The sequence below is a fragment of the Ruegeria sp. AL12 genome (assembly GCF_056540885.1).
Map to the genome: position 1 here is coordinate 517,538 of NZ_JBQFXN010000002.1, position 57,671 is coordinate 575,208.

Consider the following 57,671-nt stretch of genomic DNA (forward strand, 5'->3'; position numbering starts at 1 on the left):
CCATGCGCGATGGACGGGCCCGGGTCTGTGTCGCAACCGATGTTGCGGCCCGCGGCATCGATCTGCCCAACCTTGATCTGGTGGTCCATGCCGAACTGCCCAACAGCCATGAAACACTGCTGCACCGGTCTGGCCGCACGGGTCGCGCTGGGCGCAAGGGCGTCAGTGCCCTGATCGTCGCGCCATCATCGCGCAAAAAGGCAGAGCGCATTCTGAAATTTGCCAAGCTGACAGCAGAATGGGGATCGGCCCCGTCTGCCGACGAGGTGAACGAGCGTGATCAGGCTCGGATGCTGGCATCAGAGGACTGGCAGGTCGAGGTCACGGAAAGCGAACGCCCGTCTGTTGAAAAACTGATTGCTCGCTTCACGCCCGAACAAATCGCAGCCGCTTACCTGAGGCAATACAAACTGCGCCATTCCGCCCCGGAAGAGCTGTCGGCGGTCGATCAGGCCGCCCCAAAACCACGCGCATCTTTTGGGCCAGGCGTCTGGTTTTCATTGTCCGAAGGACGCAATCAGAATGCGTCTCCCCGTCATATGCTGCCGATGATCTGCAAGGCGGGCGATCTGACAAAAGACGACATCGGTGCCATCCGGATTGCCGAGGACGTAACTTATTTCGAAATCAGTGAAGCCAGTGTCGACCGCTTTCTGACCGCCATTGGTCCAGAGATGAAAATCGAAGAAACCAAAGACCTTGTGCGGTTGGACAAAGCACCGGACCTGTCGTCAACCGGTCGGTCCGGTCTCAAAAGAAAGTTCAAAGGCAGACCTACGGGACACAAAAAGGAAAACTCTCCGGCTGAGCGGAAAGCCCACCGCCGCCAATCCAAGCCCGAGGTTCAGCCTGCCCAGACCGTGCCCGCGACCGAAACCCGCCGAGCGTCGGATGACGACGCAAAAAGCCAGTTCAGCGCTTCGGGTGCAAAACCGAAAAAGCGCAAACCCGGCAGCGTTGAACAAAAAAGAGGTCGCTCCAAACCAGCCGGAGACGCGCCGAAAGGTCCACCGCCGCCAAAGGGCAAGCCAAACAGCAAGAAGAATCGTGCACGCGCGGCGGCCGTCAAATCCGCCAAGGGTGGCAACGCAGTTCCAAAACGTCGCAAATCCGGACCCAAGGGCAGTTGATTTCCGCCACGGACAAGGTCTGTCCTCTGGGCATTGGCAAGTGACCAGGTGCCGTGGATTTCGGTCACGGCATACACATGTGCTTAACAGTTGCGTGATTTTTCGGGGTTGGAGCAAACTAAGCTTTGCGCTTCTTGCCATCTCAACCGAATACTGTGGTACAGGACATTCTTTTCGGGGTTTTCATGCGGTTCAGTGTCGGCATTGCTGTATCTATGCTGGTCGCCGTATCCATCGGCGTGTCGACCTTCGTTGTTCATTCGCTGTGGTGGACGACCGCGCGTGACAACAGCCGCATGCTTGCCGCTGAGATCAACAGCCAGATCGCAAACGCGGTCCGCATCGAAGTCGGGGCAACCCTCAGATCCGCCGAAGCCGCATGGTCGGCGGTGCGCACGATCTTTGTACAGAATGTCATCGCAACACGGCAGGCCGATAAACGAGAGTTCGTCTTTCTGTCTCAGTTGCAGGCGCAACCGAATATTTCCTGGATTTTCTTCGGTTGGCCGGACGGCAATTTTTTCGCGTCGCATCGTTTGGGCGACAGCGGGCTTGAGATGATAGAGATCGACAAGGACATCCGCGACCGGAACTTGCGGACCGATCGATACATTTTTATTCCCGGGGATATTCAGTTCGAAGAAAGGACCTTTGTTCCGACCTCCTATGATCCTCGCGATCATGCCTGGTTCAACAATTTTATGTCCCTGGACACGATGGGATGGATCGAAGCACGCGATCTTCCGGGCAGTGACAAGACCGTATACGCATTTGCGGGGCCGATCGATGTCAACCGGGCACGGCAGGGTGTTCTTGCGGTCGCAATCGAAACCGACCGTTTGTCACGCTTTCTGGCGACGCTCGAGCCCGGCGAATTCGGAGCCGCCTTTATTCTGGATGCCGATGGCAAAGTAATTGCTGTTCCCGATGCAAAAGCGGACGAAGTTACACCGGCGCGCATGGGCGAGGGTGAGCTGTACGAGGTTGCCAAGATCTCGGGGGAAAAACTGTTGGGCGACCCGGATGGCAATACTGCGGGCAGTTCGACGAAACGCGTGGTGATCGATGGCGTCCCCTATGCGGTGGCCCTGACACCTTTGGGCTTTTACGGGTGGCGCGTCGCTACGGTCATTCCGGAGGCGGCGTTTTTGTCGGGTATCAATGCAACCTTGATAGACCTGATCTATATCCTGATCGGGGTCGTGATCGTCTCAACCGCTCTGGCGATCTGGTTGATCCGTCGAATTGTGGCCAATCCTTTGGCGCGCATTGCCGAGGATCTGAGCAAGATCGAACGCTTCGACGTCGAACGCATTCCACGCCGGCCTTCAAACCTGTCCGAGCTTGCCAATCTGTCTGCGGCAACGGCCAGCATGGCAGCAGGACTGTCCGCGTTCCGAAAATACGTGCCGACCGATCTTGTGAAGATGCTAGTCGCCGAGGGCATCAAAACGCAGCCCGGTGGCGAAATGAAGCAGATATCCGTATTGTTTTGCGATGTGACCGGATTCACCGGGTTGTCGGAAAAACTCGGCCCCAAAATCATCCAGTTGATGGAGCCTTTTTTCTCTGCGGCCGCAGCAGCCGTCGCGCGCCACGACGGGACGATCGACAAGTTCATGGGTGACGCGGTCATGGCGATCTGGGGGGCACCTCGCAAGGATGCGTTCCATGCCGAAAATGCTTGCCGCGCGGCACTGGATCTTGTCGCGACCGTGGAAGATGCGGGCATCAAAGACGAGGCCGGAAATTCCCTGCGTGTCAGGATCGGGTTGAACAGCGGTGAAGCTCTGGTTGGCAACATTGGGTCAGAGCAGCGGTTGAACTACACGGCGATCGGTGACGTCGTGAATGTGGCCAGCCGATTGGAAGGGGCCAACAAGGAGTATGGCACGCGTATTCTGATCGGCCCCGAGACCCGGCGCGAAGCAGGCGACGCAATTGTCGTCCGAGAGCTGGACACGCTCGCGGTCTTTGGCCGGACCGAGGAGCTGGTGGTCTATGAGCTGATTGCGATGGCCGACGGTTTCGAAGGATCCCTTGATTGGATCGAGACCTACGAACAAGGTCTTGCGCATTATCGTTCCGGCCGGTTCGAGCAGGCGATAGCTGCGTTTGAGGCCGCGGACAAAATGCGGGGCGGGGACCCAGTGTCCGTCGCCATGAAGTTGCGCGCAACGAAACTTTTGACCAACCCTCCCTCACGGGATTGGCGTGCGGTTACGCATACGGACAAGACGTGAGCGTGCAGGCCGTCAGAGCAAGCAATTCGCACCCGTGAACAGAAAGCTCTGAGTGCGCGGCAGAGGTTTTCGGGCCGTCGTATCGTTTGCGCAGCGAAGATGAGAGTGAAATCCGGAAATCAGGGTGCAATGGCAGAAAAAGCCTTCAAAGATTTCCGCAGAAAGACACTGTTGACATTAGATTTTGTATTTTGGATACATTAGACAGAGGGATCGCGACGACCTGTGCTGTCACTGAATGCTCTGGCGACAAAGAGCCATGCGATTGTCTTTATAAGTCCTTTTCTGGGAGAAAATCATGAACCTCAAACTTCTGGCCGCAACCACTGCGATCGCCCTGACGGGTGCCGTGGCGCAGGCAAATACACTTGTATATTGTTCCGAAGGATCACCTGAAGGGTTCGATCCTGCGCTGTACACCGCAGGGACGACCTTTGATGCGTCTTCTCATCCAATCTACAATCGGTTGCTTGAATTTGAAACGGGCACGACCAATGTGGTCCCCGGCCTGGCCGAAAGTGTCGAGGCCAGCGATGATGGTCTGGAATACACTTTCAAGCTGCGCCAGGGCGTCAAGTTCCACTCGAATGACGATTTCACGCCGACCCGCGATTTCAACGCGGATGACGTGATTTTCACCTTCATGCGTCAGAAAGACGAAAACCACCCTTATCATCAAGCGTCAGGGGGAACCTGGGAATATTTCCAGGGTATGGGGATGCCTGATCTGGTCGAGTCCATCGAAAAGATCGACGACTACACGGTGAAATTTACCCTGTCCAAGCCCGAAGCACCGTTTGTCGCCAATATGGCGATGGACTTTGCCTCGATCGTGTCGGCGGAATACGCTGCGGCAATGATGGAAGCCGGTACGCCGGAAAAACTGAATACGGCACCCATCGGCACCGGACCTTTCTCGTTCGTGGCATATCAAAAAGACGCCGTGATCCGTTACGCGGCCAATGATGCGTATTGGAAAAACCCAGCGCAGGTCGAAAACCTGATCTTTGCCATCACGCCGGATGCGTCTGTGCGCTATCAAAAGCTGAAAGCAGGCGAATGTCATGTGATGCCCTATCCGAACCCTGCCGACATTCAGGCAATGAAGGATGATCCGGACATCAACATGCTGGAACAAGAGGGCCTGAACGTTGGTTATCTGGCCTACAACACCACCATGGCGCCATTCGACAATCCGAAGGTGCGCAAAGCGCTGAACATGGCGATCGACAAGCAGGCGATCATCGACGTGGTCTTCCAGGGCTCGGGCCAGGTGGCCAAAAACCCGATCCCGCCTACCATGTGGGGCTACAACGATGCCATCGTGGACGACCCCTATGATCCCGAAGCGGCCAAGGCGATGCTTGAGGCCGAAGGTGTTTCGGACCTGTCGATGAAAATCTGGGCCATGCCCGTCCAGCGCCCCTACAACCCCAATGCCCGTCGCATGGCCGAATTGATCCAGGCGGATTTCGCCAAGATCGGTGTGGGCGTCGAAATCGTCTCGTACGAATGGGGTGAATACCTGTCTCGGTCGAAAGAACTGAACCGGGACGGTGCCGTTCTGCTGGGCTGGACCGGGGACAATGGCGACCCGGACAACTTCCTGGCGGTATTGCTGGGCTGTGACGGTGTCGAAGCCTCCAACCGGGCGCAATGGTGCCATCAGCCATTCGAAGACCTGATCCTGAAGGCCAAGCAAAGCACGGATCAGGCCGAGCGGACCAAACTGTATGAAGAAGCGCAGGTTGTGTTCAAAGAGCAGGCTCCGTGGGCAACCATCGCGCATTCGGTCGTTTACATGCCCATGAGCAACAAGGTGCAAGGCTATAAGGTGCACCCTCTGGGCGGTCACATCTTCTATGGTGTGAGCGTCGAATAAACCACCACTCACAAACCGGAGCCACCAGATTGGTGGCTCCGGCTTTCTTATCGAGGAGATCGGGCAGAATGCCGGATTTGTCCGAATACCGCCAATTGGCAAAGGATATGTCAGTGGACGCAGTGGCCCTGGTGCCCGGTCCGAATTTCACCCGCGCATTGGGCAAATCCTTCATGAGCCACGAGCGCCCTTTTGTCGTGGTGATTCCGGCCCTGGGTGATCCGGCGGCGATCGTGCCCAATCTGGAACTCGCCTCATGGGATCTGGTCGGATTTGAGGGTGCCGTGTTCGACTGGCGCGATCAGACCGGCTATGACGGCGCTTTTTCCGCGCTGGCAGCGCATAGTCCGATCAGATCGCTGGCCGTCGAAGGTCAGGTGATGCGGTTTTTCGTGTCAGACGCGTTTACCCGCGCATTTCCGGATCTGCGGATTGTGGACGGCGAACGCGAAATCTCAGGCCTTCGCATCATCAAAACCGAAGAAGATATCGCCGCGCTGCAAGCGGCCATCGATATTTCGGAACGCGCGTTGGAGCGTGTGATCGCAGATGTACGCGCAGGTCAGACCGAAAAACAGATCGAACAGGCGCTGATACAGGCGCTTTTTGCGGAAGGCGCCGAGTCGTTGGCCTTTTCCCCCATCGTGGCTGCGGGGGACAACTCGGCACGACCGCACGGCAAGGCGCGCGCCGACTACCGGATCAAGGCAGGCGATGCCTTGCTGTTCGACTTTGGCGCTCGAAAACATGGTTTTGCGGCCGACATCACGCGAACTTTTTTCGTTCGGGACGTCACGGACGAAGGCCGGGATGTCTACGACACGGTTTTGCGCGCCAACAAAGCCGGGTTCGAAGCCTGCCGCCCCGGCGTGACAGCGCATGACATCGACGACGCCGTCACAGGCGTGCTTGAGGCCTCGCCCTTTTCCGATCGTATCCGGACCAAGACAGGTCACGGTCTGGGCCGGGACGTGCATGAGGCGCCGTATATCATGCGCGGCAACCGCCAGAAAATCCTGCCGGGCATGGTCTGGACCAACGAACCCGGTCTGTATGCATTGGACAAGTTCGGCGTTCGCATAGAAGATGACGTTCTTGTCACCGGGGATGGCTGTCGGTCACTGACCCGCTTTCCCAAAGAACTTACAATCATAGGTCGCTGATGCTTGGCTATTTCCTCACCCGCCTTGGCCTGTTTGTTCCGACATTTCTGGGCGTGACGCTGATTTCGTTCATGTTCATCCGGGTGCTGCCCGGCGATCCGATCATCGTGATGGCCGGTGAACGCGGCATGACGGAAGAACGTTATCAGGAAATGGTCGAAAAGCTGGGTTTCGACAAGCCGGTGTTGCAGCAGTATTGGGATTACCTCACCGGAGTGCTTCAAGGTGATCTGGGCGAAAGCTTTGTCACCAGGAAACCCGTATGGGATGAGTTCTTTTCGCTGTTCCCCGCAACGCTGGAGTTGTCGCTGTGCGCCATGATCTTTGCCGTTGCGCTGGGTCTGCCGGCAGGTGTGATCGCGGCGGTGAACCGAGGGAAGTTCTTTGACCGGGCGCTGATGTCATCGGCGCTGGTCGGGTACTCGATGCCCATCTTCTGGTGGGCGCTGCTGTTGATCATCATATTCTCGGGCAATCTGGGCTGGACGCCGGTCTCGGGCCGCATCGACCTGTTGTATTACTTTCCAAGCGTCACGGGCTTCATGCTGATCGACAGCCTGTTGTCGGGTCAGGAAGGGGCATTCGGATCGGCCGTGCGCCATCTGATCCTGCCGACGATTGTGCTGGGAACGATTCCGCTGGCGGTCATCGCACGCCAGACCCGGTCGGCGATGCTGGAAGTGCTGGGCGAAGATTACATCCGCACCGCGCGCGCCAAGGGTTTGTCACCAACGCGGATCAATGGATTGCACGCGCTGCGAAACGCTTTGATTCCGGTTGTTACGGTGATCGGCCTGTCGGTGGGCACATTGCTGGCGGGGGCCATTCTGACCGAAACCATCTTCAGTTGGCCGGGCATAGGAAAGTGGATGGTCGACAGCATCTTTCGCCGTGACTACCCGGTTGTTCAGGGCGGATTGCTGATGATCGCGGTGATCGTGATGCTGGTGAACCTGCTGGTCGATGTCCTTTATGGCATCATCAACCCCAAAATTCGGAGGCGGTGATGGCCGAACTATCCTCAACCCCGCCCAGTACGGAAGACCGCCCCAGCGCCCTGCGCGAGTTCTGGTACTACTTCAGCGAAAACCGCGGCGCTGTCATCGGGCTTTGGGTTTTTGCAGCCTTTGTGTTTTGTGCCGCCTTTGCGCCCCTTCTGGCCCCCTATGACCCGACCGAGCAGTTCCGCGATCATATCCTGCAACCGCCTGCTTGGCAGGAGGGCGGAAGCTGGGCTTTCCCGTTGGGTACCGATCCGCTGGGTCGGGACATGCTGTCGCGCCTGATCATGGGCTCGCGCTATTCCTTCTTTGTCGGAATCGTCGTCGTCTGTGTGGCCGTATCGGGTGGCGTGATGATTGGCCTGCTGTCGGGCTTTGCTCCCAAATGGGTCGATACGCTGATCATGCGGGTGATGGATATCGTTCTGGCCTTTCCATCGCTGCTGTTGGCACTGGTGCTGGTGGCCATCCTTGGCCCGTCGCTGACCAACGCGATGATCGCCATCGCCATCGTTTTCCAACCCCACTACGTGCGCCTGACCCGCGCGTCGGTTCTGGCGGAACGTCAGAAGGATTATGTCACTTCGGCGCGCGTGGCCGGTGCTGGCAGGTCACGGTTGATGTTCATCACCGTGCTGCCCAATTGTCTGGCACCCATCATCGTACAGGCGGCGTTGTCCTTTTCGACAGCAATTCTGGATGCAGCTGCCTTGGGCTTTCTGGGCATGGGCGCGCAGCCGCCCACTCCGGAATGGGGCACCATGCTGGCCGAAGCGCGCGAATTCATACTGCGCGCCTGGTGGGTGGTTACTTTCCCCGGTCTGGCGATTCTTGTCACCGTTCTTGCCATCAACCTGATGGGTGATGGCCTGCGTGATGCGCTTGACCCGAAACTGAAACGGAGCTGATGGCATGAGCCTTTTGCAGATCCGCAACCTGACTGTTGAATTCGCCACGGCCTCGGGCAAGTTCCGCGCCGTGGACGGTGTCGATCTGTCGGTCGACAGGGGCGAGCTGATGGCCATCGTCGGCGAAAGCGGCTCGGGCAAGTCGGTGTCGATGCTGGCGCTGATGGGGTTGTTGCCCTGGACCGCGACGATCACCGCTGACGAGATGCGCTTTGAGGGGGTGGATCTGGCCGGGCTTTCGGCCCGTGAGCGCCGCAAGATCATCGGCAAGGACATGGCAATGATCTTTCAGGAGCCGATGTCGTCGCTGAACCCCTGTTTCACGGTGGGATTCCAGATCAAAGAGGCCCTGCGCATCCATCTTGGTTTGAACCGCAAGGACCGCCACCAGCGCGCGATTGAACTGTTCGACCAGGTCGGCATCCCGGCTCCGGAAAGCCGCCTGAACACCTTTCCACACCAGATGTCAGGGGGCATGAACCAGCGCGTCATGATCGCGATGGCCATCGCCTGCAAGCCCAAGCTGTTGATTGCGGACGAACCGACCACTGCGCTGGATGTCACCATTCAGGCGCAGATACTCGACCTGCTGGTTCGGTTGCGGGACGAACACGATATGGGCCTTGTGCTGATCACTCATGACATGGGGGTGGTGGCCGAAACCGCCGAACGGGTTCAGGTGCAATATGCCGGACAAAAAGTCGAAGAGCAGCCCGTGCGCGATTTGTTCCGCACGCCGCGTCATCCCTACACATCCGCCCTGCTGAGCGCTTTGCCCGAGCGCGCGACCTCCAAGATCCTCCCGACGATTCCCGGCGTTGTGCCGGGTCAATTCGATCGCCCCGCAGGGTGCTTGTTCAGCCCGCGATGCCGGTTCGCTGATGCAACTTGCGCCGAAATACCGCCGACCCCTCATGCCGATGCCTTCGGCAAGGCACGTTGTCACCACGTTGAAAAAATTGCGGCCGGAGAATTGGCATGACCGACCCCATCGTTCAGGCGAAAGATCTGACCCGGTTTTACACGGTGAAGGGCGGCTTGCTGTCCAAATCAGCGACGGTAAAGGCCCTTTCGGGGGTGGATTTCGAACTGAAACCGGGAAAGACTCTGGCCATCGTCGGAGAGTCCGGCTGTGGCAAGTCAACACTGGCGCGATTGGTCACGATGATTGAAGAGCCGACGTCGGGCAGGCTGACGATTGACGGTGTCGACATTACCCCGTCGCGGTGGAGCAAGATGCGGGAAACGGTGCAAATCGTGTTCCAGGATCCGTATGGATCGCTGAATCCACGTCAACGCATCGGCCAGATCTTGCAGGAACCGCTGATCATCAATCGCCCGGACATGTCCGCCGCAGACCGCGAGGCACAAGCGCGCGACACGATCGAGATGGTGGGATTGCGGCCCGAGCATTATGATCGCTATCCACATATGTTCTCTGGCGGGCAGCGTCAGCGTATCGCCATTGCACGCGCGCTTATGTTGAATCCCAGGGTCCTGGTTCTGGATGAACCGGTTTCGGCACTGGACGTCTCGATCCAGTCACAGATCCTGAACCTGCTTGTGGATTTGCAAGAACGGCTTGACCTCGCCTATCTGTTCATTTCGCATGATCTTTCCGTGGTCCGGCATTTTGCCGACGACGTGATCGTGATGTATCTGGGGCGCGCTGTTGAAAAGGCGCCCAAAGAACAGCTGTTCGCCGCGCCGCGCCACCCCTATTCCAAGGCGTTGCTGTCCACGACGCCCCGGGCCGACCCCACGGCCCGAAAAGAACGGATCAAGCTTGAGGGCGAACTGCCGTCGCCGATGAATATTCCAAAAGGTTGCGCCTTTGCGCAAAGATGTTGGCTGGCAACCGATCAGTGCAGGGCAACATTGCCTGAACTGGCCGGAGAAACGCATCAGGTCGCGTGTCTGTACCCCTTGTAGTGCAAGTAGGTTTTTGCGTGGCGTGAGGCAGTGGCAAACAGGGCGGTCGCAATAGAAGCGACGTTGACTTCTTGTGGGAGAACCACCCCGCCAAGGCGCTGGCAGGAACGGCGCGCAGGCGTGGGCGACCATGCCACATGTTTGTGTCGCTACCGCCGAAGACCGCAATCTTCCAACCCGTGCGCAAGACAGGACCGTTCGTGTTCCCAGATGCGGCCCGAGCTGCCCATATCCCTTGGGGGCTTGGGCCTGATGATTTCGATGCACGGACGCGCGTGATGAGAATACTCCGCCCCTCTTCCGGTCAGGTCTTGCCCGGAGAAGGGAGCCATGTGCCAGGCCGAATGCAGGGGCTACTCTGCCACTTCCGCCGAGGGTTCGTGTTTTTTGAATTGCTGATCGAACAGGTTGCGGAAGGCTCCGTTCTTTTTCATCAACTCGTCCAGATTGCCCTGTTCCACGATCGAGCCATCCTGAACCACGATAATCTTATCCGCTTCCAGAACAGTCGAAAGTCGGTGCGCAATGACGACGACGGTTACATCCTTTGTCAGGGTGTCCAGAGCCTTTTTGACAAGCGATTCCGATTCAGCGTCCAGCGCGCTTGTGGCCTCGTCCAAAAGCAGGATCTCGGAATTTCTCAGTATTGCGCGTGCAATCGCAATTCGCTGTTTCTGACCACCTGACAGGAATGTTCCGTTTTCGCCGACTTGCGTTTCGTACCCTTCCGGCAGGTCCATGATGAACTCGTGCGCATGTGCGGCTTTGGCCGCGGCAATGACCTCTTCCTCGGTTGCGTCAGGGGCCGAGCAGCGCAGGTTGTCCATGATCGACGTCGAAAACAGAAACGTATCCTGACCGACATAAGAGATTTTTTTTCGCAGGGACGCAAAGCTGACCTCGCGCAGGTCCTGGCCATCAATCTCGACGCTGCCCTGATCGGGATCGTAGAACCGCATGATCAGCCCGAATATCGTAGACTTGCCACCGCCGGACTGACCGACGAGCGCGGTGGTCTTGCCGGCCTCGAACGTGATATTCATGTCTTCAATTACAGGTACGGCACCTTGATAGCCGAAAGTCACATCACGCAACGTGATCTGGCCGGGGCCTTCGATCAGGTCATGGGCCTCGGGGCTTTCCACCATCGTGTCGTCCTGATCCAGCAGGCCGAACAACATGCTGATACCAACCATGCAGGTTTCGATCTGAACGCGCATTTTCGACAAGCGCTTGGCCGGCTCATAGGCCATGAGCAACGCCGTGATAAAGGACATCAACTGGCCTGCGCTGGGTTGTTCCGTACCTGCGATTCCCATCGTGCTGACCACTAGTACACCCGCCACGGCGAGGCCGGCCAGAAACTCCATGAGAGGGCTGGCAATGGACTGCAACTTGGCGATATCGTTCGACCGCTGTTCAACTTTCCGGATGGCCGTGTCCATGCGGTTGATCATCCGGTCTTCGAGCGAGAAGACCTTGATGACCTTGATCCCTGCCGAGGTCTCTTGCAGCACCCGAATGATTTCCGCCAGTGACTTGAATTCGGCCTGCATGATCGTGCGTACGCTCTTCAGCAGATAGCGAACACCCAACAGGGCAATCGGACCCACCACAAAGAACAAGATGGACAGAACGGGCTGTTGATACACCATGACAGCAACCAGCCCGACCAGAGTCAGAGCGTCTCGGACAAACCCGGTGACCAGCACATCGATCAGGTTTCTGGCTGCCTGCGCGCCATGGGTGGTGCGCATCAGAAGGTCCGACGATTCATTGGTCGAAAAGAACGCGACCCCATGTTTGAGCAGTTTGCGGTAAACCTTGTCCTGTTGTTCCGCCACGATCCGATTGCCTGCGCGGGCAAGGTAAATAGCCTGAATATAGGATGCGACCGCCTTGACCAGAAACAGGAGGACAACCCCCAGCGCAATCACATGTGCCCAACCCTGCAAGTCGGGGCTGGTCATGGCATCGACAATGTATTCCATCATATATGCGGAGCCGGCCGTGGTGACCGCCACGGCAATCATTGCCAGAACCGCAATACCATACAGCTTGCCTTGCGCGTAAAAGCTTTCACCTACAAGGCGGCCCATATAGCCTGATCGCCACTTGTTCCAGGCGCGCTTTATCATTGCGTTCTCCAAATCGTGAAACTGTGCGCACGCTCAGTTAACCTATATTTTGTCGGGCCAAAAGGACAGATGCCAAGCTGCGGCAGAGCGGCCCATCCCGACCATCTGAGCTGTACGCCCGCTAAATAATGGCTGGTTGACGATCGGACAAGAGTTGGAAAGCGCAAGGACAACCGCGATCTGCCCCTTTGTACGCGCGCAGACAGGGTTGGTGGCGCGACAGGATCCGCAAAAAACGCCCTAAAACGCGGCCTGTTTCGCCACAAACGAGTCGTGTGTCCGGCATGGAGCCGCTGACAGAAGGCTGTAATTCCTGGCTTTGAACACGTGTTGATCCGAAACCAGACAGGGGACGGGTACAAGCATCTTTTCCGATCCCCGGGGCCGGTTGCGTGAAATCGAAATTCAGCGCTGTTGCCAGGTCTCTCGGGTGTTGCCGTCACCCCTCTTCTTGCAAATACGCAAGAAGGTTAACAATATCTTTGTCCTTTTTCAGGCCGCGAAACTGCATTCGATTGCCCTGAAGATACCCTTTGGGATCCGACAGGAACGCGCTCAGGGTTTCATGGGTCCAGACGATGTCGGAACTTTCCAGCGCTGTCGAATACTTGAATCCCTCTGCCTGACCGGCCTTTGTGCCGAGAATACCGTGCAGGGAAGGGCCAACACCATGGCGGCCTTCTTTCAATTTGTGGCAAGCGCTGCACTTGCGAAACACCTTTTTGCCGGCCGTCACGTCACCCTGAACAGCTGCGGCAGTAACAACCTCTGTCGCTTCCGATGCCGTCGCGGCCTGTTCTTCATCCGTGTGAAAGATCAGCCGGGCTGTAATCGGTACCGTTCGGGTGATGCCGGGCAGGCTTGCCAATTCCATAAGCTTGTCCACGCCGGCGTTGACACCGGCGTCTTCGGTGCTGAGAAACACCATGTCGTTTGTCGAAACAAGCACTGACGTCTCGGACAAGCGTGCGACGAACATTTCCGCGTCAAACTCAACTTCCGTGCCGGCCAGCGAAAGCACAGAAGCAGCATCCAGAGTGGTGGTTTCACCCACGGCCAGCCCTGCAACCTTCGCCATGTCGAATTCGGCCGTCAGGCGCGCAGTGGGTGCTTGGCGGAATACAAATTCGATCATCCGTTCGTTGCGAATTTCTATGTTGGTCTCGACCGAGGACAGGTCGATCTCGATTTCGGCCACGCCCTCCTGCGTCACGTGTCCGCTCAGGCTGGTGAAGCTGTTGACCTCGCCCACCGCGTTTTTCTTGATCGTTCCATAGGCCAGATGCGAGCGATCGGACTCCAGTGTCCAACCCGCTGCCCATATGGGTGTTGCAACAATTGCCGACGCAAACGTGACTGCCTTCAACAGAAGTTTCATTTCTTTCCTCCGCGGTTTATGTCAGTTTTGGCCCTGCGGGCCGGGTCCGTTTCTGACAAACACACACAGGTCGCGTTTTATTCGATGAGTGCCGAGATGACTTCCGAACAGGCCGTTCGTGACGCCGTACAGATGCACTCAAGACGCGTCTGGCGGTTTGCTCTGGCGTTGTCGGGGGCATCGGATGTGGCGGACGATCTGGTGCAGGCCACATGCCTGCGTGCGCTCGAGCGGCATCATCAGGTAACGTCGCATGATCGTCTGGACAGTTGGCTGATGACGATCTGCCGGTCAATCTGGTTGAACGAAGTGCGGTCTCGTTCCGTCCAGCGGGCACAGGCGATGTCCGTGACCCCAGAATCGGAACTGGTCGCAACTTTGCCGGATTCAGAAACGAATATTTTTGCGGCTGAAGTGTTTACTCAAGTGATGCAGCTGCCAGAAGCGCAGCGGGAAACGGTCATGCTTGTATTCGTCGAAGGGTACAGCTACCGCGAAGCCGCTGCATTGCTGGACGTTCCCATCGGCACAATCATGAGCCGGCTATCGAATGCCCGGCAGAAACTGAAAACCGTGATGCAGTTTGATGCGGCGGACGCCGCGCGACGGAGTGGCAAATGACGTTTTCCGACGAGACGCTGTTGGCGTATCTGGAAGGCACGCTGGATGAGGTTCAGAGCCGCGCCATCGAGGCCGCGGTTGAGGATGATGCCGAGCTTGAACGCCGCCTGATGGCGCTGGATCCGTTCGCGCCTGTCGTTCAGGACGTTTTTGAGAAACTGCCCACCGAGGCGCCGAAGGTCGATTTGCCGGAACCCGTGGCGCATCACGCCAATGGCGGAATTCTGCGCCTTCTGGCCGTGGCCGCGGGCGTCGGGGTCGCAGCTGTCGCGCTGACGTTCTGGGCGACGCGCCCGGCAGAACTGGGGTGGGCGCAGCAGGCAGCGATCTATCAGTCGCTTTATGTGCCCGAGACGATAGTCTCGCTGGACAGTTCCGAGGCATCGCTGGACAAACAATTCGCGATGGCCGAGGCAGCACTTGGCAGGTCTCTGAACCGTGAAACGCTGGACTCCCTGCCAGGGCTGGAGCTGAAGCGAGCACAGGTTCTTTCGTTCAAGGGAAAGCCCCTGGTTCAGGTCGTTTTCGCCGATGAGCAGGGCCAACCCTTTGCCTTCTGTGTTATACGTCAGGGGCCGAACGCCCCGAAGGCAGAGGTCAAACAGGCCGTTCTGAGCGGTTTGGCAACAGTGACCTGGGCGCAGGATGGCTATGGTTACATGCTGCTGGGCAGCTCTCCGCAGACCGATTTGAGCAGCGAACTGGATGTTCTGACCCGAACCTTTGCGAGCTGACGGAATACCCCTTGTGAAGCAACGGGAATGCCCGAAGAATGCGGGGTATGACGTCGAAGAAACCCTTGCCCCTTCCTGAAGACGAGGCCGAAGATCTTGGCCCCGCCAGCATCTATGACGGCGATCCGTCCGAAGAGGACGACCTGTGGTTCTTGCCACCGGATGAAGTCGAGGAAGACGAGGGTTTCTTCCTGCCCGGGCCGCGACGCGAACAGCGCCTGCTGTTCGATCCGTGTGATTGGCGGGCTGCGCAGTCCGACCTTTCTGCGGAACTTGCAGATCTGGCCCTGACTTTTGGCGCGCTGGATGAAAGGTTGCGAGCGGGCCCCGAAGGCTGGACGCATCGCTTGGCATTGATGGAGACGTCCGATCTGGGGTGGTGGACCGGAGACCGGATCAGCGTGGATCGATTGGCTTTGTGGACTGGTTTGCGGATCGGCGCGACTCATGATGACGTGCAGGCCCTGTTCCGGGCCGGATGGGCCGTGCGACGCCTGAGTTCGGGCGCGCCGCCTGCTGCCGGCGGTTGGGAACGGGGGCTGACCGCGTTTCTTGACCGACTGGCTCAGGGGGCCGACGCGACCCCGGAATCCATCATTGATCTGGCCGAGGTCATGCAAAATGCCGAAGGGTTGCATCCTGTGACGCAGTCGGCAATTGCGTTTCACGCGTGGCGGGCGTTGTCACAAGGCATCGGACAGGACACGGAAGCAGCCGTCATAGCTGCGCGGCATGCGGCCTCCATGGGGCGCGGCGGTGCGCAGTTCATGCCCTTGGCCTTGTCCGGGCCGCGCGCGCTGCGCGGCTCGGGGGATCCGTCGGAAAAACTGAGCGCATGGATCGGCGGCGCAGGTCAGGCTGCCCTTGCAGCGTTATTGCACCTGGACCGGATCAGCGCGTGGGAGGCGAAAGCCAAAGAGGTCACGCAGGATCTAAGCGGCCGCACCCCACCGCGCCTGATCAATGCATTGACGGCCTGGCCCATGGTATCCGCGCCTTTGGCCGAAGACCTGACCAAGGCTTCCCGCGCCGCGGTACAGCGCAATTTCGACCTGTTCGCGCAGCGGGGTCTGGTTCGCGAGGTCACCGGGCAGGGGCGTTACCGCGTCTGGACGGCGGCGCTGTAATCCATCAGCCAATCGCGAAACATACGCGCTGCCGGGCGCAGCGCCGTGCGGGAGGGATAGACCAGATGATAGGCTTCCTGCCCCGGGCAGGAGAAGTCCGGCAGGCAGGGGACCAAACCGGAAAGCTTCATAATGCGATCTGACGCGGGCGCGCGCGCCAAGGCAATGCCGCATCCTCTGGCGCAGAGCTCGGCCGCCATCACCGAATTGTCGGAAAAAAAATACCGTGCCTGGCCTGCTGGCAGCCGCTGGTGTTCGAACCAATGCGGCCAGCTTGCCCGATGGGTCGAAACTTCGATCAAGGTGAAGTCGAACAAGTCCCTTGCCGTCTCGATCCGGGCAGCAACCTCGGGTGGGGCGATGGGATAGAGATGTTCGCGCATCAACTCGTCACTTTCCGAGCCGAACAGCGCGGGGTTTCCGAACACGATCTGAAGGTCAGTGAACCGATTGGCAAAATCCGACATGACATTGCCGGTCGAAAGCGAAAGGTTGATCTGAGGATGCGCCGCCTGAAAATCGGGAACACCCCCGGCCAGAATGCCATGTGCAAACAGCAGCACCGACTGCACGTAAAGCCTTTGCTCGCGGGTTTCGCCGAACAGACCGGCGGTTGCCGTTTCCAGCATGAGCAAGGATTGCTGTACCGACGGCAGATAGGCGCGCCCGGTCTCGGTCAAAGTGACCGCATGCGCGTGACGGTGAAACAAGGGTGTGCCCAGTCTTGTCTCCAGCGCCTTGACCTGCTGGCTGACGGCGGCAGGCGTCATGTTCAACTGGGTCGCGGCGCGGGCAAAGCTTTCGGTTCGGGCCGCAGCCTCGAATACGCGCAGCCAGTTGAGGGAAGGGACGCGGGTGTTCATTCCGACAGGCTAAGCAGAACTTAGCCTCTCCGGCAAGACAATTAGGTCTGAGCTTTTGATCCCACGCCTTAGGCTTGTGATCAGTGAACAGATGAAATGAGCCTTCTATGTCAGACCCCGCCCTGCCGCCACGAGCCAAGCGCAAGATCTGGAATTACACGCCTCAGCTGCCGATTCAGACCGCGCCCTATTGGGATTGGCCGATGAAACCTCTGGCCGCGTTGAAATACCTGCTGCAAAGCTGGAATCCGCTTGCATTGCGGGCGCTGCTGCTGGTCTTTGCGGTCATCACCTGGACCTATCTGACGCCTTCACTGAGCAGGATCGAGACCTTCGGCTGGGATTGGGTTGCGGAAATCTGGTTCCGCAATTTCTGTATCCTGATGGTGGTTGCAGGCGGCTTGCACCTGGCCCTTTGGAGGTTCCGCACGCAGCAGGACGAATTCCGCTATGACATGCGCCCGATGATGAAGGGCGCCAAGGTGTTCACTTTCAAAAATCAGGTCTGGGACAACATGTTCTGGACCTTGGGCCCGGCGTTGACGTTCTGGACGTTCTGGGAATGTCTGATCTTGTATTCCTATGCCAATGGCTGGATCACGATGATCACGTTAGACGGCAACCCGATCTGGTTCATCGCCATGACCGTCTTTGTGCCGATCTGGGCCGGGTTCCATTTCTACTGGCTGCACAGGCTGCTGCATGTGGGTGTGCTTTATACAAGAGTCCACGCTTGGCATCACCGCAACATCAATACCGGTCCTTGGTCGGGGCTTGCGATGCATCCGGTCGAAAGTTTCTTTCTGATGTTCGATACGATGATCTTCTTCCTGCTGCCGTCTCATCCGATCCACGCCATTTTCCTGCTGTTCCATCACGGCATCGGCGCTCCGACCTCTCATGCCGGGTTCGAGCATGTGAAGTTCGGCAACAAGGCCAAGTTTCAGGTCGGGGATTTCTTTCACCAGCTGCATCATCGGTTTTTTGACTGCAACTACGGCACCTGGGAAACCCCTTGGGATGAATGGTTCAACACGTTCCACGACGGCACCGATGAAGGCAATGACATGGTCAAGGAACGCCGCCGCAAGATCTGGGCCACCGAATAGCCCGGGAAGGCAGATCCCTGCCGGACCCAAGCGGGTCCGGTGGGTGCGTTTGATACAACAGGTGGTGTGGGTTCAGCGTCCAACGCCGACATAGGTTTCAAAGCCGGATTTCAGCGCCTGTGACTTTGAATAGATATTGCGCAGATCCACCATTCGGGCAGAGTTCATGGAACCGGCCAGCTCGGTCAGGTTCAACGCGCGGAACTCGTTCCACTCTGTCAGCAACACGACAACGTCAGCCCCTTGGACCGCTGCATAGGGGTCGTCACACCATTCGACCCCGGGCAATAATGCATCGCCTTCCGCTTTGCCCTGCGGATCGACGACGCGCACTTTGGCCCCTCCGCCGATCAAAGCGGGAATGATGGACAGTGATGGCGCGTCGCGCATGTCGTCCGTGTTGGGTTTGAAAGTGACACCCAGAACCGCCACCGTCTTGCCGTTAAGGCGGTCGTCGCAGGCGTCGCGGATTTTCTCGATCATCCGCTTCTTGACCTCGTCATTCACCCGGATGACGGTTTCCGTGATCTGCATCGGATAGGCATGATCCTGCCCGATCCGCGCCAGCGCGGCGGTATCCTTGGGAAAACAAGAGCCACCATAGCCCGGCCCCGCGTGCAGGAATTTGTTGCCAATTCGTCCGTCCAAACCGATGCCGCGGGAAACTTCCTTGACATCCGCACCGACCTTTTCACACAGGCCTGCGATTTCATTGATGAAGGTGATCTTGGTCGCCAGAAACGCGTTGGCGGCGTATTTGATCATCTCGGCGCTTTCCAGATCGGTGGTCAGGATCGGAAAATCACGCAGATAAAGCGGTCTGTAAATCTCGGCCATCACTTCGGCGGCGCGATCGTTTTCCACACCGACAACGACGCGATCGGGGCGCATGAAGTCGTCGATTGCAGCGCCTTCGCGCAGAAATTCAGGGTTCGAGGCCACGTCGAATTCGGCTGTGGGGTTGGCGGCCGCAACGACTTCCTGAACTTTTCTGTTTGTTCCCACCGGCACGGTCGATTTGGTGACGATGACCGTGTAACCGGTAACCGCTTGGGCGATCTCTTCCGCCGCGGCCATCACATAGGTCAAATCCGCGTGGCCGTCCCCTCGTCGGGTTGGAGTTCCGACCGCGATGAAAACCGCATCGGCGCCATCAACTGCCGTCTTCAGATCGGTTGAAAAACTCAGGCGACCGGCAGCAACGTTTTTTGCCATCAGCACATCCAGGCCCGGTTCATAAATCGGCACTTCTCCGGCCTTGAGCATGTCGATCTTTTGCTCAGCCTTGTCGACGCAAATCACGTCATGACCAAAGTCCGAAAAGCATACACCGGACACTAAGCCAACATAACCGGTGCCGATCATTGCAATACGCATCCAAAAATCCTTTTTACCAATTACCACGGACGGCGTGGGCACAATCAAAGAAACTGACGCCGGTTTCAATGGCCGTCAGCACTTGCGTGATGCATCCCATAGATTCTTGCGGATATTGAGGCAATAGAAGCGCAGATGGTGCAAAGCCCTTCGAAACCATGATCATGTCCGCTTTGTTCAGCGGAACCGAGGATCAGGAAGAACCGGTTGGCGTCGAGACTCGGTTGCAAAGAGGGTGCTGTTGAGGGCTGGAATAGCCCCTGCCTTGGGTATTGATGACGCGCGGAAGTGATTGCGCGTTCTCGCCACCAAAAAGCTGGCTGGCAAGGGAAAATAGGGGCCGCGTGACATGCCCCGGCAAATGACCGGTCGATCAGCTGTCCATTTCAGCGGCGGCTTGCAACAGCCAGTTCTGAAACAGCCGGACCGGTGGTGAAACGGGTTTTTCCTTGAGACGCATGAAATAGGTCCAGGGACTGTTCAGATCAAACCGGAAAGGCTCGATCAGCAGCCCCCGCTCGACATAGGACCGGGCCAGCGACCGGGGCAGGGCGACGCATCCCAGCGACTTGGCGGCCATTTCCATCGCCAGATTCGAGACATTCGTCCGCAACCCGCCCTTCTGGCTCAGATCGGACAACCCGAAATGCCGCGCCGCGTGCTCCCAATAGGAGGGGCGGCCTAGGATGTGGATCAGCGGTGCATTCTGCAATTGCTTGGGGTCGGTCAGCGGCGCGCCATCGACCAGAAAGCCGGGCGCACAGACCAAGGCCAGCTTTTCGACCCACAAACGTTGGGCGTCCGGCGACACATCGTCGACATGATTGATTGTCAGCGAGATGTCCGAAACATTTGGTTCGACATCAGTCCAGACAGTGCCATGAACCGTCAGATCAATATTGGGATGTACAGCGCTGAAACCGCGGATCACATCCGGCAACCAGTTCTCGGCCAGACTGACCGGGCAAGATACCACCACTTTGCGGGTATGCGACCGCACGATGACCGATTGCGTGGCAGCGTTGATTTCCTGGAGGGCATGGCGCACTGACGGCAGATAGGCCTCGCCCACATCTGTCAGGGACAGGGACCGGGGATGGCGCACGAACAGGGGGCGCTGCAAAAACTCTTCCAACGAGCGGACATGATTGCTGACGGCAGATTGGGTGCAGTTCAGCTCTTCGGCAGCAGCGGTGAAGCTCAGGTGCCGTGCCGCCGCTTCGAACGAGCGCAGAAAGGTCAGGTGTGGAAGATTCATCATGGCGGACGTTTCTCAGGCAAGGCACATCGCAAAGAATTAATAAGCCCAGGGCTTGCTGTCTTGCCCATGAGCGACTCACACGTATGGTTCTGCCTCGAAATGTGATCTGGTCCTAGTCACAAATAATCCGGGGCCATTGCCCCATCATTGTTTTCGTGCCGCTATGCGCAAACTCACATAGGCTTTTTATTGTAACCGGAACCCGAAAGAAAAACCTCGACTGGACACCGTGACAGATACCTTTCAGACCGTTGCAGATTTTGCGCTGAATCGTGCCGCGCAGGATTTTCCTGACACCGGACGCAAGGCAGCGGCTTTGATGCTGCTGGATACGCTGGGGATCACCATAGGATCGGGGCCGATGCAGGCCGGACGGATTGCGCGCGAGAGCGCGGCAGCGCTGTTTGGCGCGGGCGATCCGGGGCTGAGCGCGCGCATGCTTTTCGACGGTCGTCGCGTCAGCGTCGCGGGCGCGGCCTATGCAGCAGCCACACAGACCGACAATCTGGACGGACATGATGGATACAATCCGACCAAAGGCCACATCGGGGTTGTCGTCGTTCCCGCACTGGCGGCACTGGCTGAAACCGTTCAGGATTTTTCAGGCCCCGAAGCGCTGGCGGCGGTGATCGTTGGATACGAGGTCGCGGGACGCGCGGGCATTTCTTTGCATGACACCGTCAGCGATTATCACACATCCGGAGCTTGGAACGCGCTTGGTGTGGTGGCCGTGGCGGCGCGCTTGCGCGGTTTGACGGCCGAACAGATGCGGCAGGCCATGGGGATTGCCGAATATCACGGCCCGCGCAGCCAGATGATGCGCGAGATCGCCAATCCCACCATGCTGCATGACGGTTCGGGCTGGGGTGCGTTGGTTGGCATTTCTTCAGCGGTATTGGCCGAGAAAGGCTTTACCGGGGCGCCGGCCATCACCATCGAAGCGGCAGACGTTGCCCCCCATTGGCAGGATCTGGGCGATTTCTGGCAAATGGAGCATCAATATGTCAAACCCTACCCGATCTGCCGCTGGGCCCACGCGGCAATTGATGCCACCCGTGCGCTCATGCGTGAAAACGACCTGACTCATCGGGATATTGCCGCGGTTCATGTAAACACGTTTCGGGAAAGCGCCTGCCTTTTCCAGGGCATGCCGGATGATACGTCCAAGGCGCAGTATTCGCTGCCATTTGCCGTCGCGACAATGGTTGCGCATGGCCGGATCGGGGTCGAGAACATCACCGGTGCGGGCCTGGCCGACCCGCTGGTCGCCTCGATCGTCGAGCGTATCTCGGTTGCAGAGGCCGCACGCCATTCCGACCGTTTCCCCGAAAGCCGGTTCGCCGATGTCAGCATCACCCTGACCGACGGGCGGATACTCGAGTCGGGCGACGTACATGCACGCGGCGGACCCGAGGCGCCAATGGATGAGGCAGAAGTGATCGACAAATTCATGGAATTTGCGACACCATCGCTGGGTGCATCCCGTGCTGCCGCCATTCGTGACGCGGTTCTGGGGCTGGGCGCGCAGGGCGCGAAATTCTCGGACCTTGGCGCGTTGATCTACGCCCCCGCCGACCAGACGTAAAACCTGCCGAAGCTGCCGTATCAACGCATTTCGGCCAGCACATCGACACCCTTGGTCCTGATGGCGGCGCGGCGACGGTCTTGTCGCCCGCTGCTCAGGTTGAATCGGAGCTGGGAACAAGTCTGGGTGATCCAAGACCCGTTCGAGGTGAGCTTGCTTTTTTACACTGTCGCCCTGCGCCCTGATCCGGTCAGAGCAGGTCGAACAATCGCCCCGGCAGCGCGTCGTGACGCGGCAGGTTCAGCGCCCGCATAAGGCAGAACATCATCGCCTGATTTGAGGTAACCACCGGCTTGCCCAGCGTGGCTTCAATCCGGTCGACCGCCTCGACCGAACGCATGTCGGTGCAGCTGAGAATTATGGCCTGTGCCTGCGGGTGATCGGCCTGACAGGCCAGTTCATAGACCTCGTCCGGGGTCAGCTCTCCCTGACCGTAATTGCCCAGCTTTCGGCCCACATCGGCGCATCGAACGGTCTCGATTCCGTTCTGGGCCATGAAATCCATCGCCTGAGCGTTTATTTCGCCCAGATAGGGCGAGGAAAAGCCGACCTTTGTGGCCCCCAGTGCCTTGATTGCGGCGATCAATGATCCGGCCGCGGTCAGCGACAGCGCACCGGATTCCGATTTGATCTGTTGCGCCAGCTCAGCGTCGAAAGACGGCCCATGGGTCAGTGTGGCCGAGGTGCAGCCGTACAGCACCACATCGGGCCGCACCCCCGAGATCATCCGCAGATCGTGGCTGATATCCGAAGCGCCCAAACCTGCCATTTGATCCGAGCCGGGAATTTCATCCACGTCATAGCCGCCCATGCGCTGGAAATGGATGGTAGTGTTTGGCGGTCGCAGCATCTCCATATCCGGTTCCAGATTGGTGTTGGTGAAGGGCACCAGAACACCGATCTTGGCTGCTGTGCGGGTCTCGGTCATGTCAGCGCTCCTTTCAAGACGTCGCGGGCCTTGTCCATCACCTCGGGCGCACAGATCGTGGCGCGCAAACAGTCCGACAAACCATAGCCGCCCATGCCGCGCATCATCAGGCGCTCAGCCCGCAGGGCCGTGTCGGCGCGCTGTGCCTGCGCGGTCGAGGCAAAGCGGATCAGCACGAAATTGGTGTGGCTTTCCGGCACGCTCAGGCCCAGTTCGCGGCATTCCTGCGCAAACCGGTCCCGAATTTCGGCTGTCCGTGCGACCACGTTGCGCATATGGGCCTGATCGCGCATCGCCGCCGCAGCCGCTGCCTGCGAGGCAATCGAGATATTGTTGGGATTCAAAAGCTTGCGGACCTCACCCGAGGTTTCGCTTGGGAAACAGCCCCAGCCGGCCCGTGCCCCCGCCAGCCCGTAGGCCTTGGAACATGTACGCGTGATCACGGTGTCGCCCCGATCCACCAGCGCAAAGATCTGCGCAGGATCGTTCGTGGCATCGGCAAATTCCGCATAGGCCTGGTCCACCACCAGCAGTGTATCGCCAGGCAGATCCGATCGCAGGCGGACAATTTCGTCATTCGGGATCAGCGTGCCGGTGGGGTTGCCCGGATTGCAGACGAACACGATGCGGGTGGCAGGTGTGACAGCGGCCAGAAGCGCGTCCACCGATACGGTCAAATCGACCTCGGGCGCTGCCACATATTCGGCCTGTGCCTGTGCTGTGGCCGAGGCGACAAAGGCATAGCCATATTGTGCGCCCAACACCTGATCGCCCGGCCCGGCAAAGGCGCGGATCAGACAGCCAATCAGTTCCATCGAGCCCGCCCCACATAAAATGCGCGCCGGGTCGAGCCCGTGCACCTCGGCAATGGCCGAGCGCATTTCGGCCCATTCCGGATCGGGATAAAGGGCCAGATCCGCCAGCGCTGCCTGCCCGGCCGCAACGGCGGCGGGGCTTGCGGGAAAGGCGCTTTCGTTTTGCGCCAGTGAAATCGTGCCTGCGCCGTTCGGATCAGCCAGCGCATAAGCGTCCATGGCGCCAACGTAAGGAACCGGCCGGATCATGCGTCACCCCCGTAAATCCTGGCGCCTTGCGCAGTAACCAACCCGCGTTTGATGTCCAGTGCCAGCGCATCCGGGTCGCGTTCGGCAGGGTCGCCAAAGCCGCCGCCGCCCGGTGTATCGAAGATCAGGTAATCACCTTGCTCCACCCGCAATTCTCCTTTGCCCGGAATATCGTTTGCACCGTCCCTGAAACGGATGCGACCGGGCGCGCCGGGTCTGCCGCCCATACGGCCAAGCGCCGGGTATTTCAGCCGTTCGACCGACAGGAACACGATAAAGGGCGCCCCGTTGGACGAGGTCATCTCGATCCGTTGCCCCAGCCCGCCGCGATACTTGCCCGCGCCGCCGGAATCCGGGCGCAGTTCGCGCCGCCAGATCGTCACGGGTGCGACACTTTCGGTGATCTCGACCTGACTGCCGAACACGCCCGACGGATAGGCCGTGGCCGACAGACCATCGGCATGAGGTCGCGCGCCGGTTCCGCCATTGTGCACGGGTTCCACCGCGAATTCGCGACCGCCATCACGGGCCACTTCGGGCGCGTGGCGCATGGGCAGGTCGAACATGCAACTTGCACCTTCGGCCGGGACCGCATCGGGCAGGGCCTGATGCAGGCAGCCCAGAACCAGATCGGGCGTGACCTGACCCAGGGTATGCCGCATCGCAACCGGCACCGGGCGCTGCGCGTTCAGGATGCAGCCCTTTGGCCCGTCAACGGTAAACGGCTCCAGCGATCCCGCATTGTTGGGAATGTCCGCGCCGACAATGCAGCGCAAGGCAAATACCGTATAGGCGGTGGCATAGTTCAGCGGCACGTTGATGCCCTTGCGCGAACAGCCCGAGGTGCCCGAGAAATCCACATGCATGCCGTCCTTTCTTACGGTCAGGGTCGCGTGCAACTCCAGCTCATTCTCATAGCCGTCCATCTTCAGAACATTCTTGTAGACACCTTCGGGCACGTCGGCGATGGCCTCCAGCGTGCCGCGGCGCGACGTGTCGATGATGTACGAGCCGAGCGTCCCTAGATCGTCGAGGCCAAATTCCTCCATCATCGACAGCAGCCTTGCAACCCCGGCTTCGCAACAGGCGATCAGTGCATAGATGTCGCCATCATTGGCGACGGGTTCGCGGCTGTTGGCGCGGATGATGTCCAGCAGCAAAGCGTTGGGAGTGCCCTCTTCCACCAGCTTGCAGGGCGGGATCAGCAGGCCCTCGTCATAGATGTCGGAACCTTCGGGGCCCATACCCAACCCACCCAGATCAACAAGATGCGAGGTGCAGGAGGTAAAGCCCACCACCTTGCCATCCTTGAATGCGGGCATCATCAGCAGAAAATCGTTCAGGTGCCCCGAGGCAAGCCATGGGTCGTTCGTCATGTAGATGTCGCCCGGCTTCATGGTCTGAACCGGGAAAGCCCGGTGCAGGTGCTGCACCGCTTCGGCCATGGTGTTGATGTGCCCCGGCGTGCCGGTCACGGCCTGCGCCAGCATCCGGCCATCGGCGTCAAATATCCCGGCAGAGATGTCGCCGCATTCGCGTACGATCGGGCTGAAGGCGGCGCGGATCAGGGTTTGGCCCTGTTCTTCGACCACGGCCAGCAGACGATTCCACATCACCTGCAATCGGGCGGGCGAAAGATCGTGTGAAAGATCGGACGACATCATGCGCCTCCTTTCCGGTCCTGTACAAGGACGAGGTTTCCCATGGCATCCACATGCGCCGAGAAGTCGGCGGACACGAGCGTGGTTGTCTGCGGCTCGGTGATCAATGCGGGGCCGTGAAGGTGGTCGCCGGGCTTCAGATCCGCTCGGGCAACGAAGGCCGCTGGTTTCGATACACCGTCCACGTCGCAGGTGATCGGACGGGTTTCCGGCGCCGAGATCGTCTTCAACCGGGGCGTTTCAGGAACCGCCGGCACGCCGCTGTCACAGGTCGCGACCCGCACCGCCCAATTGAGAATCTCGATCTGCATTCCCGGCACCGGGCGCGAGAATTGCTTGCGGTATTCCTTTTCGAAAGCAGCGGTCAGCGGCACGATATCTTCGGCGGTCAGGGGGCGGTCGGGAAGGGTGATCTCGATCTCGTGCCCTTGTCCGTGGTAGCGCATGAAAGCAGTGCGCAGCGTCTGGGTCGGGACATCGCCGGCCCCTTGGAAGACGACCTCTCTGGCCTCGGAAATCATGGCCTCGAACAGCGTGTTGATCCCGTTCAGGTCCATGCTGCCCAGCAACGAATAACGCGAGCGGACGATTTCGAAAGACACCGGAGCGAACAGGAAACCGACAGCCGATCCGACACCGGGATCGGGCGGGATCAAGATGCGGCTGACCCCGGCGGATCGCGCGACCCGGCTGGCGTGCAATGGCCCGTTGCCCCCAAACGCTATCATTGTTCGTGGGCCGAGGTCCTTGCCGGATTCCACCGCATGCATCCGACCCGCGCTGGCCATGCTTTCGTCGACGATACGGCTGACGCCATCGGCGGCGCCTACGGCATCCAGATCCAGCTTTGACCCGATCACCCGGCTCAGCGCCCGTTTCGAAGCTTCGGGATCAAGCTGAATATGCCCCTCGGCAAACGTGTCGGGTACGATATATCCCAGTGCAATATCGCTGTCCGTCACCGTGGGTTCGGTTCCACCGCGCATGAAGGCGACGGGGCCGGGCTCGGATCCCGCTGATTTTGGCCCCACGGTCAGCCGTCCCAACCGGTCAACCCCGGCAATCGAACCGCCTCCGGCGCCGATCTCGATCATTTCGATGACCGGTATACGTACCGGCATTCCGGACCCTTTGATAAACCGTGCGGCGCGGGCAATCTCGAACTGGCGCGAGGTCTGGGGACGGGCGTTGTCGATCAGGCACAGTTTGGCGGTGGTGCCGCCGACGTCAAAGGACAGTACCTGACCCAGACCGGCGCGGGCGGCAACGCGGGCGGCCAGAATGGCACCACCCGCAGGTCCGGATTCCACCAGCCGGATCGGAAACCGCGCGGCGGTTCGCATGGTGCACATTCCACCACCCGCTGTCATCATCAGGATCGGACAGGTGACGCCCTGAGCCTCGAATTGCCGGACAAACCGGGCCAGATACGTTGCCATCAGAGGCTGGATATAGGCGTTGGCGACTGTCGTGCACAGCCGGTCGAATTCGCGCGCTTCGGGGCTGACGTCCGACGAAATCGAGACGGTCAGATCGGGTCGCCTGTCCGCCAGCATATCGCGCAGCCTGCGCTCGTGCTCGGGGTTAGCATATGCGTGCATCAGGCAGATGGCGATGGCTTCTGCTCCGCTGGCGTCGATGTCCTTCAACAGCGCGTCGATGGCTGTGTCTTCCAACGGTATCAATACCTTGCCATCCGCCGAAACGCGCTCGCGGACCGTCAGCGCGCGCTCACGCGGCACCAGCAGATCAGGTTTTTCCAGATTGATGTCATATTGCGAATAGCGCCGCTCGTAGGCGATTTCCAGAATGTCCCTGAACCCTTCGGTTGTCACGGTTGCCACGACCGCGCCGCGTTTTTCGATCAGCGCGTTGGTGGCCAGCGTGGTGCCGTGAATGAAACCGGTGACTTCGCTCAGACGGTGCCCTGTCTGCTGCATTACGCGCGCTGCGCCTTGCATGGCTCCGTCGGCGGGGTTGTGATGTGTAGTCAGGGTTTTGGTCGAGGCAAGTATCGTCTCTTCGCCAGAGACAAGAACCGTATCCGTGAACGTGCCGCCAATATCGATGGCCAGGCGCAGCGCTTGAGTTGTCATGAGGTTATCCGAAAAATCCGTAGTCACAGCGTGATGCGTAAGGGCCAGAGGCCCTGAGATCAGGCTGGGATCACAAGGTCACAGCCGGTGGCGCGGCGGTCCATGGGATTTGGAAAACAATTGTTCATAAGCAGGTATTCTTGTTCACACCAGCATGCTGCAACAAGCCGGAAAGCGACAAAAATGCCTGCAAACGACAAAATTCGTCACGCCTGGCCGATTGCGGGGCTTGCGGGTGAGGGTCTTGACCCCGCGCACGTCACCTGTGGTCGTCTGTTTTGTGTGACCCAGCCGATGCGGCGCCTGTGTTCGTGATGGAAGATGCTCAGGCGACGCAGATGCGTGGTTCGCAAGGGCGATCCTCTGCAAGACCCTTTCGAACCACGTGCCATCACTTTGAGATAGCTGAGAGAAAGATCAGCAAGCGACCGCAGAGCCAATTCTGTCTCATGAACGGCCGCGATTGAACGGGAAGGGATGGGTTTGGGGCAGCCATGCGACTGCCCCGGTTCCGATCAGGCCTGTTGAGCGGGTGAGTCGTCATCGATGAGGTCGGGCTCGTCCGGTACGATGATGCGATGCTCAAGATCCTCTTTGGGGGCGAACACCGGGTAGACGTACAGGAACGCGCCGATGATCAGGTAGCCGATGGTTATCCCGTCGAACTGAGGCATCTGTAGCGTGTAGGAGTGGATGATGCCGATCGAAGACATCAGCCCACCTGCGACAGCAAACGTGCCGGCCATCCGGAAGCGCCCGTCAATCACATCGGCCACGATGGCACCCCAGACCAGACCGGTGATGATCGCCCCCTGGCTCAGGGCAAGGTGCCCCTCGTAATGCGCCCCTTCCATCAGAAGGGCCGAGGTCAGGTCAGGATCTCCCAAGGATGGCAGCCCTTCGACACCGCTGCTGCGCAGGGCGTTCATCAAAGATCCCCATTTGACCATCAGGAAGGCCGAGATATGGGGCAGGATCGCAAAGGATACCGCAGCCATGTGCATCGGTTTAACGGCCCAGGCCGTGTTGGTGATCAGGCTGACTGATACAAAGACCAGTACCGGTGCGGCTGCGGCGATCGGGATCAGCCCCGCAAGGAAGGACAGGAACCCCAGAAAGGCGGCGGCGGCAATTACAACGGCCACACCGACAATATACCCCGCATGGGCATCCAGCCGCTTATAGGCCGGATGGCCGATGTAAACGGTTGTCGGGAATGGCGAACCAAACAGAGCACCCAGCATCGTGCCTGCGCCGTCCGTCACCTGGCAGAGCCCGACAGGGTAATGGTCGCCTGCCGCTTCGGCGGATTCCACGTTGTTCATCGTTTCGATGAAGTTGTAGATCTGCACGGGGATCAGCACCAGGAACAGCTCAGGGTTGGCGAACAGGTATTGCACACCGGCGATCAGATCACCGAAATACGGGATCGGCGGGTAGAACCCGATGCTGCTGACATCAATTTTGGACTCGCCAAGCAGAAGGGCGATCACGGTACCGGCAGCAATCGCGACAAGGCCGGCCGGAACATTGCCCGGCAGGCGGAAACGGCCGATCAAACCCCAGAGGATGAACAGCAGCGACGTAAAGCCGATGATGGGGTTCTCGAACACTTCGGCCAGCGGCACAGAGCCGATGAAGACCAGGGCAATGCCGCACAGCGTCCCCAGCATCCCCGCACGTGGCGTGATCCGCTTGAGATACGGCCCAACCACGGCGCCCAGAGCCGCGACGATGCCGCCCATGAACCCGGCGCCGATGCCCACTTGCCAGGCAAGCATTGGATCATTTGTCGCCCAATAGATGGGTCCGATCACCCCGAACAGGTAGACGAACATGACTGGCGTCGAGATGCCGTAGGGCAGCGCGGTTACGTCTTTGCCCTGCGCGTTTGCCGCCCATTTGGCGAGGTATGCGTAGACGGTTACACCGGCCAAAATCGCGATGGCAGCGCCGGGAACGATGCGGCCAAAGACGATGTCCGCAGGCATTTGAAACACGAACTGGCAGACCCCGGACAGGATCAGCAAGTTGACAAGGTTGTCGGTAAACAGCGCCCAGAAAGCGCTGAAGTCGCTGCGGGTAAACAGCTTGTATTCATAGGTCCTCCCGTCCATGACGGTCTCCTCCTCTGATGTGACCGGTTTGGCCCGACTGGTGTCAGGCCGATCTCCCTTTCCGGTCGTGTTGGTGGCCCCGCAGGGGCGCCTGGTTTGCCCCGGTCAGGGCGGTCGCGGCAGTTTCAGAGGTCAATTCAGCCATCACTTCGGCCGCCACGAAGGCGGCGATGACGCTGGGCCGCTTGTCGCGGCTACCGCTTGCCCCAATGGGGCATTTCAAATGTTCGATGGACTGTCCGTCACAGTGTTTCTGCGCCCAGTTCCTGAGTTTTTTCCGCTTTGTTGCGGAACCGATCATCCCCACATAAGCGGCGTCCTTTCGTTCCAGCGCGGCGGTCGTCAGCAGGAAATCCAGCCCGTGATCATGGGTCAGAACGACAAAGGCGCTGCCTGCGGGCGCGCGCCAGATTTCGGCTTCGGGAATCGCGCTGACCCGGGTTTCGACATCTGCGGCGCAAAGCGCGATCTCTTCGGGTCTGGTATCGACGAGGATGCAGCGCACCGGCAGATACTGAAACTGATTGGCCAGGGCACGCCCCACGTGGCCTGCGCCCATGACATAGACATGAGGCAAAGCATCTTCGTTCCGGGCCGCGCGTTCCGTCGCGGCCCATTTGTCGGACGCGCGCATACGGGACAGGTTGAGTTCGACCCGGCCGCCGCAGCATTGCCCGATCTCGGGGCCAAGTGGCACGTCCAGATCCTGATGCAACGCACCGTCACGCAGCATGTCCCGCGCGGCGTTGATGGCGAGGAATTCCAATTGTCCACCGCCTATGGTTCCCCACAACGCCCCGGGCGCGACGAACATTTCTGTCCCCTCATTGCGCGGCGAAGACCCGCGGACACGGGTCAACGCAACGCGGATCACGCAATGCTGCGCGGACAGAAATTCGCTCAGAGAACCCGGGGCAACCATGGCTCAGGACCCGGCTTGCAGCCGCGCGACGGCCATCAGCACACGTTCGGGCGTGGCCGGCGCGTCAAGGCGGGGGCATTCCCGGTAATCAGCGACCGAGGCCACGGCCATCGACAGGGCCTCGAACACCGAAATTCCCAGCATGAACGGCGGCTCGCCGACGGCCTTGGAACGTTTGATGGTCAGCTCGCGGTTTTCCGACCAATCGGCAAGGTTCACGTTGAAGATGCGCGGGCGGTCTGACGCCAGCGGGATCTTGTATGTCGACGGGGCATGGGTGCGCAGGCGGCCGGCATCGTCCCACCAAAGCTCTTCAGTGGTCAGCCATCCCATACCTTGAATGAATGCGCCTTCGACCTGACCTTTGTCCAGCACAGGGTTCAACGAACGTCCGACGTCGTGCAGCAGATCCGTCCGATCCACGCGGTATTCACCGGTCAGTGTGTCAATCGTGACTTCTGAACAGGACGCGCCATAGGCAAAGTAATAGAACGGGCGGCCTTGTCCTTTGGCCCGGTCCCAGTGGATTTTTGGCGTCTTGTAGAACCCGGCCGCCGACAGTTGCACACGTGCCAGATAGGCCTGTTTGATGAATGCATCGAAGGCCAGGACGTCTTGGCCGATATGCACCTGATTGGCGTGGAAGGACACTTCCTCTGGCGAGACGTTCCAGGTCTCGGATGCGAACTTCACCAGACGTTCCTTGATCTGTTCGACCGCGTTCAACGCCGCCATGCCATTCAGGTCGGTCCCGCTGGACGCCGCAGTGGCCGAGGTGTTGGGAACTTTTTCAGTCGTCGTCTTGGTGATCTTGATCCGGTTGAAATCGACCTGGAAGGCCTCGGCCACGACCTGAGCAACCTTGGTGTTCAGACCCTGGCCCATTTCGGTGCCACCATGGTTCAGGTGGATCGACCCGTCGTTATAGACATGCACCAGCGCACCGGCCTGATTGTACCAGGTCGCGGTAAAGGAAATGCCGAACTTGACCGGTGTCAGCGCGATGCCTTTTTTCAGAACCGGCGATGTCCTGTTGAACGCGATGATGTCCTGACGGCGCTGGCGGTATTCCGAAGTCTCTTCCAGCTCTCCGACCAGCCGGTCGAGAATGCAGTCTTCGACCTCTTGGTGATACGGGGTCACGTTGCGGTCCGTGGTGCCATAGAAATTGGCCTTGCGCACATCCAACGGATCCTGCCCCGTGGCATAGGCGATTTCTTCGATCATCCGTTCCGCCGCGATCACGCCCTGCGGGCCGCCAAACCCACGAAACGCGGTATTCGATACGGTGTTGGTTTTCATCGGTCGACTGTTCAGACGCACATTCGGATAGAAATAGGCGTTGTCCGCGTGAAAAAGCGCCCGGTCGGTCACGGGGCCGGACAGGTCTGCCGAAAAGCCGCAGCGCGCGGCAAAGCTGGCTTCGACCGCCTGAATGCGGCCATCGTCGTCAAAGGCGACATCATAGTCGATCACGAAGTCGTGGCGTTTGCCGGTTGCGGTCATGTCCTGATCCCGGTCGGGGCGGATTTTGACGGCGCGGTTCCACTTTTTTGCAGCCATGGCCGCCACTGCGCAGAACAGGTTCATCTGGCTTTCCTTGCCGCCAAATCCCCCACCCATGCGACGGACGTTGACCACAACCGCATTGGACGGCACCCCAAGGACATGCGCCACCATATGCTGCGCCTCGGACGGGTGCTGGGTCGAGCAATGCACCACCACATCGTCGTCTTCGCCGGGAATCGCAAAGGCGATGTGACCTTCAAGGTACATGTGATCCTGACCGCCGACGCTCATCCGGCCTTTGATCCGGTTGGGCGCGGCCGCCTGAGCCGGTGCCACGTCTCCCCGCTCCAGCTTGAGGGGCGCTGTGACATGCGGGTATCCTGCTTTCTGCGCGGTGATCGGGTCCAGCGCGTGGGGCAGGGTTTCGTATTCGATCTTTGCCCGTTCAGCGGCGCGGCGCGCGATGTCGCGGGTCTCGGCAATCACGGCAAACAACGGCTGGCCGTGGAATTGTATTGCGTCGGTCGGGAAAACCGGTTCGTCGTTCAGGTGGGTCGGGCTGATATCATTAGCCCCCGGCACATCATCTGCGGTCAGCACGCCGACCACGCCGGGCATTGCCAGAACGTCGCTGAAATCGATACCCAGAAGCTTGGCGTGCGCGACGTCTGAAACACCGAGATACGCGTGCAGCGCGCCTTGTGGCAGCGCAATGTCATCCGTGTAATCGGCCTGGCCCGTGACATGCTTGACCGCACTGTCATGGTTTACATTGGTGTGAGCCGATCCAATGATGGAAACGTTGTCTTTCATGTTGTCGTCTCCTGATCAGGCACAAGCCAGTTGAACGGGGGTGTCGGTTTCGCCGTCGTTTTCAAGGAAGAACCGGCGCAGCAGGTTTTGGGCGGTCAGCATCCGATAGTCCGACGATGCGCGCCAATCTGTAAGAGGCGCGAAATCCTCGGCCAGCGCTTCAGCGGCGGCTTCGAAACTTTCGCGTGCCCAGGGTTGGCCGTTCAGCGCCGCCTCAGCTGTCGATGCGCGTTTAGGCGTGGCGGCCATGCCCCCGAATGCGATGCGCACATTGTTGATGATCCCGTCTGTGACGCTCATGTGCAGTCCGGCGGCCACGGAAGAAATATCCTCGTCACGGCGCTTGGAAATTTTGTAAGCCGCATCCAGATCATCGGGTCGGGGCAGGGGCACGCGGATGCTTTCGACAAATTCGTCGGGCCGGCGGTCCTGCTTGCCATAGTCGATGAAGAAGTCAGCCAGAGGCAGGGTTCGGCGTTCGGAACCGCGCCGCAGAGTGATTTCCGCGCCGAGCGCGATGAGAACCGGCGGCGTGTCCCCGATGGGTGAGCCGTTGGCGATGTTTCCACCCACGGTTCCCATATTCCGCACCTGCCACCCTGCGATGCGATCCCAGTAGGAGGACAGGTGTGGCAGGTGTTCAGACAGAAGGTCCTGGCAATCGGTGTAGCTGGCGCCGGCGCCGATCAGGAGGAGAGACCCCTGTCTTTCGACTGTTTTCAAGTCTTCGAGATGACCGGTGAAGATGGCGGGGCCAATGTCGCGCAGGAACTTGGTCACCCACAGGCCCACATCGGTGGCTCCGGCCACGATCGTGGCGTTTGGATATGCTTGCAGGCATTCGGCAAGATCATCGACGCTGGATGGCAGAATGCTCAGGTTGTTTTCGGGTCCGGAGACCACGCGCCGCCCGTCCTTCAGGGCCGCCAGACGCGCGGTCATGGTTTCGCGTTCGGTGTTCAGATGATCGGATGCCGGGGTGCCGTAGCGGCTGACGGCAATGGCCGCTCGGATGATCGGCTCATACCCGGTGCAGCGGCACAGGTTGCCCTGCAATGCGGTTTCAACCTGCACTTCGGTCGGTTCCGGAGTTTGCATCCAAAGCGCATAGAGGGCCATGACGAAGCCCGGTGTGCAGAACCCGCACTGGCTGCCATGGTGATCGACCATGGCTTGTTGAACCGGGTGCAGCCGGCCTTGAGGCCCGGACAAATGTTCAACCGTCACGACATGACAGCCGTCGACAGAGGCAAGAAACCGGATACAGGCATTGACCGGAGCATAGTGCAGGCCCGTGCGCCCAAGCCGTCCGACAAGCACGGTGCACGCGCCGCAGTCGCCTTCGGCACAGCCTTCCTTCGTTCCTGTCAGTCGGCGTTCCAGTCGCAGGAAATCAAGAAGTGTCTGGCCTGCCGACACGTCCGGGACGGAGACATCCTTGCCATTGAGGACAAATTGGACGTGAGTGCGATGCGTCATGGAATTCTCCCTCTGCCCCTTCCTTCCGGAGGGTGGTCAGTGGAACCATAGGAGCAAAGATTGAGGTGGAAAATCGCTGCAAACGGCAAATACTTTCAACAGATCGTTGAAAAAGATGGGGCCATGGCGCATTCTTTCGCTGCTGGGAGGTTCCAATGTCTTACATCGAAAGTCTGCGTGTTTTTGTCCGAGTGATGGAGCTGGGCAGCATCACCTCTGGCGGGCGTGATCTTCGGTTGACCCCGGCGGTGGCCAGCAAACGGTTGAAAGAGCTTGAAAACCATCTGGGTGTGCGGCTGTTCAACCGAACCACCCGGTCGATGACACCAACCGAAGTGGGGACGGTTTTCTACGATGAAGCCAAGGCGGTCCTGCTGGCGCTTGATCACGCCGAAGCGCGCGTCGCCAGCTTTTCCGATGCGCCTCGGGGGGCGATCCGCATCACCGCGCCTTTGGGTGTCGGGCGCAGAATCGTTGCGCCTCTGGTGCCGGAATTTTCTGACCGCTACCCGGAAACAGAGATTCGCATGCGTCTGTCTGATCGCAAGGTAGACATTCTGGCCGACGGTCTGGATATCGCCTTTTTCATTGGTGAACCCGGCGATTCAACCATGAAACTGCGGAAGTTCGCGGATTGTGATCGTGTTCTGTGCGCTTCGCCCGATTACCTGTCGCAGTTTGGGACGCCCAAAACACCGGATGATTTGCTGCACATGCCCCATAACTGCCTGTTGCTGCGTTATCCAAGGTCTCCGGAATACTATTGGACCCTTCGCACTGACATGGGACCGCGAAAGCTTGAAGTTGGCGGTAAATATGACGCGGATGATGGTGATGTCCTGACCGACTGGGCCTTGGCCGGTCGTGGGATCGTCAACAAGCCACGCTTTGACGTGCGGGAGTTTCTCGAGGATGGGCGGCTGGTCGAGGTCCTGCCCGAGACGCCCCCCTTGCCAACGATTTTCGGGTGTCTTTATCCGCACAAAAAGCTGCAAGATCCCAAGGTGCGCCTGTTTGTCGAACACATCGCGCAACACAGCAAACGCTTTTTCGCATAAAGAAAAAACGGGCATCACGGCCCGGTTCGCTGTCATCGTTTTGCACGCAGGCGACTATTGGTTTCTGACTTCACGCACCCATGCGATGATGGTTTGGCGCGCCTCTTCATCCATTTGCACTGCCGATGGTGGCGGCATTGCGTGGCTGATCCCGGCTTGCAAATAGATTTGATCGGCGTTGCGGGCGACATCGCCGGGTGTCTCAAGGTAAACTTTCTTCGGGGCCCATTTCATGGTGCCGTACACCGGCTCGCGGGCGTGGCACATCGAGCAATTGCCCAAGACCGTGTCATAGGCATCTTCGAAGCCTGCGGCGGACGCATATTTCTGCTCGTATGGCGTCAGCTCGCGCGCTTCGGCGTCTTCCCATGTCTCGGTGTTTCTCACCGAAGAAAGCCAGGCGATCACGACCATTAGCAGAACCGTCACGCCCCAGGTCCAGTGCGGGCCTTTCCCAGTTGCGTGCATCGTGTTGAAATAGTGACGGATGGTGACGCCCGTCAGAAAGATCAGGCTGGCGATGATCCAGGAATACTCGGTGCCGAAAGCAAGCGGATAGTGGTTCGACAACATCAGGAACACGACCGGCAAAGTCAGGTAGTTGTTATGCGTGGATCGTACCTTGGCGATCTTGCCGTATTTGGCATCAGGTGTCCGACCGGCCTTGAGGTCTTCGACCACGATCCGTTGGTTCGGCATGATCTGAAAGAACACGTTGGCCGTCATGATCGTCGCAGTGAAGGCGCCAAGATGCAAAAGCGCGGCACGACCGGTGAAGATCTGGTTGTAACCCCAGGACATGATCACCAGGATCACGAACAACAGCAGCATCAGAACGGTCGGGTGATCGCTCAGCTTGGATTTGCACATCTGGTCGTAGAGCAGCCAACCAATGGTCAGTGATCCGCCGGAAATCAGAATCCCCTGCCACAGCGCCAGGTCCACTTTGGTCGGATCAAGCAGGAACAGCTCGCCACCAACCCAGTATATGATCATGAGCAACGCCGCACCTGACAGCCAGGTCGTGTAACTCTGCCATTTGTGCCAGGTCAGGTGCTCGGGCATACGCGAGGGCGCAACCAGGTATTTGACGGTGTGGTAGAAGCCGCCGCCATGTACTTCCCATTCTTCGCCGTAGGCCCCGTCCGGCAGGGCTGGGTTCGGCTTGAGCATGAGGTCCAGCGCGATAAAGTAGAATGACGCCCCAATCCACGCCATCGCGGTGATCACATGCAGCCAGCGGACGGAAAAGGCGATCCACTCCCACATCACGGCCAAGTCATACATGGCTTTGCTCCTAAGATTCTTTGCTTCCGGTTACTCTATGCGAGTGTGTTTTGTTCTGGTATTGCTGGTAAAGACCAAGCAGTATCAAAAAATGCAAAAAAATGTCCTACCTTGATAACATCAGAACCTTTGTCCGGGTCTATGAATTGGGCAGCATGTCCGCCGCGGGCCGTGATCTGAGGGTTTCGCCAGCCGTCACGTCGGCGCGTATATCGCAATTGGAAGAGCATCTTGGCGTGCGTTTGTTCCAACGCACGACACGCAGCCTGACCCCCACCGAGCAGGGAAAATCTTTCTATCGTGGCGCGGCAGAGATCCTTGAAGCAGTCGAAAGTGCCGAAGCCCAGATCGTCAATCTGACCGAGAACCTGAAAGGGTCACTTTATGTCGCGGCGCCGTTGGGGGTCGGGCGTCGGTTGATTGCGCCGCAGGTCCCGAAATTTCTTGCCGAGTACCCCGAGGTGAACGTCCGGCTAAGGCTGACCGACCGAAAGGTAGATCTGACAACCGAAGGTCTGGACCTGGCATTTTTTCTTGGTCAGCCAGAGGACAGCAACCTGCGTATTCGCAAGATCGCGGATGTCGAAAGAGTGCTTTGTGCATCCCCGAAATACATCAAGAAGCGCGGGATGCCCGAAAGCGGGGACGCGTTGATCGCTAATGAGCACGAATGTCTCAATTTGCGGTTCCCGGGCGCGACCGAGTTTCAATGGCTTTTGAGGACCGATACGGGGCCAAAACGGTTCCGGGTTTCCGGGCGGTACGAGTCAGACGATGGCGACGTGCTGACAGACTGGGCGCTTGGCGGACACGGCATCGCGTTGAAGCCGATTTTTGAGATCGCTCAACATCTCAAGGCCGGGACATTGGTTCCGGTGGCGGAAAAGACGCCGCCAGAACCGATTCAGATGGCATGTCTGTTTACGCACCGCCGTATGCAGGACCCCAAAACGCGGCTTTTCATGGAATTCATAATCGAACGCATCGGGTCGTCGATCGCGGCGGCAAATACGGCCCGGTAGGTCGCTCAGCTGCCGCGATAGGTCGAGTACCCGAAGGGCGAAAGCAGCAGAGGCACGTGGTAATGCGAATGTTCGGACATCCCAAACCGGATCGGGATGACGTTCAGAAAGCGCGGGTTTTCCGGTGGTGTGCCGCAGGCATCAAGGTAATCCCCGGCATGGAAGACAAGTTCGTATTCACCTGTTGAAAACTCTGCTTCGGGCAGAATCTGTTCGTCGGTCCTGCCGTCGTCATTGGTGACCAGAGTTTTCAGCAACTGGCGGTCTGCACCTTCAATGCGGAACAGTTCGATCTTCAATCCCTCGGCGGGGCACCCCCGCGCCGTATCCAGAACATGTGTTGTAAGGTAACCGGTCATTTGCGCTACTCCTCAAGTTATACAGTTACTAGTCTGATTTCGCATCCAGGAGCAAAGGCAGTCTGTGGGAAGCTGCTTTCTGCATTTTTTGAAAAACATCTTTGATTATCTGGGGTATTGATCAATTCAAGAAGAAGGAAACCGATGTGAAGCCTTATCCACGAGACATGACCGGTTACGGTGGGCAAGTTCCCAAAGCAAACTGGCCGAACGACGCCAAAATCGCCATTCAGATCGTGCTGAATTACGAAGAGGGCGGTGAAAACAACGTTCTGCACGGCGATGCCGCATCCGAAGCGTTTCTGTCCGAGATTACCGGAGCCGCCCCGTGGCCGGGGCAACGGCATTGGAACATGGAATCGATCTATGAATACGGCAGCCGCGCGGGGTTCTGGCGCGTGCATCGCCTTTTGCAGGATCTGCCTGTCACCGTCTATGGCGTTGCAACCGCTTTGGCGCGTGCACCTGCACAGGTTGCGGCGATGACGCATGCCGGGTGGGAGATCGCCAGCCACGGTTTGAAGTGGATTGAACACAAGGACATGGGCGCAGAAGAAGAACGTTCCCAGATCCGCGAAGCAATCCGCCTGCACACAGAGGTTACAGGTCAGCCGCCCCGTGGTTGGTATACGGGGCGCTGTTCGATGAATACGGTCGAACTGGCCGCCAGGGAAGGCGACTTTGCCTATATCGCCGACAGCTACGCCGACGATCTGCCATATTGGATCAAGGCAGGGGGCAAGGATCAACTGATCATGCCCTATACACTTGATTGCAACGATATGCGCTTTGCAATCCAGGCTGGGTTCACCAATGGGGAACAATTCGAAAGCTATCTGAAAGACAGCTTTGACATGCTCTATGCCGAGGGTGAGGCGGGCGCGCCCAAGATGCTCTCGATCGGGCTGCACTGCCGTCTGATCGGTCGCCCGGGTCGTGCCATGGCGCTGAAACGCGCCCTTGATTACTTCAGGAAACACGACGGTGTCTGGTTCGCAACGCGCGAGCAGATTGCCGATCACTGGGCCAGGGAACACCCGCCGGTGCAAGGTCTGACCCCGTCCGAAATGGATCGACCAACCTTTGTGTCGGAATTCGGCGGCGTGTTCGAGCACAGCCCGTGGATTGCAGAAGGTGCGTATGAACTGGAACTGGGCCCGACGCATGACAATGCCGCTGGCGTCCACAACGCGCTGGCGCGTGTATTCCGTTCCGCCTCGCCCAAGCAGCGCCTCGGCGTTCTGACAGCCCACCCGGACCTGGCGGGCAAGCTGGCCGCCGCCGGCCGCCTGACCAAGGAAAGCACTGCGGAACAGGCCGGTGCGGGTCTGGACCTGCTGACTGATGAAGAACGCGCAACGTTCACGGCGTTGAACGAAGCCTACACGACCAAGTTCGGCTTTCCTTTCATCATTGCCGTCAAAGACAACACCAAGGCCAGCATTCTGGAAGCCTTTCGCCGTCGCATCGACAATGACCGCGACAGCGAATTTGCCGAAGCCTGCCGTCAGGTCGAACGCATTGCCGAATTGCGCCTGATCGAGAAGTTCGCGCAATGACGGCTGCCTTGAAACTCCGCCCCTTGACGTCAGAGGCATTTGCACCTTTCGGCGATGTCATCGAAGCGGCTGGCCAGGTGGACAAGCTTATAAATCAGGGCAGATGCGCCCGCTATCACGACCGGGCCGTGTTGGATTTCCATGATGGGCGCGCGGGTATCAGCCTGTTTCAGTCCGAAGCCTTCAGCCTGCCGATCAAGTTGGAAATGGTGGAACGCCATCCGGATGGCAGCCAAGCCTTTTTGCCTTTGTCGGACAAGCCATTTGTCGTGGTTGTGGCCCCGGATGAAAACGGAACACCCGGGCGGCCCATCGCCTTCAAAACAGCGCCCGGGCAGGGAGTGAATTATCATCGCAACACCTGGCATGGCGTTCTGACCCCGCTTCATGCGCCCGGACTTTTTGCGGTGGTCGACCGAATTGGAGCCGGGCCCAACCTCGAAGAGCATTGGTTCGAGGAGGCGTTTGAAATCACAGAATGAGGCGCGTTGCCGGAAGAGGAGCCGGCTGCGAACCTCAAGGGAGGAAAGACCAAATGACAGATGCATCCATCGGAACGCCGGTACAACTCCGCGATCCGAATTATACTCCGCCGCTGCTGAAGGCGGTGCCGCTTGGAATTCAGCATGTGCTGGCGATGTTCGTGTCCAACGTCACGCCAGCCATTATCGTTTGCGGCGCGGCCGGTTTCGGCTTTGGCTCGAACAGCCCCGATTTCCCGCAGATGATCTACATGATCCAGATGTCGATGTTCTTCGCGGGTGTCGCCACGTTGTTTCAATCTGTTGGCATAGGCCCGGTCGGTGCCCGATTGCCGATCGTGCAGGGGACATCGTTTGCCTTTATCCCGATCATGATTCCACTGGTGGTGGGAAAAGGCGTTGACGCCATTGCCGTCCTGATGGGTGGGATTGTTGTCGGTGGCTTGTTTCACGCCTGCCTCGGGTTGTTCATAGGGCGCATTCGCTTTGCTCTCCCGCCGCTGGTTACGGGCCTTGTGGTGACCATGATCGGCCTGGCCCTTGTCAAAGTCGGCATTCAATATGCCGCCGGCGGTGCGCCCGCCATAGGCACCGAGGAATATGGCTCGGGTCTGAACTGGTTCATGGCCGGAACCGTAATCGTGGTCACGCTTGGCCTGAAATTCTTTGCCCGGGGCATGTTGTCGGTGTCGGCGGTTCTGATCGGACTGCTGGTCGGATATGCCGTGGCCTTCCTGCTTGGCCAGGTGAATCTGGGCAACGTCGGCAATGCGGCATCCTTTGCTCTGCCGAACCTCTTGCATTTTGGCCTTGAATTTTCGGTCGCGGCCATCATCGGTTTCTGTGCAATGTCTTTTGTTTCCGCCGTTGAAACCGTTGGGGATGTATCCGGTATCACCAAAGGGGGCGCTGGCCGCGAAGCCACCGACAAGGAAATACAGGGCGCGACCTATGCTGATGGTCTTGGTACTGCGATCTCTGGCCTGTTTGGGGCGCTGCCGAACACGTCGTTCAGCCAGAATGTCGGGTTGATTGCCATGACCGGCGTCATGAGCCGCATGGTCGTGACCATCGGCGCGCTTTTCCTGATCGTTTGCGGGCTTATCCCCAAAATCGGGGCGATAATCTCGTCCATTCCGATCGAGGTTCTTGGCGGCGGCGTGATCGTGATGTTCGGCATGGTTGTTGCCGCAGGGGTTTCGATGCTGTCGGACGTGAACTGGAACCGGCGCAACATGGTGATTTTTGCAATCGCCCTGAGCCTTGGGCTGGGTTTGCAACTGGAACCCAACGCGTTGCAATACTTGCCTGGCACATTGAAGGTTCTGGCGACATCAGGAATCCTGCCCGCCGCCGTCATCGCTATTGTATTGAATCTGGTGCTTCCCGAAGAACTTTCCGACGAAGCGACGGAAGAGGTCTCGGGCGGCATGGCCGGACATGGTCTTGGGTCCATCGAGCAAGACGACCACATCTGATGCGTTCGACCTGATACACTGATCGCCCTGAAAAAACATGAAGCGGCGCGCCTTGGCGCGCCGCGTTTCATTTTTTTGGTTACCACTTAATGGAGATCTACTGTCAAAAGTTCTCCGCCCAAAGGGACCGCCGAGACAATGCTCAACAAGGTGTCGCCGTCTGGCTTCAGAAATCGACCTCGATCGCGACCCCTTTCCGAACGGCAAGGTCAACCACGGACGCGGCGACCGCAAGATCTTGAAGGCCCACACCCGTGCCGTCGAACAACGTGATCTGATTGTCCGATATCCGGCCCGGATCGGTGCCGTTGATGACCGCGCCAAGCTGCGCCACATCGCTTTCCTGGATCAGGCCTTCGGCCACCGCGTGCTGCGCTTCACCGATGCTGACGGATTGCGCGACTTCGTCCGTGAACACGCTTGCCCTGGCCAGAAGGGCGGCTTCGACTTCCTGTTTTCCTTTAGTGTCCGTGCCCATGCAGGCGATATGAGCTCCGGCGCTGACATGGTTCGCCATCAGCGAGGGCGCAAACGCCGAAGTGATCGAAATGATCACATCCGCCTCAGTCATTTCGTCAAGCTCTACCGCCTGGAACGGAATACCGGCTTCATTGGCGACCTTCTCGATATTCGGCAGCATTTCGGGGTGGTAGTTCCAGCCGATGACCTTTTCAAAGGCGCGCTGCTCCAGTGCCGCGCGAAGCTGAAAGGCTGCCTGGTGGCCAGCGCCTATCATGCCTATGACCTTGGCGTCCCTGCGTGCGAGATGCTTGATCGATACCGAAGATGCTGCCGCCGTTCGAAGGGCCGTCAGAAGGTTCCCGCCGACCATCGCAGATGGCTTGCCCGTGTCGGGGTCGAAAAGAAAAACGGTGGACTGGTGGTTGATCAGCCCGCGTTTTTCCAGATTGTTCGGCCAATAGCCGCCCGCCTTCAGTCCCAACGTCAGGCCGGCGCTGTCAAACCCCCCTTTGAAGCCGTACAGTGCATCTTCGTGCCCGATGGCTTCACGCACGACAGGGAAGTTGTAGGCGTCGCCGGACGCCATTGCGGCAAAGACCTGTTCGACCGCGTCAAAAGCCGCTTGTCGGGTCATAAGGTCAGCGATCTCACGCTCGGGTACGATCAGCATTTCATTCTCCAATCAAACATTCGTGCGCCCGCGTGCCACCGCCGGAAGGAGAGCATACACGCGGGCGGCTGTCTGGCTGCTTCCGAGCCAGCCCTCCCAAACAGAGCAAGTTCGAATCAATAAGCGCGTCCGCGGGCGGATACGGGCCAGACGGTCTCGACCTTGCCGTTGCGAACGCCGACATACCAATCATGTACATTTGCGGTTGGGTCGCAGTGCCCCGGAACCAGCCTGAGCTTGTCGTTGACCTTCAGCACACCGTTCGGGTCCATCACGACGCCGTGTTCGTCCGAACATTTGATGTACTCGACATCATCTCGGCCGAAGATAACGGGCAGACCGCTGTCCACCGATTGCGCCTTGAGGCCCGCATCGACGATCGCCTTGTCCGCCTTAGCGTGGCTCATGACGCTGGTCAGGATGAAGAATGCGTTTTCCCACTCGCCTTGATCGATCCGGTTGCCGTCCTTGTCCAGGATCCGGCCATAATCGGCGTCCATGAAGGCGTAGGACCCGCATTGCAGTTCGTTGTACACGCCCGAGTTGGATTCGAAGTAATATGAGCCGGTGCCGCCGCCCGAGACCAATTCGCACTCGATGCCTTCGGCTTTGAGGCCCTCAACCGCGTCTTTTACCATCGAAATTGCGGTGTCGAGCTTTTCCTTGCGCGCCTCATAGCTGTCGAGGTGCTGCATTGCGCCCTGATAGGCCTGAATGCCGGTGAATTTCAGGTTCTCGGCTGCTTCGACCGCTTTGGCGATTTCGATCACGTCGGATGTTGTCGTCACACCGCACCGGCCAGCGCCGCAGTCGATTTCGACGAAGACCTCCAACTGTGTTCCGTGATCCACCGCTGCGCCTGAAAGATCCGCGACATTGTCCAGATCATCGACACAGACGATGATGCGGCTGCCCAACTTTGGCAGGCTGGCAAGACGGTCGATCTTGGCGGGGTCACGCACCTGGTTCGAGACCAGAACGTCCTTGATACCGCCGCGCACGAACACTTCGGCCTCTGAAACTTTCTGGCAGCAGACGCCAACAGCGCCTCCGATCTTCTCCTGCAATTTGGCCACGTCTACCGATTTGTGCATTTTTCCATGCACGCGGTGGCGCATGCCGTGCGCCTTGGCATAGTCGCCCATCTTCTTGATGTTGCGTTCAAGCGCGTCGAGATCGAGCACAAGAGAGGGGGTCTGGATATCTGCTTCATCCATTCCGGGCTTGGCCGGAATGTCAAAGCCTACTTCGAATTCGTCGAGATTGGTCATATCTTTCATTTCCGTATTCCTATGTCGGGATTGATGTCACGCGTTCAGCCAGGGCAGCCTGTCCAGATCGACATTGCCCCCGGTTATGATCAGGCCGACACGCTTGCCTTTGAATGCGTCCGTGTTCTTTAGGATCGTGGCCAGCGGAACGGCCGAAGATGGTTCCATCACGATCCGAAGGTGTTTCCACGTCAGCTTCATCGCGTCGATGATCTCTTGCTCTGAGGCCGTGTAGATTTCAGAGACATGGTTCGACACGAAGTGCCACGTGAGGTCCTTCAGCGGCACCAGCAGCCCGTCGGCAATCGTCTTGGGTGCGTCATCCGCGATGATGTGGCCGGCCTTGAAGCTGCGATAGGCATCGTCGGCCTGTTCTGGTTCTGCCGCGATGATCGCGGTTTCCGGGGCGAGCGTCGTTAGTGTCAGACAGGTGCCGGACACCATGCCACCGCCGCCGATAGGTGCGACAACTGCATCCAGACCGTCAGTCTGCTCGATGAACTCGCGCGAACAGGTGCCTTGCCCGGCAATCACCCGCGGATCGTTGTAGGGGTGCACGAAATCCCCGCCCGTGGCGGCCTGAACCTCGGCAAAGGTTGCTTCGCGCGACGAGGTGGAGGGCTCACATTCCGTGATCTTCCCACCATAGCGCTGCACCGTGTCTTTCTTGGCCTGTGGCGCTGTGCGCGGCATGACGACGTTGCACGGTATGCCCCGCTTCATTGCCGCATAGGACAGGCACGAGGCGTGGTTGCCCGAAGAATGGGTTGCAACGCCTTTCCTGGCCTGATCGTCATCAAGGCCAAACACGGCGTTTGCAGCGCCGCGAACCTTGAAGGCGCCCGGTTCCTGAAAGTTTTCACATTTGAAGAACAGCTGTGCACCGCTCAGCTCGTTCAGAAAGTCCGAAGTACGTACCGGTGTGCGGCGGATGAAAGGTTCAATCCGATCATGTGCCGCCAGCATGTCCTCGTAGGTCGGGATGTACATGTTGCAGTCCTTCATCACGCGGCGTCCTTTTGAATGGCGCCTGAATGACCGCGATAGTATTCTTGCGCAGCCGCCACGCCCGAACCCAGTTGAATGTTCAGGCCCAAGTCGACCATGCACATTTCAGCGGTGGCAATCCCGGACAGGGCCATGACATCCGTCAGGCTGCCTAGGTGTCCGATGCGGAATACCTTGCCCGCGACCTCGCCAAGGCCGACACCGAAGGCAACGCCGTATTTTTCGGCTGCGTGCGTGACAATATCGGTGGCGTTAAAACCGTTTGGCGTACGGATCGCGCTGACGGTGTCAGAATATACCGAAGGGTTCGCCGCGCACAGGTCCATCCCCCAGGCGCCCACGGCGGCACGTACGCCTTCGGCAATACGGTTATGCCGGGCAAAGACGTTTTCCAAACCTTCACCCAGCAGCATGTCACAGGCCTGATTGAGGCCATTCATCAAGCCAACCGCAGGTGTGTAAGGGTATGCGCTGTTGGCATAGCCTTTCGCCATGTCGTGCACGTCAAAGAAGGTGCGGGGCAGGGTCCCTGTGCTGGTCGCGTCCATTGCCCGCTGGCTGAACCCGACGATGGCAAGGCCCGCAGGCAGCATGAACCCTTTTTGCGAGCCCGTGACGGCCACATCAACGCCCCATTCGTCAAAACGGAAATCCATGGATCCGATCGATGAAACACCGTCGACGAACAGCATTGCGGGGTGCCCGGCAGCATTCAGAGCCTTGCGTACAGCAGCAATATCCGATTTCACACCGGTCGCCGTTTCGTTATGCGTGGCAAGAACAGCCTTGATTTCGTGGCTTGTGTCGGCGGTCAGGATCTCTTCGTAACGATCGGCTGGCAGCCCTTCGCCCCAAGGGGTTTCGACGATCTCGACATTCAGACCGTGGCGCTGGCACATATCGATCCAGCGATGGCTGAACATGCCGTTGCGCGCCGCCAGAACCTTGTCACCGGCCGACAGGGTGTTGGTCAGCGCGGTCTCCCAGCCTCCTGTTCCGGTCGACGGGAAGATGAAGATTTCGGCGCTGTCGCTTTTCAGAATTTTTTGCACACCCGCGCGTGCTGGGTGCAGAATCTGCCCGAACAGCGGCGAGCGGTGGTCGATCGTGGGCATGTCGCAAGCCTTACGCAGGCTTTCGGGGATATTGGTCGGGCCCGGAATGAAAACGGGGTTTTGAAAGCTCATGGGTGGTCTCCTTCCGTCGTTGACCACACGATAAACATCCGTCACTCTGCCCGATACATTTTTGAAAAAGACTTTCAAAACACCACGTTTTGAATTTAATTTATAATTGTCAGTGTGTTATATTTTTCATATGATGAACTAGTCTTTCACGAATGATCAAAGGGTTTTTATGGATTCTCAAGACAATACTCGCGAAGTCCGCAGAAAAGCCCGTGGAAGACCACGGGGATGGGACGACAAGACAGCGCAAAACACGATCAAATCTCTCGACCGTGCGATGGAAGTTTTTGAGTATCTGAGTGAAGCGCAGGGCAAGGCGTTGACCGCGCTGTCCGACGAAATGGGCCAGTCGCCCGCCACGGTTTACCGAATTCTCGTTACACTAGAGGGCAGGGGACTTGTCGAGTTCGATCATGACGAGCAGGTCTGGCATATCGGTCCTCGTGCGTTCGTAATCGGCTCGCGCTTCCTGCGTCGCACCAGCCTTGTGGACCGGGCCCGACCCGTGATGCGAAAGCTGATGGAGACCACCGGCGAGACCGCAAACCTTGGGGTCGAAAAAGAAGGAATGGTGCTGTTCCTGAGCCAGGTTGAAACCCATGCCAGCATCCGGGCGTTTTTCCCTCCGGGCACGCTGTCTCCGATGCATGCATCGGGCATCGGGAAAGCTCTGTTGGCATATATGGATGAAGATCGGCTGGATCGGCTGTTGGCCAAGACGGAACTGCGGGCCTTCACGGACCGGTCGATTACCAGCCCGGCCGTGCTGAAAGAAGATCTTGCCAAGGTCAGGGCACAGGGCTTCTCGATAGACAACGAAGAAAAAAACGTGGGTATGCGATGTATCGCTGCGCCGGTTTTCGACATCAACCGAGAAGCTGTCGCCGGGATTTCGGTATCCGGACCGACAAGCCGCGTCAGCGAAGCCGAAATCGCGCGCCTAAGCCGCCCCGTCATCGAGGCGGCGCGTCAGTTAACTCTGGCCATCGGCGGGACTATTTCTGCGCCGCTGTCCTGAGGCTCCGGTGCTGCGGATAAGCCGCTGGCCCCGGCCGCAATGCCATATGACGGTTCACGTCTTTGTACAGCAGGTAACGGAATTTACCCGGCCCGCCTGCATAGCAGGCCTGCGGGCAGAACGCGCGCAACCACATGTAATCGCCGGCCTCGACCTCTACCCAATCATTGTTCAGCCTGTAGACGGCCTTTCCCTCAAGAACATACAGACCATGTTCCATCACATGTGTTTCAAGGAAAGGAATGACGGCGCCGGGCTCGAAAGTCACCACGGTCACGTGCATATCGTGCCGCAGGTCACTTGGATCGACAAAGCGCGTCGTGGCCCATTTGCCGTCGGTTCCGGGCATCGGCGTCGGCGTGATCTCATTTTCGTTGAGAACCAGAACGTCCGGGCGGTCAAGCCCTTCCACCGCTTCATAAGCCTTTCGAATCCAATGGAAGCACAGGGTCTCACCGCCTCGGTTTCGTAAGGTCCAGTTGCATTCAGCGGGCAGGTAGGCATAGCCGCCGGGAGTCAGCTCATGGGTCGTGCCGTCGGCCGTCAAGGTCGCTGTGCCTTCGACCACGAACAAAACGCCTTCGGCTTCGGGATCGGTCTCGGGCCGGTCAGAGCCACCGCCGGGCTGAACCTCCATGATGTATTGCGAAAAGGTTTCGGCAAAGCCGCTGAGCGGGCGTGATATCACCCATAAGCGGGTGTCGTCCCAAAACGGCAGAAAACTGGTCACGATATCCCGCATCGTTCCCTTTGGGATCACTGCATAAGCGTCAGTAAATACGGCGCGGTCAGTCAGCAATTGCTCCTGACCAGGATGCCCACCGTGTGGCGAATAATACTTGGCGGTCATGCATGCTCCTGAAAAATGTCATATGCCTGAAATATGCGCCGAAGGATCGGGGCGGACCACCCGCAAAAAGTTGACAGCTCTATTCGTGAAGATTTGAAAAATCAGAAATTGGCCGTCAGTAAGCGCGCGCAGCATCGGCATCATGCGCGCGCTGGGCAGCCGGTCGGATCAACGAGGATTGGGTCAGGGTTGCACCGGTCTGACCCCGGACAGATCCGGGGCAATCCGTATCATGTGCGACAGGTCAGGTATCAGCCCTTTGCTTTTAGCGGAAATCATCCCAAGCGGAACGCTTGTTGCTGCGGCGAGTGCATCCTGAACGGGGATCTCTGCTTGTTCCGTCAGAACCCGCACCGCTTTTGTCAGGCACAAGTCGGCCCCGGCCAGAGTGCCGTCCTCCAAAGTCAGCCTGCCGTTCTCCCGCCGGATGCGGCGTCCCTCCAACCGAAACTCGGTCAGTGACGTTCCGGCGACCGCCATCGCATCGCTGACAAGGAAAATCCGCCCTGGTCCGCGCTTGGCGGCCCAGGCAATCCGCATCGTATCGGGATGTACATGGATGCCATCCGCGATCAAGCCCGCCGATAACGACCCGCAGGATAGCGCCGCGCCGACCAATCCCGGTTCACGACTGCCAAGCTGGCTCATCGCATTGAACAGATGCGTTGCGCACTGCGCCCCGGCCCTTGAAAACGCCAGGCAGGTCTCAAAGGGGGCGTCCGTATGCCCCAGAGAAACGATGGCCCCCGCGCGCTTCAATGCTTCAACCTGTTGCAGAGTTGTGCTTTCGGGCGCCAGCGTGACCATCAATGCAGGCAGGTGTTTTGCAGCGTCGATCAGAGTCTCCAGATCGGTTTGCTGCATCGGGCGGATCAGGGCGGCATCATGTGCACCCTTGCGTCGCACAGACAGGTGCGGACCTTCCAGATGCAGGCCCGCAATGCCCGAAACACCCGTCTGAACGGCCTTGATGGCGGCATCAATCGCGGCCCGGGTTTTCTCGGCCGTGTCCGTGATCAGGGTTGGCAGGATGCGAGTGGCACCCAGCGCGCGATGAGCGCTGGCGATTTGGGTCAGCGTGTGAACCGATGGATCGTCGTTGAACATCACGCCCCCGCCGCCGTTCACCTGCAAGTCCGCATAGCCGGGGCTGAGGATGTCGCCATGCAGATCCTCGATCTGGTCATCCTGTGCGATCTGGGCCGCAGGCAGCAACGCATCCAGCACACCGTTTCTGAACCGTGCGGCGTATCCTTCACGCAATTCAGTGCCATCGAAGATTGGGCCGCCCGTAAAGGTAACAGTAGAGCTGGTCATACCGTTTCCGTCACTTTTTTCAGATGGCGTGGTGTGTCCGGGTCGATCCCGCGTTGTGTGGCCACCTTCTCCACCATTCCGTAAAACGCAGCGATTGTCGGTATCGGGTCCGTCATCCAATGCGACGTCCGGACATGGGGCAGTTCTGTGGCGTGTTTCACGCGGCCAGTTGTGGCGAAAACCACAGCGCCTTTGGACGCAAGTGCGTCCGCAACTTCGGCCAGATTGTCCTCTGCTGCGTCCCCGGACGACAGGGCAAGCACGGGAAAGCCCTGATCCACGATGGAAACCGGGCCGTGCAGAACCTCGGCCGCCGAATAGCTTTCTGCGTGGATCTGGCAGGTTTCCTTGAATTTCAACGCGGCTTCGTTGGAGATTGCCAAAGTCAGGCCCCGGCCCAAGGAAAACAAAGAACGCCCATCCACCGCGTTCGCCACGGCGCTCCAGTCGCAGGCGATTGCGGTCGACAAACTGTCCGGCAGCCCATGGATTGCGCGCAACAGGTGATCATCGCGCTTCACCTGCGCAATCAGCCACAGCCCGGCGACCAGCGACGTCACGAATGTCTTTGTCGCCGCTACGCTCAGTTCGGGGCCCGCGTGAATGGGCAGCGTTGCCGCAGCCGCCTCGGCCAGGGCAGAGGCAGGGTTGTTCGTGATCGCGACCGAGTAAGCCCCGCCGGATGTGAGCGACTGCGTGAGCTGCACGATATCCGGGCTCTGACCGGATTGTGAGACTGAGATGCAGACTGCATCCTCGCACCGCATGTCGACCCCGTAGATGGACTTTACCGACGGTCCGACCGAAGCCATCGGCAATCCAAGCAACAGTTCCGAGGCGTATTTCAGAAAGCTGCACGCATGATCCGAGGATCCGCGCGCCACCGAGATCAGGAACCGCGGGTCGCTGGCCCGGATCTCGTTGGCGGTTTGCGCGATCAAATCTGCACCTTCGGTCAGAAGGCGGTCTACGGCGTCGGGAATCTCATCGATCTCGCGCCGCATCTGAGTGGTTGTGTCAGGCATTTTCCCAGGCTTTCAATTTGACAGGCGCAGCTCGGCCACAAAGTCATAGGCGTCACCGCGGTAGATCGAGCGGGTCAATTCAGCGACCCGTCCGCTTTGCAGATATGAGGTGCGTTGAATCCGAAGCCCGGCCGTACCTTCCGCAACATCCAGAAGCTCTGCCTCGGGCGGTTCGAGGTTGATGGCCGAGATTTTCTGGATCGCGCGCACCGGTCGCAGACCAGATTGTTCAAGAACAGAGTAAAGCGACCCCGTCACTTCGGTGGGGTTCGGCAGGATATCGAGCGGAAGGGCCGCTTTTTCCAACGCCATCGGGCGTCCTCCTGCCTCTCGCAGGCGGTAGATACGCGCGACTTGTTCATTTGCCGACAAGCCCAATGCCATCATTTCTTCCGGGGATGGCAGGAAAACCCCACGTTCCAGCCATGTCGAGGTCGTCTTGAGCCCGCGCCGCTCCATGTCTTCGGTGAACGATGTCAGATGGGACAGCGATTGTTCAACCTTCGCTACGGGTTCGCGAACAAAGGACCCAGACCCCTGACGTTGTTCGATTGCACCTTTGCGCACCAGTTCATGAATGGCCTTGCGCACGGTCACACGGGACAGGTCGGTGATCTCGGCGATTTCTCTTTCAGGGGGCAGCGAACTGTTGGGAGGCAGAATGCCGTCCTTGATCCCTTGTTCAAGGCGTTGACGGAGCTGTACATAGCGCGGGCCCGAGCTGTGCCCCAACCATCCTTCGGGCCGCAGGAAATCAGCTATGTTCATGTTCGATTTCCTCCAGATACGCCTGTGCCAATGCAAGTGCGCCGGACAGTGGATCGCCCGCGGGCTGGACCAGAGCAGATTGCATTTCCGCAGGCAGGTACGGCGCGTAAAGGGGGCCGATTCCGCCGGTCAGACAAACGGGCAGGCCAACGTTCCAGCCCATTTTCTTCATCACGTCGATCAGATAGCCCGCACCATCCCGCAGGATGGATCCGGCCAAATCGTCCCCGCGATTGGAAAGCTCGGTCACAAGCGGGGCGAGGGCACCAAAGTCAGATGGCGTCATGTCAGCGGCGGCCCGTACAATTCCCGCGGCATCGCCAAATCGAGACAGCAGATCCTGCGCCAATGCCGAAGGGCCGGTCGTGCCGTCCGTGTGCTCCAGCGTCTTCGCCAGCGCCCGTTTGCCAACCCATTGCGCGGAAGCCTGATCGCCCAGAACAGAGCCCCATCCGCCGGCAAACTTCATCGTGCCACCCCTTTGCATGGCGACAAAAGAACCGGTACCGCAATGTGCGACAAACCCGTCCTTGGCCCCCAATGCGCCGCGCAAAGCTGCTGCGCGATCATCTTCGATCCGGACGTGCCGAAATGGCAATGCCGTCGCAAGTTTCCGGGCAATCGCGTCACCTGTTATCCCGGCCAGGCCCAGATAGGCGGGCGCTTGCGCAAGCTCCTCGGGCGAACGGCCCGTCTGAACGGCCAGAGCTTCCAGGCCGCGCCGCAGTTCGATGCAGGCGGCCTTGAAATCCGTGGACACGTTTGCCGCGCCGACTTCGACTCTGTGTGTTTTGCCATCGACAAAAGCGGCGACGCGGCAGCGCGTTCCGCCCCCGTCGGCGGCCAGGAACATGGGTTTTGATGACTTTACCATATACAGACCTTTATAATACCTTTTGCGCGTTTTGAAGTCCTAATTGCGACCAAAGTGGCGAATATCATGCTATATCAGCCAAAAATATCGAAAAAAATAAATGGTAGACTAATGGTATTTAAAAGGTATGATATCGAGAGTTCTTGGGGGAGAATCACTTGTTTACGCCGGCGACAGAACAATTGCATCAGGATGCGCATGGGCTTGATACCCGTCCGCTGGCCGAAGTGGCCGGCCTGCTGGCGCGGTCGCAGGTGTCAGCGGCGACGGCAGTGCTTGACGCGCTTGGCCCGATTTGCAGCGGGGCGACCGCCATGGCCCAGACGATCCGGTCGGGCGGCACGCTTCGGTATCTTGCGGCGGGGTCTTCCGGCCTCATGGCGGCCTCGGACGCGCTGGAGCTTGGCGGAACCTTTTCCATCCCGTCGCAGCAGATCCGCATTCATATGGCGGGTGGAATGCCGACCACGGCAGACATGCCGGGGGATGTAGAGGACGCTGTTGATGGGCTGGCGCAAGAGGTGTCGGATATGGTTGCCAATGATACGCTCATCGCGGTCTCGGCCAGCGGCACCACGCCTTATACCGTCGCCGCCGCAAAACTGGCGCGCGACCGGGGGACGCCCGTGATCGGGATTGCAAACAACGCGGGCTCGCAATTGTTGCAACTGGCGGACCATGCGGTTCTGCTTGCGACCCCTCCGGAATTGATCTCGGGCTCAACCCGGATGGGGGCCGGCACTGCGCAGAAAATAGCCCTCAACACGTTGTCGACGCTGATGGCCATCGAGCTTGGGCATATTCAGGACGGCATGATGATCAATCTGCGGGCGGACAATGACAAGCTGCGCGCACGCGCCAACGGAATCGTTTGCCAACTGACCGGCGTATCACCTGAACGTGCTGATGATGCCCTGAGGGCCGCGGATGGGAACCTGAAATGCGCGGCACTTGTCGCCGCAGGTGCCGTATCGGCCGAGGATGCACAAAAGCGACTGGCAGAAACGAATGGCCGTCTGCGTCATGCGATGAACCGGCTGAATGAAGATAACGAACATAGCAACCTGGGAGAAACCAAATGAAACGCAAAGTTCTGAGCCTGGCTCTGATGAGCACGGCGCTGGTCACAAGCGCCTATGCGCAAGACGCCACGCTGACAATCGAAAGCTGGCGCAACGATGATCTCGCCCTGTGGCAGGAAAAGATCATCCCTGCATTCGAGGCGGCCAATCCAGGTATCAAAGTTGTTTTCTCGCCTTCAGCCCCGGCGGAGTACAACGCAGTTCTGAACTCCAAACTGGAAGCCGGATCCGCCGGTGATCTGATCACCTGCCGCCCGTTCGATGCTTCGCTGGCGCTGTACGAAGCGGGCCATCTGACCGACCTGTCCGATCTGGATGCGATGGACAATTTCTCGGACGTAGCCAAATCGGCGTGGCAGACAGACGATGGGTCAGCCAGCTTTTGTGTTCCGATGGCATCGGTGATCCACGGTTTCATCTACAACAAGGATGCGTTCAACGAACTGGGTCTGGAGGTTCCGACCACCGAGGCAGAATTCTTTGAAGTGTTGGACAAGATCAAGGAAGACGGCACCTATATTCCGATGGCAATGGGCACCAATGACCAGTGGGAAGCCGCAACGATGGGCTATAACAATATCGGCCCGAACTACTGGAAAGGTGAAGAAGGCCGCCTGGCTCTGATCAAAGGCGAACAGAAACTGACCGACCCTCAGTGGGTCGCGCCTTTTGCCACTTTGGCGAAATGGGCCGATTATCTGGGTGACGGATATGAGGCGCAGACCTATCCCGACAGCCAGAACCTGTTCACTTTGGGCCGCGCTGCAATTTACCCGGCAGGCAGCTGGGAGATTGCAGGTTTCAACACGCAGGCAGATTTTGAGATGGGCGCCTTCAAGCCGCCGGTCCAAAATGCCGGTGACACCTGCTATATTTCGGACCATACCGATATCGGCATTGGCCTGAACGCTGCCAGTGAAAATCAGGAGGCTGCCCGCACGTTCCTGGCCTGGGTCGCAAGCCCGGAATTCGCCAGTATCTTCGGCAATGCGGTTCCCGGTTTCTTCCCTCTGTCCAATACTCCGGTTGAACTGGAAGATCCGCTTGCCAAGGAAATCGTCGGGTGGCGGGATGAGTGTGAAAGCACCATCCGTTCGACCTATCAGATCCTGTCACGTGGCACGCCCAACCTCGAAAACGAGACCTGGGGTGCATCCGTTGCAGCCATCAAGGGCACCGAAAGCCCCGAGGCTTTGGGCAAGAAACTGCAAGACGGGCTGGCCAGCTGGTACGCACCGCATCAGTAAGACCTGAACCACTCTCACCGGACGCGGCCCGTCGCGTCCGGCACCTTTTCCCCGGAGATCCCCATGCAGACCCGCCGCATACGCTGGCACATCGCCGTTTTCCTTGCACCTGCGGTGCTGGTCTACACGGCGGTGATGATCCTGCCCTTGTTCAACACGCTCCGCCTTGCGCTGTTTACCGAAGTCGATCAGGCGCGTGTGTATGTGGGGTTGGAGAATTTCCGAACCTTGTTCCTTGATCCGCTCTGGTCCGAGCAATTCTGGAATGCGCTGGGCAACAACTTCTGGTTCTTCCTGATCCACATGCTGGTGCAGAATCCCATCGGAATCGCCCTGGCCGCGATCCTGTCACACCCGAGGCTGCGCTTTGCCGCACTCTACCGGTCGGCCATTTTCATTCCGACGATCCTGAGCTTCGTGATTGTGGGTTTTGCCTGGAAACTGATCCTGTCTCCGCTTTGGGGGATTGCGCCCTCGATGCTGGACGCTGTTGGCCTGAAATCCCTGTTTGCTCCGTGGCTGGGCAAGGAAGAATACGCGCTGACAACTCTGGCGCTTGTCTCGGTCTGGCAATTTGTCGGCATCCCGATGATGCTGATCTATGCGGCCCTTCTGTCGATCCCCGAAGAAATTCTTGAAGCCGGAGAGATCGACGGGATCACCGGAGCTTCGGCTTTCTGGAAAATAAAACTGCCGCTGATCCTGCCTTCGATCGGGATCATCTCGATCCTCACATTCGTGGGCAATTTCAACGCGTTTGACCTGATCTATGTCTCTCAGGGCGCGCTGGCGGGGCCGGATTTTTCCACCGACATCCTGGGTACTTTCATGTACCGCACGTTCTTTGGCTTCCAGCTGCAACTGGGTGATCCGTATATGGGGTCAGCCATTGCCGGCGCCATGTTCGCCATCATCCTTGTGGGTGTCTGCATTTACCTTTTCGGCATCCAGACCCGGATGCGCCGGTATCAGCTGTGAGGGCTCTGCAATGAACAAGGCACGCTCGAGTCCACTAAACACCGCCGCAATGCATGGTGCGCTGATCCTTTACACGTTGATCGCGCTGTTCCCGGTTTTCGTGATCATCATCAACAGCTTCAAAACGCGCCGTGCCATCTTTCGCGAGCCGCTTGCCTTGCCTGATGCCGAAAGCTTTTCCCTGATCGGCTACCAGACGGTGATGAAGCAGGGGGATTTCTTTCTCTACTTTCAGAACTCGCTGATCGTCACCGTGGTTTCACTGGCCTTTATCCTTCTGTTCGGCGCCATGGCCGCCTTTGCCCTCAGCGAATACCGGTTCAAGGGCAACATGTTGATGGGGCTCTATCTGGCGCTTGGGATCATGATTCCGATCCGCATCGGCACCGTGGCGATCCTGGAGATGATGGTCGCCACAGGGCTTGTGAACACGCTCTGGGCCCTGATCTTCGTCTATACGGCACAGGGTTTGCCGCTGGCGGTGTTCATCCTGTCCGAGTTCATGCGCCAAGTCAGTGATGACCTGAAGAATGCAGGGCGCATCGATGGGCTTTCGGAATACACGATCTTTTTCCGGTTGGTGCTGCCTCTGGTCCGGCCTGCCATGGCAACCGTCGCCGTGTTCAACATGATCCCGATCTGGAACGATCTCTGGTTCCCCTTGATCCTGGCACCCGCTGAAGAGACCAAAACCCTGACGTTGGGCAGCCAGGTCTTCATTGGCCAGTTCGTCACCGACTGGAACGCGGTTCTGTCCGCGCTCAGCATGGCGATCCTGCCGGTTCTGGTGCTCTACGTCATCTTCTCGCGCCAGCTGATCCGCGGTATCACTTCAGGAGCTGTCAAATGACCCGGGTTCTGATCGCTGGTCTTGGCAACATGGGCCTGAGCCATGCCTTGGCCCATCATCGCCACCCCGACGCACGGATCGTGGGGCTGGTCAACCGCACAGGTCAAGTAGACCATCCAGACCTGTCAGGCTATCTGGCCTATTCGGATTTTCAGGCGGCACTGGCCGAGACAAACCCCGATCTGGTCGTCGTCGCAACCTATTCCGACAGCCACGCAGATTTTGCCTGCGCCGCAATGGAAGCAGGTGCGCATGTCTTTGTTGAAAAACCACTGGCCACGACGGTTGCGGACGCCAGACGCGTGGTCGCAAAAGCAGTGGAAACCGGCCGGAAACTGGTGATCGGATATATTCTGCGGCACCACCCTTCATGGATGCGACTGATCTCGGAGGCGCGCGATCTTGGCGGGCCGTATGTCTTCCGTCTGAACTTGAACCAGCAAAGCAGCGGGGCCGAATGGGAAACCCACAAGGCCTTGATGCAGACGACATCGCCTATCGTCGATTGCGGCGTGCATTACGTCGATGTGATGTGCCAGATCACCGATTCCGATCCCGTCCGCGTGCATGGCATGGGCCTGCGCCTGAGCGATGAGATTGCCGAAGACATGTATAACTACGGCCAGTTCCAAGTGATTTTCCAAGACGGCTCGGTCGGCTGGTACGAGGCCGGCTGGGGCCCGATGATGTCCGAGACCGCCTTTTTCGTGAAAGATATCGTGTCACCCAACGGATCGGTTTCAATCACGGATGGCAACAAGGGCGCATCCGCGGATAT

Annotated in this window: 48 protein-coding genes (2 of these 48 running past the window's edge); 24 read left to right on the forward strand and 24 right to left on the reverse strand. The window is 58.8% G+C overall.

Features of this window, described 5'->3' with window-relative positions:
* The 8 genes from ACR0C6_RS10225 to ACR0C6_RS10260 form a co-directional block, all read left to right on the forward strand.
* Positions 1-1,130, forward strand: partial view of a DEAD/DEAH box helicase gene (locus ACR0C6_RS10225; protein WP_480619125.1) — the 3' portion only. Its footprint begins 847 nt before the window's first position; 1,130 of the gene's 1,977 nt are visible here — the last part of the coding sequence; the start codon falls outside the window, past its left edge; its stop codon occupies positions 1,128-1,130.
* A gap of 185 nt (positions 1,131-1,315) precedes the next feature.
* Positions 1,316-3,373: an adenylate/guanylate cyclase domain-containing protein gene (locus ACR0C6_RS10230; RefSeq protein WP_480619127.1), complete on the forward strand. Its 2,058-nt coding sequence runs from the start codon at positions 1,316-1,318 to the stop codon at positions 3,371-3,373.
* A gap of 298 nt (positions 3,374-3,671) precedes the next feature.
* Entirely contained in the window at positions 3,672-5,255 is a 1,584-nt protein-coding gene (locus tag ACR0C6_RS10235; protein ID WP_480619128.1) for an ABC transporter substrate-binding protein, read from the forward strand.
* 68 nt (positions 5,256-5,323) lie between these two features.
* Positions 5,324-6,418 (forward strand): M24 family metallopeptidase, encoded by a 1,095-nt coding sequence (locus tag ACR0C6_RS10240; protein ID WP_480619130.1) that lies wholly within the window; start codon positions 5,324-5,326, stop codon positions 6,416-6,418.
* On the forward strand, positions 6,418-7,425 hold the full coding sequence (locus tag ACR0C6_RS10245; RefSeq protein WP_152460561.1) for an ABC transporter permease subunit: 1,008 nt from the start codon (positions 6,418-6,420) through the stop codon (positions 7,423-7,425). The genes ACR0C6_RS10240 and ACR0C6_RS10245 overlap by 1 nt, the downstream gene beginning before the upstream one ends.
* Complete coding sequence (locus ACR0C6_RS10250; protein ID WP_480446922.1) at positions 7,425-8,327, forward strand: ABC transporter permease subunit; 903 nt, start codon at positions 7,425-7,427, stop codon at positions 8,325-8,327. Before ACR0C6_RS10245 ends, ACR0C6_RS10250 begins: the two co-directional genes overlap by 1 nt.
* Positions 8,328-8,331: 4 nt before the next feature.
* Positions 8,332-9,309, forward strand: a complete 978-nt coding sequence (locus tag ACR0C6_RS10255) for an ABC transporter ATP-binding protein (RefSeq protein WP_480446923.1) — start codon at positions 8,332-8,334, stop codon at positions 9,307-9,309.
* On the forward strand, positions 9,306-10,259 hold the full coding sequence (locus tag ACR0C6_RS10260) for an ABC transporter ATP-binding protein (protein WP_480446924.1): 954 nt from the start codon (positions 9,306-9,308) through the stop codon (positions 10,257-10,259). The genes ACR0C6_RS10255 and ACR0C6_RS10260 overlap by 4 nt, the downstream gene beginning before the upstream one ends.
* 353 nt (positions 10,260-10,612) lie before the next feature.
* On the opposite strand, the gene ACR0C6_RS10265 is transcribed toward ACR0C6_RS10260, so the two are convergent.
* Together ACR0C6_RS10265 and ACR0C6_RS10270 are read right to left on the reverse strand one after the other, a co-directional pair.
* Positions 10,613-12,397: an ABC transporter ATP-binding protein gene (locus ACR0C6_RS10265; protein ID WP_480619132.1), complete on the reverse strand. Its 1,785-nt coding sequence runs from the start codon at positions 12,395-12,397 to the stop codon at positions 10,613-10,615.
* Between the two features lie 439 nt (positions 12,398-12,836).
* Positions 12,837-13,775, reverse strand: a complete 939-nt coding sequence (locus ACR0C6_RS10270) for a c-type cytochrome (RefSeq protein WP_480619134.1) — start codon at positions 13,773-13,775, stop codon at positions 12,837-12,839.
* Between the two features lie 18 nt (positions 13,776-13,793).
* Between ACR0C6_RS10270 and ACR0C6_RS10275 the strand changes: the two genes are divergently transcribed.
* Genes ACR0C6_RS10275 through ACR0C6_RS10285 form a run of 3 tightly spaced genes read left to right on the forward strand, consistent with a single transcriptional unit; the run spans position 13,794 to position 16,257 of the window.
* Complete coding sequence (locus ACR0C6_RS10275) at positions 13,794-14,396, forward strand: RNA polymerase sigma factor (RefSeq protein ID WP_480619136.1); 603 nt, start codon at positions 13,794-13,796, stop codon at positions 14,394-14,396.
* Positions 14,393-15,130: a hypothetical protein gene (locus ACR0C6_RS10280; protein ID WP_480619137.1), complete on the forward strand. Its 738-nt coding sequence runs from the start codon at positions 14,393-14,395 to the stop codon at positions 15,128-15,130. The genes ACR0C6_RS10275 and ACR0C6_RS10280 overlap by 4 nt, the downstream gene beginning before the upstream one ends.
* Before the next feature lie 38 nt (positions 15,131-15,168).
* Positions 15,169-16,257, forward strand: coding sequence for a helix-turn-helix domain-containing protein (locus tag ACR0C6_RS10285; protein ID WP_480619139.1), 1,089 nt, complete (start codon positions 15,169-15,171; stop codon positions 16,255-16,257).
* On the opposite strand, the gene ACR0C6_RS10290 is transcribed toward ACR0C6_RS10285, so the two are convergent.
* Positions 16,230-17,120, reverse strand: a complete 891-nt coding sequence (locus ACR0C6_RS10290; protein ID WP_171229387.1) for a LysR family transcriptional regulator — start codon at positions 17,118-17,120, stop codon at positions 16,230-16,232. The genes ACR0C6_RS10285 and ACR0C6_RS10290 overlap by 28 nt on opposite strands.
* A gap of 107 nt (positions 17,121-17,227) precedes the next feature.
* Here ACR0C6_RS10290 and ACR0C6_RS10295 point away from each other — a divergent pair, with 107 nt between their 5' ends.
* On the forward strand, positions 17,228-18,229 hold the full coding sequence (locus ACR0C6_RS10295; protein ID WP_480619141.1) for a sterol desaturase family protein: 1,002 nt from the start codon (positions 17,228-17,230) through the stop codon (positions 18,227-18,229).
* 72 nt (positions 18,230-18,301) lie between these two features.
* Here ACR0C6_RS10295 and ACR0C6_RS10300 read toward each other — a convergent pair whose 3' ends face one another.
* Together ACR0C6_RS10300 and ACR0C6_RS10305 are read right to left on the reverse strand one after the other, a co-directional pair.
* On the reverse strand, positions 18,302-19,606 hold the full coding sequence (locus ACR0C6_RS10300) for a UDP-glucose dehydrogenase family protein (RefSeq protein ID WP_171205842.1): 1,305 nt from the start codon (positions 19,604-19,606) through the stop codon (positions 18,302-18,304).
* A gap of 373 nt (positions 19,607-19,979) precedes the next feature.
* A complete protein-coding gene (locus tag ACR0C6_RS10305) occupies positions 19,980-20,867 on the reverse strand; it encodes a LysR substrate-binding domain-containing protein (RefSeq protein WP_480619143.1) in 888 nt (295 codons plus the stop codon).
* A 229-nt stretch (positions 20,868-21,096) separates the two neighbouring features.
* Here ACR0C6_RS10305 and ACR0C6_RS10310 point away from each other — a divergent pair, with 229 nt between their 5' ends.
* A complete protein-coding gene (locus ACR0C6_RS10310; protein ID WP_480619145.1) occupies positions 21,097-22,452 on the forward strand; it encodes an MmgE/PrpD family protein in 1,356 nt (451 codons plus the stop codon).
* 190 nt (positions 22,453-22,642) lie between these two features.
* Here ACR0C6_RS10310 and ACR0C6_RS10315 read toward each other — a convergent pair whose 3' ends face one another.
* From ACR0C6_RS10315 to xdhA, 8 genes are all read right to left on the reverse strand, one after another.
* The gene (locus tag ACR0C6_RS10315; RefSeq protein WP_171229392.1) at positions 22,643-23,380 is read right to left on the reverse strand and encodes a maleate cis-trans isomerase family protein; all 738 of its coding nucleotides are present in this window, start codon (positions 23,378-23,380) and stop codon (positions 22,643-22,645) included.
* A complete protein-coding gene (locus tag ACR0C6_RS10320; RefSeq protein ID WP_480619147.1) occupies positions 23,377-24,444 on the reverse strand; it encodes a pyridoxal phosphate-dependent aminotransferase in 1,068 nt (355 codons plus the stop codon). The genes ACR0C6_RS10315 and ACR0C6_RS10320 overlap by 4 nt, the downstream gene beginning before the upstream one ends.
* Positions 24,441-26,105: a hydantoinase B/oxoprolinase family protein gene (locus tag ACR0C6_RS10325; RefSeq protein WP_480446935.1), complete on the reverse strand. Its 1,665-nt coding sequence runs from the start codon at positions 26,103-26,105 to the stop codon at positions 24,441-24,443. Before ACR0C6_RS10325 ends, ACR0C6_RS10320 begins: the two co-directional genes overlap by 4 nt.
* On the reverse strand, positions 26,105-28,201 hold the full coding sequence (locus ACR0C6_RS10330) for a hydantoinase/oxoprolinase family protein (RefSeq protein WP_480619149.1): 2,097 nt from the start codon (positions 28,199-28,201) through the stop codon (positions 26,105-26,107). The genes ACR0C6_RS10325 and ACR0C6_RS10330 overlap by 1 nt, the downstream gene beginning before the upstream one ends.
* Before the next feature lie 515 nt (positions 28,202-28,716).
* Entirely contained in the window at positions 28,717-30,318 is a 1,602-nt protein-coding gene (locus ACR0C6_RS10335) for a xanthine/uracil/vitamin C permease (RefSeq protein WP_480619151.1), read from the reverse strand.
* A gap of 43 nt (positions 30,319-30,361) precedes the next feature.
* Complete coding sequence (xdhC, locus tag ACR0C6_RS10340) at positions 30,362-31,240, reverse strand: xanthine dehydrogenase accessory protein XdhC (RefSeq protein ID WP_480619153.1); 879 nt, start codon at positions 31,238-31,240, stop codon at positions 30,362-30,364.
* Between the two features lie 3 nt (positions 31,241-31,243).
* The gene (xdhB, locus tag ACR0C6_RS10345; RefSeq protein WP_480619155.1) at positions 31,244-33,562 is read right to left on the reverse strand and encodes a xanthine dehydrogenase molybdopterin binding subunit; all 2,319 of its coding nucleotides are present in this window, start codon (positions 33,560-33,562) and stop codon (positions 31,244-31,246) included.
* A gap of 15 nt (positions 33,563-33,577) precedes the next feature.
* A complete protein-coding gene (xdhA, locus tag ACR0C6_RS10350) occupies positions 33,578-35,041 on the reverse strand; it encodes a xanthine dehydrogenase small subunit (protein ID WP_480619157.1) in 1,464 nt (487 codons plus the stop codon).
* 155 nt (positions 35,042-35,196) lie between these two features.
* Here xdhA and ACR0C6_RS10355 point away from each other — a divergent pair, with 155 nt between their 5' ends.
* The gene (locus tag ACR0C6_RS10355; RefSeq protein ID WP_171229400.1) at positions 35,197-36,099 is read left to right on the forward strand and encodes a LysR family transcriptional regulator; all 903 of its coding nucleotides are present in this window, start codon (positions 35,197-35,199) and stop codon (positions 36,097-36,099) included.
* Positions 36,100-36,153: 54 nt separating this feature from the next.
* Here ACR0C6_RS10355 and ACR0C6_RS10360 read toward each other — a convergent pair whose 3' ends face one another.
* A complete protein-coding gene (locus ACR0C6_RS10360) occupies positions 36,154-37,386 on the reverse strand; it encodes a urate hydroxylase PuuD (protein ID WP_171229401.1) in 1,233 nt (410 codons plus the stop codon).
* A gap of 101 nt (positions 37,387-37,487) precedes the next feature.
* Here ACR0C6_RS10360 and ACR0C6_RS10365 point away from each other — a divergent pair, with 101 nt between their 5' ends.
* Complete coding sequence (locus ACR0C6_RS10365) at positions 37,488-38,408, forward strand: LysR family transcriptional regulator (protein ID WP_480446941.1); 921 nt, start codon at positions 37,488-37,490, stop codon at positions 38,406-38,408.
* A gap of 5 nt (positions 38,409-38,413) precedes the next feature.
* Here the strand turns inward: ACR0C6_RS10365 and uraH are convergent, their stop codons facing one another.
* The gene (gene uraH / locus ACR0C6_RS10370) at positions 38,414-38,767 is read right to left on the reverse strand and encodes a hydroxyisourate hydrolase (RefSeq protein WP_480446942.1); all 354 of its coding nucleotides are present in this window, start codon (positions 38,765-38,767) and stop codon (positions 38,414-38,416) included.
* Between the two features lie 146 nt (positions 38,768-38,913).
* Here uraH and puuE point away from each other — a divergent pair, with 146 nt between their 5' ends.
* The 3 genes from puuE to ACR0C6_RS10385 are packed head-to-tail and all read left to right on the forward strand — an operon-like array spanning position 38,914 to position 42,286.
* Entirely contained in the window at positions 38,914-40,326 is a 1,413-nt protein-coding gene (gene puuE / locus ACR0C6_RS10375) for an allantoinase PuuE (RefSeq protein ID WP_480446943.1), read from the forward strand.
* Positions 40,323-40,808, forward strand: coding sequence for an ureidoglycolate lyase (locus ACR0C6_RS10380; RefSeq protein ID WP_480446944.1), 486 nt, complete (start codon positions 40,323-40,325; stop codon positions 40,806-40,808). The genes puuE and ACR0C6_RS10380 overlap by 4 nt, the downstream gene beginning before the upstream one ends.
* Positions 40,809-40,861: 53 nt before the next feature.
* Positions 40,862-42,286 (forward strand): uracil-xanthine permease family protein, encoded by a 1,425-nt coding sequence (locus ACR0C6_RS10385; RefSeq protein ID WP_480619159.1) that lies wholly within the window; start codon positions 40,862-40,864, stop codon positions 42,284-42,286.
* A gap of 166 nt (positions 42,287-42,452) precedes the next feature.
* Here the strand turns inward: ACR0C6_RS10385 and bhcD are convergent, their stop codons facing one another.
* The 4 genes from bhcD to bhcA all read right to left on the reverse strand — a co-directional run bounded on the left by bhcD (position 42,453) and on the right by bhcA (position 46,884).
* Complete coding sequence (gene bhcD / locus ACR0C6_RS10390) at positions 42,453-43,418, reverse strand: iminosuccinate reductase BhcD (RefSeq protein ID WP_480446947.1); 966 nt, start codon at positions 43,416-43,418, stop codon at positions 42,453-42,455.
* Between the two features lie 116 nt (positions 43,419-43,534).
* Entirely contained in the window at positions 43,535-44,698 is a 1,164-nt protein-coding gene (gene bhcC / locus ACR0C6_RS10395; RefSeq protein ID WP_152460532.1) for a 3-hydroxy-D-aspartate aldolase BhcC, read from the reverse strand.
* 27 nt (positions 44,699-44,725) lie between these two features.
* Entirely contained in the window at positions 44,726-45,694 is a 969-nt protein-coding gene (gene bhcB / locus ACR0C6_RS10400; RefSeq protein ID WP_480619161.1) for a beta-hydroxyaspartate dehydratase BhcB, read from the reverse strand.
* Positions 45,694-46,884: an L-aspartate--glyoxylate aminotransferase BhcA gene (gene bhcA, locus ACR0C6_RS10405; protein ID WP_480619163.1), complete on the reverse strand. Its 1,191-nt coding sequence runs from the start codon at positions 46,882-46,884 to the stop codon at positions 45,694-45,696. Before bhcA ends, bhcB begins: the two co-directional genes overlap by 1 nt.
* Positions 46,885-47,053: 169 nt before the next feature.
* Here bhcA and bhcR point away from each other — a divergent pair, with 169 nt between their 5' ends.
* Positions 47,054-47,902 carry an HTH-type transcriptional regulator BhcR gene (gene bhcR, locus ACR0C6_RS10410; RefSeq protein WP_480619164.1) on the forward strand — a complete coding sequence of 283 codons (849 nt, stop codon included), beginning with the start codon at positions 47,054-47,056 and terminating at the stop codon, positions 47,900-47,902.
* On the opposite strand, the gene ACR0C6_RS10415 is transcribed toward bhcR, so the two are convergent.
* The 5 genes from ACR0C6_RS10415 to ACR0C6_RS10435 form a co-directional block, all read right to left on the reverse strand.
* Positions 47,880-48,752 carry a bifunctional allantoicase/(S)-ureidoglycine aminohydrolase gene (locus tag ACR0C6_RS10415; RefSeq protein ID WP_480619166.1) on the reverse strand — a complete coding sequence of 291 codons (873 nt, stop codon included), beginning with the start codon at positions 48,750-48,752 and terminating at the stop codon, positions 47,880-47,882. The genes bhcR and ACR0C6_RS10415 overlap by 23 nt on opposite strands.
* Positions 48,753-48,935: 183 nt before the next feature.
* A complete protein-coding gene (nagA, locus tag ACR0C6_RS10420; protein WP_480619168.1) occupies positions 48,936-50,069 on the reverse strand; it encodes an N-acetylglucosamine-6-phosphate deacetylase in 1,134 nt (377 codons plus the stop codon).
* Complete coding sequence (locus tag ACR0C6_RS10425) at positions 50,066-51,094, reverse strand: SIS domain-containing protein (protein ID WP_480619170.1); 1,029 nt, start codon at positions 51,092-51,094, stop codon at positions 50,066-50,068. The genes nagA and ACR0C6_RS10425 overlap by 4 nt, the downstream gene beginning before the upstream one ends.
* A gap of 12 nt (positions 51,095-51,106) precedes the next feature.
* A complete protein-coding gene (locus tag ACR0C6_RS10430) occupies positions 51,107-51,862 on the reverse strand; it encodes a GntR family transcriptional regulator (RefSeq protein WP_171118052.1) in 756 nt (251 codons plus the stop codon).
* Complete coding sequence (locus ACR0C6_RS10435) at positions 51,849-52,736, reverse strand: glucosamine kinase nucleotide-binding domain-containing protein (protein WP_480446954.1); 888 nt, start codon at positions 52,734-52,736, stop codon at positions 51,849-51,851. The genes ACR0C6_RS10430 and ACR0C6_RS10435 overlap by 14 nt, the downstream gene beginning before the upstream one ends.
* A 158-nt stretch (positions 52,737-52,894) precedes the next feature.
* On the opposite strand from ACR0C6_RS10435, the gene ACR0C6_RS10440 reads away from it, so the two are divergent.
* The 5 genes from ACR0C6_RS10440 to ACR0C6_RS10460 all read left to right on the forward strand — a co-directional run.
* The gene (locus tag ACR0C6_RS10440; protein ID WP_480446955.1) at positions 52,895-53,818 is read left to right on the forward strand and encodes an N-acetylmuramic acid 6-phosphate etherase; all 924 of its coding nucleotides are present in this window, start codon (positions 52,895-52,897) and stop codon (positions 53,816-53,818) included.
* Positions 53,815-55,065 (forward strand): ABC transporter substrate-binding protein, encoded by a 1,251-nt coding sequence (locus ACR0C6_RS10445; RefSeq protein WP_480446956.1) that lies wholly within the window; start codon positions 53,815-53,817, stop codon positions 55,063-55,065. Before ACR0C6_RS10440 ends, ACR0C6_RS10445 begins: the two co-directional genes overlap by 4 nt.
* A 63-nt stretch (positions 55,066-55,128) precedes the next feature.
* Entirely contained in the window at positions 55,129-56,043 is a 915-nt protein-coding gene (locus tag ACR0C6_RS10450) for a carbohydrate ABC transporter permease (RefSeq protein ID WP_171118044.1), read from the forward strand.
* Positions 56,044-56,053: 10 nt separating this feature from the next.
* The gene (locus ACR0C6_RS10455; protein ID WP_480446957.1) at positions 56,054-56,893 is read left to right on the forward strand and encodes a carbohydrate ABC transporter permease; all 840 of its coding nucleotides are present in this window, start codon (positions 56,054-56,056) and stop codon (positions 56,891-56,893) included.
* Positions 56,890-57,671, forward strand: partial view of a Gfo/Idh/MocA family protein gene (locus tag ACR0C6_RS10460; RefSeq protein WP_480446958.1) — the 5' portion only. Its footprint extends 253 nt past the window's final position; only the first 782 of its 1,035 coding nucleotides appear in the window; it begins with the start codon at positions 56,890-56,892; its stop codon lies off the right edge, out of view. Before ACR0C6_RS10455 ends, ACR0C6_RS10460 begins: the two co-directional genes overlap by 4 nt.

What these genes read in the sequence shown, in the direction of transcription:
- nagA (WP_480619168.1), bottom strand. Translation starts at nt 50,069, where the DNA reads ATGACCAGCTCTACTGTTACCTTTACGGGCGGCCCAATCTTCGATGGC.
- ACR0C6_RS10250 (WP_480446922.1), top strand. Translation starts at nt 7,425, where the DNA reads ATGGCCGAACTATCCTCAACCCCGCCCAGTACGGAAGACCGCCCCAGC.
- ACR0C6_RS10290 (WP_171229387.1), bottom strand. Translation starts at nt 17,120, where the DNA reads ATGAACACCCGCGTCCCTTCCCTCAACTGGCTGCGCGTATTCGAGGCT.
- ACR0C6_RS10315 (WP_171229392.1), bottom strand. Translation starts at nt 23,380, where the DNA reads ATGACCGAGACCCGCACAGCAGCCAAGATCGGTGTTCTGGTGCCCTTC.
- bhcC (WP_152460532.1), bottom strand. Translation starts at nt 44,698, where the DNA reads ATGAAAGATATGACCAATCTCGACGAATTCGAAGTAGGCTTTGACATT.
- ACR0C6_RS10260 (WP_480446924.1), top strand. Translation starts at nt 9,306, where the DNA reads ATGACCGACCCCATCGTTCAGGCGAAAGATCTGACCCGGTTTTACACG.
- ACR0C6_RS10300 (WP_171205842.1), bottom strand. Translation starts at nt 19,606, where the DNA reads ATGCGTATTGCAATGATCGGCACCGGTTATGTTGGCTTAGTGTCCGGT.
- ACR0C6_RS10425 (WP_480619170.1), bottom strand. Translation starts at nt 51,094, where the DNA reads ATGCCTGACACAACCACTCAGATGCGGCGCGAGATCGATGAGATTCCC.
- ACR0C6_RS10430 (WP_171118052.1), bottom strand. Translation starts at nt 51,862, where the DNA reads ATGAACATAGCTGATTTCCTGCGGCCCGAAGGATGGTTGGGGCACAGC.
- ACR0C6_RS10325 (WP_480446935.1), bottom strand. Translation starts at nt 26,105, where the DNA reads ATGTCGTCCGATCTTTCACACGATCTTTCGCCCGCCCGATTGCAGGTG.
- xdhA (WP_480619157.1), bottom strand. Translation starts at nt 35,041, where the DNA reads ATGACGCATCGCACTCACGTCCAATTTGTCCTCAATGGCAAGGATGTC.
- ACR0C6_RS10330 (WP_480619149.1), bottom strand. Translation starts at nt 28,201, where the DNA reads ATGACAACTCAAGCGCTGCGCCTGGCCATCGATATTGGCGGCACGTTC.
- ACR0C6_RS10335 (WP_480619151.1), bottom strand. Translation starts at nt 30,318, where the DNA reads ATGGACGGGAGGACCTATGAATACAAGCTGTTTACCCGCAGCGACTTC.
- ACR0C6_RS10360 (WP_171229401.1), bottom strand. Translation starts at nt 37,386, where the DNA reads ATGTATGACTTGGCCGTGATGTGGGAGTGGATCGCCTTTTCCGTCCGC.
- ACR0C6_RS10435 (WP_480446954.1), bottom strand. Translation starts at nt 52,736, where the DNA reads ATGGTAAAGTCATCAAAACCCATGTTCCTGGCCGCCGACGGGGGCGGA.
- ACR0C6_RS10385 (WP_480619159.1), top strand. Translation starts at nt 40,862, where the DNA reads ATGACAGATGCATCCATCGGAACGCCGGTACAACTCCGCGATCCGAAT.
- ACR0C6_RS10305 (WP_480619143.1), bottom strand. Translation starts at nt 20,867, where the DNA reads ATGATGAATCTTCCACACCTGACCTTTCTGCGCTCGTTCGAAGCGGCG.
- ACR0C6_RS10280 (WP_480619137.1), top strand. Translation starts at nt 14,393, where the DNA reads ATGACGTTTTCCGACGAGACGCTGTTGGCGTATCTGGAAGGCACGCTG.
- ACR0C6_RS10450 (WP_171118044.1), top strand. Translation starts at nt 55,129, where the DNA reads ATGCAGACCCGCCGCATACGCTGGCACATCGCCGTTTTCCTTGCACCT.
- ACR0C6_RS10320 (WP_480619147.1), bottom strand. Translation starts at nt 24,444, where the DNA reads ATGATCCGGCCGGTTCCTTACGTTGGCGCCATGGACGCTTATGCGCTG.
- xdhC (WP_480619153.1), bottom strand. Translation starts at nt 31,240, where the DNA reads ATGGTTGCCCCGGGTTCTCTGAGCGAATTTCTGTCCGCGCAGCATTGC.
- ACR0C6_RS10230 (WP_480619127.1), top strand. Translation starts at nt 1,316, where the DNA reads ATGCGGTTCAGTGTCGGCATTGCTGTATCTATGCTGGTCGCCGTATCC.
- ACR0C6_RS10415 (WP_480619166.1), bottom strand. Translation starts at nt 48,752, where the DNA reads ATGACCGCCAAGTATTATTCGCCACACGGTGGGCATCCTGGTCAGGAG.
- ACR0C6_RS10275 (WP_480619136.1), top strand. Translation starts at nt 13,794, where the DNA reads ATGTCAGTTTTGGCCCTGCGGGCCGGGTCCGTTTCTGACAAACACACA.
- ACR0C6_RS10255 (WP_480446923.1), top strand. Translation starts at nt 8,332, where the DNA reads ATGAGCCTTTTGCAGATCCGCAACCTGACTGTTGAATTCGCCACGGCC.
- ACR0C6_RS10380 (WP_480446944.1), top strand. Translation starts at nt 40,323, where the DNA reads ATGACGGCTGCCTTGAAACTCCGCCCCTTGACGTCAGAGGCATTTGCA.
- ACR0C6_RS10445 (WP_480446956.1), top strand. Translation starts at nt 53,815, where the DNA reads ATGAAACGCAAAGTTCTGAGCCTGGCTCTGATGAGCACGGCGCTGGTC.
- ACR0C6_RS10355 (WP_171229400.1), top strand. Translation starts at nt 35,197, where the DNA reads ATGTCTTACATCGAAAGTCTGCGTGTTTTTGTCCGAGTGATGGAGCTG.
- ACR0C6_RS10365 (WP_480446941.1), top strand. Translation starts at nt 37,488, where the DNA reads ATGTCCTACCTTGATAACATCAGAACCTTTGTCCGGGTCTATGAATTG.
- ACR0C6_RS10240 (WP_480619130.1), top strand. Translation starts at nt 5,324, where the DNA reads ATGCCGGATTTGTCCGAATACCGCCAATTGGCAAAGGATATGTCAGTG.
- xdhB (WP_480619155.1), bottom strand. Translation starts at nt 33,562, where the DNA reads ATGAAAGACAACGTTTCCATCATTGGATCGGCTCACACCAATGTAAAC.
- bhcA (WP_480619163.1), bottom strand. Translation starts at nt 46,884, where the DNA reads ATGAGCTTTCAAAACCCCGTTTTCATTCCGGGCCCGACCAATATCCCC.
- ACR0C6_RS10245 (WP_152460561.1), top strand. Translation starts at nt 6,418, where the DNA reads ATGCTTGGCTATTTCCTCACCCGCCTTGGCCTGTTTGTTCCGACATTT.
- ACR0C6_RS10265 (WP_480619132.1), bottom strand. Translation starts at nt 12,397, where the DNA reads ATGATAAAGCGCGCCTGGAACAAGTGGCGATCAGGCTATATGGGCCGC.
- ACR0C6_RS10235 (WP_480619128.1), top strand. Translation starts at nt 3,672, where the DNA reads ATGAACCTCAAACTTCTGGCCGCAACCACTGCGATCGCCCTGACGGGT.
- uraH (WP_480446942.1), bottom strand. Translation starts at nt 38,767, where the DNA reads ATGACCGGTTACCTTACAACACATGTTCTGGATACGGCGCGGGGGTGC.
- bhcR (WP_480619164.1), top strand. Translation starts at nt 47,054, where the DNA reads ATGGATTCTCAAGACAATACTCGCGAAGTCCGCAGAAAAGCCCGTGGA.
- ACR0C6_RS10455 (WP_480446957.1), top strand. Translation starts at nt 56,054, where the DNA reads ATGAACAAGGCACGCTCGAGTCCACTAAACACCGCCGCAATGCATGGT.
- ACR0C6_RS10295 (WP_480619141.1), top strand. Translation starts at nt 17,228, where the DNA reads ATGTCAGACCCCGCCCTGCCGCCACGAGCCAAGCGCAAGATCTGGAAT.
- ACR0C6_RS10270 (WP_480619134.1), bottom strand. Translation starts at nt 13,775, where the DNA reads ATGAAACTTCTGTTGAAGGCAGTCACGTTTGCGTCGGCAATTGTTGCA.
- ACR0C6_RS10285 (WP_480619139.1), top strand. Translation starts at nt 15,169, where the DNA reads ATGCGGGGTATGACGTCGAAGAAACCCTTGCCCCTTCCTGAAGACGAG.
- bhcD (WP_480446947.1), bottom strand. Translation starts at nt 43,418, where the DNA reads ATGCTGATCGTACCCGAGCGTGAGATCGCTGACCTTATGACCCGACAA.
- bhcB (WP_480619161.1), bottom strand. Translation starts at nt 45,694, where the DNA reads ATGAAGGACTGCAACATGTACATCCCGACCTACGAGGACATGCTGGCG.